The organism is Streptomyces sp. 4N124, assembly GCF_052245395.1.
Lineage (GTDB): Bacteria > Actinomycetota > Actinomycetes > Streptomycetales > Streptomycetaceae > Streptomyces.
Map to the genome: position 1 here is coordinate 1 of NZ_JBQQBS010000031.1, position 56,271 is coordinate 56,271.

Here is a 56,271-nt window from a genome sequence, read left to right on the forward strand (position 1 = left end):
CCCAATGCCCGGCCAACCCGCACCAGGGCACCCCACACCAGGACACCCCGCCCCAGCCCAGTCCCCACCCCCCGGCCAACAACCCCCGGCCTACGGCTACCCCCAACCCCCCACCGCCCAGCCCACGGTCGGCCCCGGCTACCAGGCCGTGCTCCGCTACCGCGCGCAGGACGGTTCCGAGCAGCAGCTGATCCGGCGTTCGGCGCCGGGGACGCCGCACCCGGAGTGGCAGATCTTCCATGAGCTGCGGGCGATGAACATCCCGCCGGACAAGGTGCTGGAGCTGCACACGGAGCTGGAGTCGTGTGAGCTGCCGGGTGCGTACTGTGCGCGGATGATCCGGGAGCAGTGGCCGCAGGCGCGGATCACGAGCATCGCGCCGTACGGCACGGATCACGCGAGCCGGCAGCAGGGCATGCGGCAACTCCTTGCTCACCAGGGCGAGTTGCACCAGGTCGCCGACGGACCCGCGCGCCCCGCCCCCGTACGGGCGCCGCTTCCGCAGGTGCAGTCGGCGCCGCCGATTCCCCCGGAGGGGATCGCGCAGGAGCTGGCGGGTGCGTTCGGGCCGGGGATCTTCCGGTTCGAGGAGGCCGCGGTGTCCCGGCAGGGCGTGCCGCCGGTCGTGGCGCACTCGCTGGTGATGGCGGGGCTGCCGATGGACATGGGCCCGTTCTTCTGGGCGCAGGCCCAGCCGGGGCGGCCGGTGCCGACGCTGGCGGAGCTGGCGGCCGAGCGCGGCGTGCAGCCGGCGCCGGACGCGGGCTCGTACCTCGTCATGGGCAGCGACTTCGGCAAGGCGATCTGCGTGCAGTACGGGACGGCGAACATCGTCGCCGTCCCCGTGGAGGCGGGGCCGGGCGGTGCGTCCGTACCGCCGCAGTTCGTGAACACGGGGCTGCCCGAGTTCCAGCGCTGCCTGGCGCTGCTCGGCGGGATGTGGCGGCTGCGGTTCGGACTGAACCAGGAGCAGGCCGGCCGCTGGACGGTCGACTTCCAGGCACAGCTGGCCTCGCTCGACCCGGCGGCGCTGGGTTCGCCGGAGAGCTGGTGGTCCGTGCTGCTGGAGCAGATGTGGGACGGGTTGCTCTGACGCGCCGCTGACGTCGTACGAAGATCCTCCGCGGGGGCCGGTCACCACCGGCCCCCGCGCTCTGTCTGGCAGCCGTGACCTCTGCGCGGAGTGTCGCGTTATGAACACTTCCGTCTGATCCATCAGGATGTGCGCAAAATCAGTTGTATTTGATGCCACGTCTGATGACGTCACGTCTGATGGAGAGGAGCCCCAGGATGAGCAGCGCACCGGTGTCGCCACATGGCTTCGTGGCCGTACGGGGGCGCGGCTACCGTCCCGCAGAGGCCGACGCGTTTGTCGAGGCGCTCTCCCAGGACCGGGACGCCGCCTGGGAGCGCGCGGCGCGCCTCACCGTGCTCGCCAAGGAGATGGACGCGGAGGTCGTACGGCTGCGCGAGACCGTGGCGCAGCTCGTCCCGCAGACGTACGAGGCGCTCGGGGAGCGCGCGCAGCGTTTGTTCCAGCTCGTGGAGGAGGAGGCCACCGCCGTACGGGAGGCCGCGCGGCAGGAGGCGCAGCGTTGCGCGAAAGAGGCGCAGGTGTACGCGACCAGCGCCCAGGCCGCGGCGCAGGCGGACGCGGACGTCGTACGCGCCGACGCCCTGGAACTCGCCCGCCAGGCCCTTGTCGTCGCGCACGCCGAGGCCGACGAGATCCGTATCGCGGCCCGGCGCGAGGTGAAGGACAGCCGTACCGAGTCCCTCGCCGCGCTGCGGGAGATGCGGCAGCGCGTCTCCGCGCTGCTGGCCGACCAGGCGAAGGAGCAAGCCCAGCGGTGGGCGGAGGTGGAGCGCGAGGAGGCCGAACGCATCGCCGCGCTGGAGGCGGAGTGCGCCGAACGGGCCGTGCGTGCCGAGGCCGCGCTCGCCGACGCCAAGCAGGCCTATGCCGACGCCGAGGGCTCGATGGAGCGGCTTCAGGAAGAGGCGGACGCGCGGGCGGCCGAGGTGCTCGCCGAGGCGCGGTCGCGCCGGGAACAGATCGCCCGCGAGACCGAGCGCGTGCTGCGCGAGCACGGGGAGCGGTGGGACCAGGTACGCGCCCACATCGACCGCGTACGCAGCAGCCTGACCGCGCTGAAGGCCCGCGCGACGGCGGAGTGAGCAGCGGACTTCGCTCCCAGCGGTGGCGGCGGTTGTCTCACTCGCCCTTCCGCACCGCCCCCGCCAGGATCCGCCCCTCCACCGCCTCGTACTGCCGCCGCTGCTCCTCCGCCTTCCGCCGCCCGGAGATCATCGTCCCCAGCCATCCGAAGGCGAAGCCCGCCGGGATGGACACCAGGCCGGTCGTGGTGAACGGGAACCAGTTGAAGTCGGCCTCGGGGAAGGCCGAGAACGGTGACCCCGAGACCAGATTCGTGCCCGGCATCAGCAGCAGCACGACCACCGAGCCGCCGATCAGCGTCGACAGCAGGCCGGCCCGCGTGTACCGGCGCCAGAAGAGGCCGTAGACGAGGGCGGGGGCGATGGCGGAGGCGGAGAGGCAGAAGGACAGGGTCACCAGGGGTTGCAGGCTGCGGTGCTGGACCAGCGTGGCGAGCAGGATGGCCGGGACGCCGACCGCCAGCGCGGAGAGGCGGGCCAGCAGCATCTCGCGGCGCGGCGACAGTTCCTGGACGCGGGCCGCGTAGACGTCGTGGGCCAGGGAGTTGGCGCAGGCGAGGATCATGCCGGCGACGGAGGCGAGCACGGTGAGGAAGATCGCCGTGGTGACCGCCGTGAACAGGAAGGTCTCCACCGTGGACATGTCCGCCCCGAACACCGCCCGCGAGCCCAGCAGATACGCGGAGTTGCCCTGCGAATCGGCCTCCACGATCGCCGCCCGCCCGATCAGCGCCGTCGCGCCGAACCCGACGACCGTGATGACCAGCACGAACAGCACCACAGACGACACCGCCCAGGACATCGAGCGCCGCACCTGACGCGCGCTGGACGCGGTGTACATACGCATCGTGACGTGCGGCAGACACGCCCCGCCCAGCACGACCGCGAACTGCGATGTGATCATGTCCAGTTGGGGATGCGGCCCGCCGGAGAACTGCAGCCCCGACTCCAGGAACGCCGGCCCCACCCCGCTCTGCGCCGCCGCCGCGTCGAACAGCGCGCCCGCGTCCCAGTCGAACCGGTTCAGCACCAGTACGGCGACCACGGCGCCCGAACCGAGCAGCATCACGATCTTCAGGATCTGGATGAGAGCCGTGCCCTTCATCCCGCCGATCGCCGCGTAGCTGATCATCAGCGCACCCAGCCCGACGATGCAGCCGGTCTTCAGGGACGAGCCCGAGAACCCCAGGATGTACGCCATCAACTGCCCGGTCCCCGCCAGCTGCACCAGCATCAGCGGCAGCAGCGCCGCGATGGTCACCGCGCACGCCGTCATGCGCACGCACCGCCCCGGCATACGGCGGGCCAGCGCGTCCCCCATGGTGAACCGGCCCGCGTTGCGCAGCGGTTCGGCCAGCAGGAACATCAGCAGCATCAGCGACAGCGCGGTGCTCAGGGCCAGCACGATGCCGTCGTAGCCGTACAGCGCGATCACCCCGCCGGTGCCCAGTACGGTCGCCGCGGAGACGTAGTCCCCGGCGATCGCCAGCCCGTTGCGCATGGGGGACAGGGAGTTGTAGCCGGTGTAGAACTCGTCGAGGTCGTCCCGGTCGGGCCCGGTCATCACACACAGCAGCAGCGTGATGGTGACGACGGTGGAGAACGCCACGAGCGACATGGAGCTGTTGCCGAAGTCGGTCGTCATCGGGCCTCTTCCCTCCCCTCCCGCTTGGCGTCCAGTTCGGCCTCCTTGCGGATGCGGTCGGCGAGCGGGTCGACATGGCGGCGGGCCGTGTACTCGTACAGCCCGATCGCCAGCCAGGTGACCGGCAGTTGAAGCAGCGCGAGCAGCAGGCCGGCGGGCAGTCCGTCGGTGACGGTGCTCGTCATGAACCCCGGCGCGAACGCCGACAGGATCAGGAACAGCGTGAAGTAGCCCAGCGCGGTGAGCGTGGCCACCCGCCGCTGCCAGCGGTAGGCGGTGCGCAGGATCCGCAGATCCCGGTGGTGCCCCAGCGGCGGCCGGTCCGGCACCCGTCGGGCGGCGGGCGGTTCGGCTGGGGCTGGTGGCGCCCAGGGGTAGGTGTACGGGTCGTAGGACATCCCGGTACTCCTTGCGTGGCTCGGGTCCGCTGGGTGACGGACCGCAGGGAGGTGGGGGGCGAGCGGAGTGCGCACGCTACTCGTTGGTAGCCGGGACGGTCGAGGGTTTCACCAAACTGATCGGTCGGTATGCGCTTGCTACGCTGACCTGGGCTGTTACCCGCGTTAACTCAGACTTTTTACGATTACTTGAGGTGAACGAGCGCTACGGAAACGGGTACGTCGGCCTGATCGTCGAGCCGCGCACGGAAGGTCACCCGGTGATCGACGCGCCGCCGCACGGAACTCCCCGCGACGAGCGTGAAGCCGACGGCGACCCTCCCCCCGCCCGGCACCCGCACCCGGCCCGAGCCACCCTCCGCCCGCACCGACCACCCACCGTCCCCTCGCCCGCTGACCGTCACCCATCGCGCCGCCACACCGAAGTTGTAGACGTCGACGACCATGCGCGTGCGACGAGTCAGGCGGTATCCGTACGGCGGTGGCGCGTCCCCGTTGTCCTTGCCGGGGGCGCCGTTGCGGGCGGAGTAGCGCTGGTTGAGGACGATGTGCTCGGCGGGGGAGGGGAGAGGGCGGCCATGAGTGACATTCTGTTCTTCTGAACCGCCGCGCGAGACGACGTAGACCGGATCGGGTGAGGCGGTCACGCTCCCGGAGATCCGGCGCCCCATGATGTCGTACGCCACGCCTGGCAGATCGAGCCGCCGCAAGCCCCGCTTCGTGGACCATGCGACCGTCACCAGCTCCCCACGCCCGCTGTCGAAGACGAACGCCCGGACCCCGTCAGCCAGTTGCCGGGCCGTCACGAACCGTGCCGCCCCCAGCAACGAAGTCAGCGCGGCGAAGGCGCTGTACGCGGGCAGCGGTGCGAACTCCCGGTCGAGCAGCCCGAAGTACACGCCGTCGTCGTGCAGCGGCGGCCCGGCGAACCAGAACTGCTTGGCGTTCCCCGCGGCCAGCCCCTCCACCATCGACTTCACCAGATACCGCGCCTGTACGGCCTCCTGCGCGGGCGTCAGATCGCGGGGCGTCTGCTGGAACGCCCCGCACTCCGTCATCCACAGCGGTACGTCCGCCCCGTGCCGCCGGGCGAGCGCGTGCTGTTCGTCCGCCGCACCGGGGAACTGCGGCTCACCCGGCGCGGCGGGGTCGGGGTAGCCGTGGAAGGCCCAGACGTCGGCGTACCGGACGACGTCGTTCGCCAGCATCAGGTCCTGGAAGGGGCCCGCCTGCGCGATGCCCGGCAGGACGACGAGCGGCGGAGCGTCGGACGCGTCCTTGACGCCGAGCGCCGCCGCCTTGACGAAGGCGGCATGGGCGTCGCCGGTGCTGCGGGTGGTGTCGACGTCGGGTTCGTTGGAGAGCTGGAGCGCCTCGGGGCCGGCTTGGGCGAGGCGGCGGGCGTAACGGTAGGCATGGCGGAGGTCGGCGGGCAGCGGCAGTGAGGCGTCGGTCATCGCCCACTCCGGGGCGGGGGAGAGGGCATCGAGGACGGCGAGGCCGTGGGCGCGCAGGGTGCGGATCGCGCGGTCGTGGTGGGCGGTGTCGTATGCGCCGGGGGCGGGCTCGGCGACGGGCCAGGACTGTCCGTCGCGGACCCAGCCGGCGCCCATGTCCCTTACCGCGGCGGCGAATTCGGGGAGGCGAGCCGGGGGGATCAGGGAGGAGTGCCAGATGTTGACGCCGAAGCAGCTGGCGGTGCCGGTGAGCGCGGGGCGGGCGGGGAGACGGGCGAAGGCGCCGGTGACTCCGTCGGCATGGACGCGGTAGTGGCCGGGTGGGAGGTCGTGGGGGAGGGCGACGGTCACGGTGGTTCGGCCTGCGGGGATGGCGGCGTGTCCGTTGGCGACTCGGTGGCCGTCGTAGTCGGTGACGGTGTAGTGGATGGCGTACGGGCGGGTCGCATGCCCATCGAGGGTCAGATGCAGGCGGGCGGGCTCGCCGTCGCGGTGGCGGGGGACGGTGAGCCGGTGCAGGGCGGGGTGGCGGTGGAGGAGGCGGAGGGTGAGGTGGTCGAGCGAGAGGGCGTAGGCGGTGGTGGTGTCGAGGACGGCGGGTTCGCGGACGCGGAGGGTCAACGTGTTGTCACCGCGCCGGAGTTCGACACGGCCGAGGTCGAGTACGGAAAGGTCGCCCCAGGCGGGCTTCGACTCGTACCAGTGCGGCTGGGAGTGAGCGAGGTCGACGAAGGGGCCGCTGTTCACGGCCAGTTGAAGGTACGAGGCGACGGCCTCGGTGTGCGGGGTCTCGACGGGGGCGGTGGCGATGGCGGTGAGGGCGTAGATACCGGGGTGAGGGACCTTGAGTCGGTACGTGGCGAACCACCCGTCCGAGGAGGGAGGTTGCTCGGCCGTGAGCAGGGCGAGGTAGCGCCCGCCGGAGGCACGCCGGTCCCGTGCGAAGGGGATGTTCGTACGCACCGGGGACTCACCCGGCACCGTGATCGCGCCGCCCGTAGTCGCCTGGGCGGTGGGAACACCCGCCACTGCGATCCCGAGTCCCGCCGCAAGAGCCGTACGCCTGTTGAAGTCCATGCCTCCAGGAGACGGGGGCGGGGCGGCAACGGGCGTCGTTCGGGAGGACGGGAGGACCCTGAAGGTGGGGTGCGGGGTGGGGGGTGGGGTCCCTAGGGGAACTGTGTGGTCACTTGGCGAGAGACGTGACGAATACGGACCAGGCGGGGGCGGAGAAGACGATCGCCGGGCCGGTGGGGTGCTTGCTGTCGCGGATGGGGACGTGCGTGGGGAGGGCGGCGTCGTTGACTTCGAGGCAGTCGCCGCTGCTGCCGCCGCTGTAGCTCGACTTGCGCCACGAGGTCAGGGCAGAGGCGTCAGGGATGCTGTGCTCGTTGCGCTTCATTCGCATAATCCTCCGCGACCGACCTGATCAGCGCCAGGGACTGGCGGTGCGACAGCGCGTCGCCCAGCGCATGATCGTAGGCCACCTGACATTGGCGGACCACGGACGGGAGTTCCCAGACCCGGCCCGACTTCAAGCCTTCCACATACGCGATGGGCGGGAGGTCCTCGAACCACATAAGGGAGACGAAGCCCTCCAGCAGGGCGTGGTAGCCGACCGAGAAAGGGAGGACGTGGACCCGGATGCGGTGGCTCTCGCCAAGGGTCACGATGTGACGGAGCTGTTCGCACATCACAGCCGGGCTGCCGACGGGCCGCCGTAGAACCGCCTCGTCGAGCAGCGTCCACACCTTCGGTGAGTGGAAGTTCTCAAGGATGCTGGCGCGTTCGAGGCGCGTGACGAGGAGCTCGTCACGTTCCTCGGTGCTCTTGGGCGAGGCACCCGAGCTGAGTACCTCGCGTGCATACGCCGAAGTCTGAAGGATGCCCGGCACCAACTTGGGGGCATACTCCCGGATCTCAGTGGCCTTGCCCTCGAACTCCAAGGCTTCTTCGAAGTGTTCCGCTACCTTGCGACCATCCAGGATGGGCAGGAAGTTCACGAAGAACCCGTCACCACCCAGCACTTGGTCGAGTCGCCGCGCATCCTCCACATCCGGCCTCCGCCGCCCACCCTCGATATGCGCAATGTGCGTGCGTGACATCACCGCACGCTGGCTCAGCTCCTCCTGCGTGAGGCCCGCCGCCTCTCGCCTCCGCTTGAGTTCCGCGCCGTACTGCTCACGCGAACGCGGATTGTCCTCGATCGCCACCCGTGCAACTCCCCTCCGTGCGGACTGCGTTGTCACGCTGAGCCATCTTCCGAGCGTACCCAGGGTGACGTCACTGTGTGCATGTAACGGCACGCACAGTGAAGGGGATGGGTGTGGAGCAAGCAGACCTGGAGAAAGACCCGTATGAAGAGGTTCCCGGCCCGTCTCTCACCCTCCGCGTCTCCCGCGACGGCGGCCGTACATGGGGACCGAAAGTGACGTATCAGCCGTCCCGTAAGGACGCGCCCTTTGATCTCGCGGGCCGCTTCCCGCCCTGTCAGTGCCCGAGATGCGAGCGGCGATAGCGGATGCCGGGTCGGTCGTCGATGGTGATGTCTTCTACGGCGGTAAAGGCGTTCCGTTCCAGGACGGCCCGGGAGGCTCGGTTGTCCAGGGTGGTGACAGCGATCAGGGATGTCAGGCCGTACGTCGTACCGGCGACTCGGCACATCTCGGCGACCGCCTGCGTGGCGACGCCCTTGCCGGCCGCGTGTTCGCCGACGCGGTAGCCGAGTTCCGCCGAGCCGTCCTCGACGTCGATCAGATTGACGCGCCCGATCAGACGCCCTTCGTCATCGACGATGACGTGGAAGTGGCAGACTCCGGCGTCCTGTTCGGCGAGCCGTGCCTCGTGCACGGCGGCGAAGTCGGCGAAGTAGGCGTCCCCGCGGTCCGGTATCGAGCGGGCGAAGTACTCCCTGTTCTCCCGCTCGAACGCGAGCAGCACGCGCGCGTGGTCAGCGCGCAGCCGTTCCAGCCTCACCTTTCCTCCTTCTTTGCTCCTTGAGCACTGGGAAACGCCTGGCGCCATCAACTCGCCGACTCCGAGAACCCGGCGACCGAGATGCGAGCGCTCACAGCGGATCCGGCCGGCCGTCGACACTGGGCGTCGGCGGGGGGATTCGCGTGCGGGTCAGGCCGCGTGATCGTCGAAACGGAATTCAGGGGTGGCGCGCGGGTCGATACGCGCACCGGCCTCCAGGGCGCCGGCCAGCCGTTCGATCAGTTCGAGGGTCGGGTCGATGCCGCTCTCCTCGATGGACTCGATGTCCTCTTCTGACAGGCCGGCTCGGCGGGCCAGCTCGGCGGTGCTCCAGCCGAGGGCGGACCGTCGGTCATGGACCGCCTGGGCGAAGTCCATACGACGTCCTGCCGCACGGTACGCGGGGTCTTCGCGGTGCTCAGGCGGGACCTTCCAGCTGGTGTGGTATCCGCTGCTCATCGGGCCTCCTCACCCCTACTGTAGACGTCGTGCTCATCGGCTGGAGGGTGCTCGGCGGCGCACAGCTTTCTGGCTCGCTGGGCTCTCAGGACTTCGTCCGTCTCCCGCATCTTGTTCTTGCGGAACACGGTCAGCAGCACCACACGTCGCCCCGGGGCGAACCAGTAGGTGACGCGGAATGCGCCGATACGCAGTTCCCGCAGCCCGTCGCCGAGGTGGCTGGCGAGAGGGAAGGGCAGTGTGGGCCCGTCCGTGGCGAGACGGTCGGCGAAACGCTCGACAGCCCTGTAGTCCGATGGTGAGAGCATCTCCAGCCAAGCGCGCACCTCCGGCTCGACTTCGATCGTGTAGAGGTCAGGCGGTTCCGGCATCACTGTTCCGTTCGAGTGGGGCATACGCTGCTCACCCAAACGGTCACCGGGCTTCGTCCCGGCCGTTTCTCGCCCAAGTTCACCTGATCAGGGACAGGTCAGCCTCTGTCCTCCTTGAGCACCGGAAAACGCCTCGGCGCCATCAGCAACAGCACCACGAACGCCAGCGCCGCCGCCCCCGCCGCCCCCAGATACACCGCGTGCACCGCGTCCGCGATCGCCCGCCGTACCGGCTCCGACGCGGCGCCCGCGTCCAGCGCCCTTGTCACCGAGTCGAGGTCGCTCGCCCCGCCCAGCCGTGCCGCCAGCACCCCGTTGGCCACTGCGCCGAAGACGGCCGCGCCGATTGTCTGGCCTGTCTGGCGGCAGAAGAGGACCGATGCGGTCGTCGTGCCGCGTTCCTCCCAGCCGACCGTCGACTGCACGCCGACGAGCAGGGGGAGTTGGAAGAGGCCGAGGGCCGCACCCAACAGCAGCATCAGCAGGGCCGGTTGCCATGCCTGGCCGGGGTAGGGGAGGAAAGGGAACGCCAGCAGGAGCAGAGATGCTGACCCCACTCCGAGCATCGCCGTGTTGCGGAAGCCGATGCGCCGGTACACGTGCTGGCTGCATGCCGCCGAGATCGGCCAGCTCAGGGTCCAGACGGACAGGACGAAGCCGGCTGCCACCGGGGCCAGGCCGAGGACTGATTGGGCGTACGTCGGCAGGAACACCGTCGGTGCCACCATCAGCAGGCCGAGCGCGCCCAGCGCCAGGTTCACCGCCGCGATCGGGCGGCGGCGCCATACCCACCCGGGGATGATCGGATCGCGGGCTCTCCGCTCGACGATCACGACGACCGCTACGAGCGCGAGTCCCGTACCGAACAACGCCAGGGACGGCGGCGACAGCCAGGGCCACGCCACCCCGCCCTGCACCAGGGCCGTCAGCAGCACGCCGCCGCAGGCGAACACCGCGAGCGCGCCCGCCCAGTCGACACGCGCGCGTGCGGCCCGTTCGCGCTCGGGTTCGTGGAGGTGCCGGACGATCAGCCACAGGGCAACCGCCCCTATCGGCAGGTTGATCAGGAAGATCCAGCGCCAGTCCGCGTACGCCGCCAGGATTCCGCCGATACCCGGTCCCGCGACCGCAGACACCGCCCACACCGTCGACAGCTTGGACTGGATCTTCGGGCGTTCCTTCAGCGGGTACATATCGGCGGCCAGCGTCTGGACCGTGCCCTGGAGGGCCCCGCCGCCCAGGCCCTGCACGATCCGGAAAGCGATCAGCGCCCCCATGTTCCAGGCCACCGCACACAGCAGCGAGCCCAGCAGGAACACCACCGCGCCCGCGATCAGTACCGGTTTGCGGCCGAAGGTGTCGGAGAGCTTGCCGTAGAGGGGGAGGGTGACGGTCACGGCCAGCAGGTAGCCGGAGAAGAGCCAGGAGAAGACGGAGAAGCCGCCGAGGTCGCCGACGATCTGCGGTACGGCCGTGGAGACGATGGTGGAGTCGAGGGCCGCGAGCGCCATCGCGAGCATGAGGGCCGCTACGACGGCTCCCCGTTTCTCGGTTCTGGCGCGCTGTGCGGTGTCGGGTATCGCAGGTCTCGTACGGCCCACCGGGCTTCCTTCCCCATGCATTCCCCTTGCATCTATCTTCCGCGCGTCAGCATCCCACTTGCGCCTCACGTCGCGGGAGGGTGGAGGCTGAGTGCGTCCGAGGGTGGAGACAACCCCGAGGCGTACTCCACCGAAGGGTGGACTGCCCCTAGGGGTCCCTCCGTACTAGGGCTCGGGGAGGGTTCGTACCGGCGGAGGACGAGACGGGTACGGGGTCGTCCTTAACCTGGCTTTACGCCGAGGGGGCGCCGTACCGAACCCGCGGGGGTGGGGTTTTCCCCAGGAAAAGACGGGGTCGGGCACCAGCGCGCAGCACCCCCTGCCGCGACCAGACTCATGGGCGTACCGAGTACCGAATCTCAGTACCGAATCTCAGGCGTGACCGCACCAACGCACGGTTCCGCTGGACCGACACGCTTCATCTGCTGACCGACATAGGAGACATACCGTGACATCGGCTGTGACCATTCCCAGGCACGGGGGTACTGGAGGGCGTACGGCCGTTGCCGCGCGGGCGCGGCAGGTCGTCAAGGCGTATGGGTCCGGGGAGACCCGTGTCGTCGCCCTGGACCAGGTGGACGTGGACATCGCTCGCGGGCAGTTCACCGCGATCATGGGCCCCTCGGGGTCCGGCAAGTCCACCCTGATGCACTGCCTCGCCGGGCTCGACACCGTGACGTCCGGGCAGATCTACCTCGACGACACCGAGATCACCGGGCTGAAGGACAAGAAGCTCACGCAGCTGCGCCGGGACCGGATCGGGTTCATCTTCCAGGCGTTCAACCTGCTGCCGACGCTCAACGCGATAGAGAACATCACGCTTCCCATGGACATCGCCGGGCGGAAGCCCGACAAGGCGTGGCTGGGGCGGGTCGTCGACACCGTGGGGCTGAGTGACCGGCTCAAGCACCGGCCGACGCAGCTCTCCGGCGGGCAGCAGCAACGTGTCGCCGTGGCCCGGGCGTTGGCCGCCCGGCCGGAGATCATCTTCGGTGACGAGCCGACCGGAAACCTGGACTCGCGGGCCGGTGCCGAGGTGCTCGGGTTCCTGCGGCGGTCCGTGGACGAGCTGGGGCAGACCATCGTGATCGTCACCCACGACCCGGTGGCCGCCTCGTACTCCGACCGCGTGCTGTACCTCGCCGACGGGCGCATCGTCGACGAGATGTACAAGCCGACCGCCGAGGCCGTCCTCGACCGTATGAAGGACTTCGACGCCCGGGGACGTACGTCATGACCGTCCTGAAGACCTCCATGCGCAACTTCTTCGCGCACAAGGGCCGTATGGCCCTCTCCGCGGTCGCGGTGCTGCTGTCGGTGGCGTTCGTGTGCGGCACGCTCGTGTTCACGGACACCATGAACACGACGTTCGACAAGCTCTTCGCGACGACTTCCTCAGATGTGACGGTCTCCCCGAAGGAGGCCAAGACCGACGAGACCCCGCAGAACGGCGTCCCGGAGTCGCTGCCCGCCTCGCTGCTGGCGCAGGCGCAGCAGGCCGAGGGCGTCAAGTCGGCCGAGGGCGCGGTCAGTTCGATGAACGTGACCGTCGTCAACAGCGACAACAAGAACATGGGGTCGACGACCGGCGCGCCCACCATCGCCGGCAACTGGACCAAGAACGACCTGCGTTCGATGGAGATCACCTCCGGACACGCCCCGCGCGGGCCGACCGAGGTGATGGTCGACGCCGACACCGCCGACAAGCACGACCTGAAGCTGGGTGACGAGCTGCGCACCATCGCGCAGACCGGTGACTTCAGCGCGAAGATCGTCGGCATCGCCACCTTCAAGGTGACCAACCCCGGCGCCTCCGTCGTCTACTTCGACACCGACACCGCCCAGCGCGAACTCCTCGGCTCCACCGGCCGGTTCACGCAGTTCAACCTCACCGCGGCGGCGGGCGTCTCCGACGCGCAGCTCAAGCAGAACGTCACGCAGGCCCTGGACGGCACGTACAAGATCCAGACGCAGCAGGAGACCGCGGACGAGAACCGCAAGGACGTCGGCGAGTTCATGGACGTCATCAAGTACGCCATGCTCGGCTTCGCCGGGATCGCCTTCCTCGTCGGCATCTTCCTGATCATCAACACCTTCTCGATGCTGGTCGCCCAGCGCACCCGCGAGATCGGCCTGATGCGGGCGATCGGTTCGTCCCGCAGGCAGGTCAACCGCTCCGTGCTGGTGGAGGCGCTGTTCCTCGGCGTCGTGGGTTCCATCCTCGGCGTCGCCGCCGGTGTCGGTATCGCGATCGGCCTGATGAAGCTCATGTCGATGGCCGGGATGAACCTCTCCACCGACGACCTCACCATCAAGGTCAGCACCCCGATCGCCGGTGTGATCCTCGGTGTCGTCGTCACCGTCCTCGCCGCCTACCTGCCGGCCCGCCGCGCCGGCAAGGTCTCCCCGATGGCCGCGCTGCGCGACGCCGGTACGCCGGCCGACGTGAAGGCGGGCTGGATCCGGGGCGTGATCGGCACGGTGCTCACCGGCGCCGGCGGGTTCGCCCTCTACACCGCGGCGAACGCGGACAAGGCGAGCGAGGGCGCGCTGATGCTGGGCGCGGGGATCGTCCTCTCCCTCATCGGCTTCGTCGTCATCGGCCCGCTGCTGGCGGGCGCGGTCGTCCGGGTGATCAGCGCGGTGCTGCTGCGGGCCTTCGGTCCCGTCGGCCGCATGGCCGAGCGCAACGCGCTGCGCAACCCGCGCCGCACCGGCGCCACCGCCGCGGCCCTGATGATCGGCCTCGCGCTGGTCGCCTGTCTGTCGGTCGTCGGCTCCTCGATGGTCGCCTCGGCCACCAGCGAGCTCGACAAGTCGGTCGGCGCGGACTTCATCGTCCAGGGCAACCAGCGGATCGTGCCGCAGGCCCAGAAGGCGATGGAGCAGAGCCCGGCCCTGGCCCACGTCACCTCCTACAAGGACCTCGACGCCACGCTGACCTCCCCGGACGGCAAGACGGACGACTCCGGCCTCGTCGCCGCCGACCCGACGTACGCGGAGGACCTGCGCCGCGCCACCATGGCGGGCACGCTGTCGGCCGCGTACGGCAAGGACGCGATGTCGGTCGGCTCCGACTACGCCAAGAAGCACCGTGTCCGCGTCGGCGACACCATCTCCGTCGCCTTCAAGGGCGGCGAGACGGCGAAGCTCAAGGTCGCCGCCATCACGGACGACGACTCCGCGCTCGACCAAGGCGCTCGCTACACCAGCATCGAGACGATGCGGAAGTACCTCCCGGCCGACAGGATCCCGCCGAACGAGATCATGTTCGCCAAGGCCAAGGACGGTCAGCAGGACGAGGCGTACGCCGCGCTGAAGAAGTCCCTGGAGCCGTACCCGCAGTACCAGGTCCGCGACCAGACCGACTACAAGCAGGAACTGAAGGATCAGGTCGGCCAGCTTCTGAACATGGTCTACGGCCTGCTCGCTCTGGCGATCATCGTGGCGGTGCTGGGTGTGGTGAACACGCTGGCCCTCTCGGTGGTGGAACGGACGCGGGAGATCGGTCTGATGCGGGCGATCGGCCTCTCGCGGCGCCAGCTGCGCCGGATGATCCGCATGGAGTCGGTGGTCATCGCCCTGTTCGGCGCCCTGCTGGGCCTTGGCCTCGGCATGGGCTGGGGCGCCACCGCCCAGAGGCTCCTCGCCCTGGAGGGCCTGAACGTCCTGGAGATTCCCTGGGTGACGATCGGCGGCGTGTTCATCGGCTCGGCCTTCGTCGGTCTCTTCGCCGCCCTCATCCCGGCGTTCCGGGCGGGCCGCATGAACGTCCTGAACGCCATCGCGACCGAGTAGCCACCGCATACGGGGGTTGCGGGGGAAGGACCCGGTGCCGGGGAGTCTGGGGGGACTCTTCGGCACCGGGTTCGTGCATGCCAGGGCGGATTTCGCCCCCGCCGCCCCTACCCATTCCCATCCTCCAGGGGCTCCGCCCCTTCGACCCCGCCAGGGGGCTCTGCCCCCTGGACCCCGCTCCTCAAACGCCGGAGGGGCTGTTTTAGCCCGTCCGGCGTTTGAGGACGAGGCCGTTCAGGCCGAAGCGGGGGTCTGGGGGCGCAGCCCCCAGGGATGGGACGGGTAGGGGCGGCGGGGGCGAGATACCGCGACGTCGGCTCCGGTGCCGGGGCTGTGGAAAACCGGCGTTATCCACAGGCCCCGACGCACGGCAGCGCCCCGACGTACGCTGGAGACCCCCGGCCCGTGCAACGAGTCGGGCCCTTCGCGTTGCCCACCCCCGGACGGAAAGCCCTCCTCCACATGAGCCTGCACGGTCTGCTCGACGCCGTCGTCAAGGACACCGCCCTCGCGGAAGCGACCAAGGCGGCCGCAGACGGCAACCGCATGCACGTCGACCTGGTCGGCCCCCCAGCGGCCCGCCCCCTCGCGGTCGCCGCGCTGGCCCGCGAGTCCGGCCGCCCGGTCCTCGCGGTGACCGCGACCGGCCGCGAGGCGGAGGACCTGGCGGCAGCCCTCCGTTCCCTGCTCCCCCCGGAGGGCATCGCGGAGTACCCATCCTGGGAAACCCTCCCGCACGAGCGCCTCAGCCCCCGCAGCGACACCGTCGGCCGCCGCCTCGCCGTCCTGCGCCGCCTGGCCCACCCCAGGGCCGACGACCCGGAGACGGGCCCGGTCTCCGTGGTCGTAGCGCCGGTGCGTTCAGTGCTCCAGCCCCAGGTCAAGGGCCTCGGCGACCTGGAACCCGTCGCCCTGCGCACCGGCGAGACCGCCGACCTGAACACGATCGTGGAGGCCCTCGCCGCCGCCGCGTACGCGCGCGTGGAGCTCGTCGAGAAGCGCGGCGAGTTCGCCGTACGCGGCGGCATCCTGGACGTCTTCCCGCCCACCGAGGAACACCCCCTGCGCGTGGAGTTCTGGGGCGACGACATCGAGGAGATCCGCTACTTCAAGGTCGCCGACCAGCGCTCCCTGGAGGTCGCCGAGCACGGCCTGTGGGCGCCGCCCTGCCGCGAGCTGCTGCTGACGGACGAGGTGCGGGCACGCGCGCGTGCCCTCGCCGAGGCCCACCCCGAGCTGGGCGAACTGCTCGGCAAGATCGCCGAGGGGATCGCGGTGGAGGGCATGGAGTCCCTCGCGCCGGTCCTCGTCGACGACATGGAGCTGCTGCTCGACGTACTGCCGAAGGGCGCCATGGCCGTCGTATGCGATCCGGAGCGGGTACGCACGCGTGCCTCGGATCTCGTGGCGACGAGCCAGGAGTTCCTGCAGGCCTCCTGGGCCGCCACCGCGGGCGGTGGCAACGCGCCGATCGACGTCGGCGCGGCCTCCCTGTGGGCCATCGCGGACGTCCGGGACCGGGCGCGCGAGCTGGACATGATGTGGTGGTCGGTGTCGCCGTTCGCGGCGGACGAGGAGCTCGACGCGGACACGCTCAAGCTCGGCATGCACGCCCCGGAGTCGTACCGCGGGGACACCGCGCGGGCGCTCGCCGACACCAAGGGCTGGCTCGCCGACGGCTGGCGCACGGTGTACGTGACGGAAGCGCACGGCCCGGCGGCCAGGACCGTCGAGGTGCTCGGCGGCGAGGGCATCGCCGCGCGCCTGGACGCGGACCTCGGCGAGATCTCCCCGTCCGTGGTGCATGTGGCGTGCGGCTCGATCGACTTCGGCTTCGTCGATCCGGCGCTGAAGCTCGCGGTGCTGACCGAGACAGACCTCTCCGGGCAGAAGGCGGCCGGCAAGGACGGCGCCCGGATGCCCGCGCGGCGCCGCAAGACCATCGACCCGCTGACCCTGGAGGCGGGCGACTACATCGTGCACGAGCAGCACGGTGTCGGCCGGTACATCGAGATGGTGCAGCGGACGGTGCAGGGCGCGACCCGCGAGTACCTGGTCGTGGAGTACGCGCCCGCCAAGCGCGGCCAGCCCGGCGACCGGCTGTACATCCCCACCGACCAGCTGGAGCAGATCACCAAGTACGTCGGCGGTGAGGCCCCGACCCTGCACCGGCTCGGCGGCGCCGACTGGACGAAGACGAAGGCCCGCGCGAAGAAGGCGGTCAAGGAGATCGCCGCGGACCTGATCAAGCTGTACAGCGCGCGCATGGCGGCCCCCGGACACACCTTCGGCGCGGACACCCCATGGCAGCGGGAGCTGGAGGACGCCTTCCCGTACGTGGAGACGCCCGACCAGCTCACCACCATCGCCGAGGTCAAGGAGGACATGGAGAAGTCGGTCCCCATGGACCGGCTGATCTGCGGCGACGTCGGCTACGGCAAGACGGAGATCGCGGTCCGCGCCGCCTTCAAGGCCGTGCAGGACGGCAAGCAGGTCGCCGTGCTCGTCCCGACGACACTGCTGGTGCAGCAGCACTTCGGGACGTTCAGCGAGCGGTACTCGCAATTCCCGGTCAACGTACGGGCGTTGAGCCGCTTCCAGACGGACACCGAGGCGAAGGCGACCCTTGAGGGCCTGCGTGAGGGCTCGGTGGACGTCGTCATCGGCACGCACCGGCTGTTCTCCTCCGAGACCAAGTTCAAGGACCTCGGCCTGGTCATCGTCGACGAGGAGCAGCGCTTCGGCGTCGAGCACAAGGAGCAGCTGAAGAAGCTGCGCGCGAACGTCGACGTACTGACGATGTCCGCGACCCCCATCCCGCGCACCCTGGAGATGGCGGTGACCGGCATCCGCGAGATGTCGACGATCACCACACCGCCGGAGGAGCGCCACCCGGTGCTGACCTTCGTCGGGCCGTACGAGGAGAAGCAGATCGGCGCGGCCATCCGCCGTGAACTCCTGCGCGAGGGCCAGGTCTTCTACATCCATAACCGCGTCGAGTCCATCGACCGGGCGGCGGCGCGGCTGCGCGAGATCGTGCCCGAGGCGCGGATCGCGACGGCCCACGGCCAGATGTCGGAGCAGGCGCTGGAACAGGTCGTCGTCGACTTCTGGGAGAAGCGGTACGACGTGCTGGTGTCGACGACGATCGTCGAGTCGGGCATCGACATCTCCAACGCCAACACGCTGATCGTGGAGCGCGGCGACAACTTCGGCCTGTCCCAGCTGCATCAGCTGCGCGGGCGCGTGGGCCGTGGGCGCGAGCGCGGCTACGCGTACTTCCTGTACCCGCCGGAGAAGCCGCTGACCGAGACCGCCCACGAGCGGCTCGCGACCATCGCCCAGCACACCGAGATGGGCGCGGGCATGTACGTCGCCATGAAGGACCTGGAGATCCGCGGCGCCGGAAACCTCCTGGGCGGCGAGCAGTCCGGGCATATCGCGGGCGTCGGCTTCGACCTGTACGTACGGATGGTCGGCGAGGCGGTGGCGGACTACCGGGCCTCCCTGGAGGGCGGTGTCGAGGAGGAGCCGCCGCTGGAGGTCAAGATCGAGCTGCCCGTGGACGCGCACGTCCCGCACGACTACGCGCCGGGCGAGCGGCTCAGGCTGCAGGCCTACCGGTCCATCGCCTCCGCCAACACGGAGGAGGACATCAAGTCCGTACGCGAGGAACTCGTCGACCGCTACGGCAAGTTGCCCGAGCCGGTGGAGAACCTGCTGCTGGTGGCCGGACTCCGGATGCTCGCGCGCGCGTGCGGCGTCGGCGAGATCGTCCTCCAGGGCAACAACATCCGCTTCGCGCCGGTGGAGTTGCGCGAGTCGCAGGAGTTGCGCGTCAAGCGGCTGTACCCGGGGACCGTCATCAAGCCGGCCGCCCGCCAGCTGCTGGTGCCGCGCCCGAAGACCGCGAAGGTGGGCGGAAAGCCGCTGGTCGGGCGGGAGTTGCTCGGCTGGGTCGGAGAGTTCCTGGCGTCGATCCTGGGGTCGTAGGGCCGCCGGAGTGTGTGAAGCCGTCCGCGGGAAGTGGGTGTGTCCGCGGACGGCCTGGTCTGCTGTCCTCCGTGAGTCTGGCGGCTACGGCTGTTCGGGCTTGTCGCGATCCATGCCCATGGCGCCTTCGGCCCTCCGCTGCGCCTGGTCGACCTGGCTCTCGTACTTGTTGCCCGTCTTCTCGTTGATCTTCTGTTCCGCGGCGTCGGAGGCGCCCTTGGCCTTCTCCTGCGCCGCCTTGTTGCTCTTGAACCTGTCGAAGATGCCCATCCAGATCTCCTTCCGGAGGTGACTCAGAACCGACGATACGCCCGACTTGAGCCGAATGCCTTTTAAGGACCTATATGGTCTGGACCTCTCGGCCGCTACCGTGGGACAACGTGAAACAACTCAGGGGTGGGGCGGCGGCCGCCGCCGTAATGCTCGGCATGGCACTACTGCTCGCGGGCTGCGAGAACGTCGATCTGCCCGAGGTCGACAGCGAGCCCGCCGGCTCCAATGAACCCTCCGGCTCCGGCACCAGCCCGTTCGACAACCCGGACGGGACGAAACCGGGCCTCGCGCCCCTCACCTCGGACGCCGACCGGGCGGAGGCGCGGGCGCTGATCGAGAAGGTGACGACCAAGGGGCGCGGCCCGAAGACGGGTTACGACCGCGACGAGTTCGGCTACGCCTGGATGGACTCGGCGGACGGTGTGCCGCTGGCCCGCAACGGCTGCGACACCCGCAACGACCTCCTCCAACGGGACGGCGAGGACGTCCGTTTCCGCTCCGGTTCGGACTGCGTCGTCATCTCCATGACGCTGCGCGACCCGTACACCGGGACGACCATCGAGTGGCGCAAGCAGCAGGCCACCGAGGTGCAGATCGACCACATGGTGCCGCTCTCCTACGGCTGGCAGATGGGCGCCGCACGCTGGTCCGAGGACAAACGCGAGCAACTGGCCAACGACCCGCTCAACCTGATCCCGGCCCAGGGCCGCGCCAACAGCTCCAAGGGCGACTCCGGCCCCGCGGCCTGGCTCCCCCCGAACAAGCGGATCCGCTGCTCCTACGTGGTCCGCTTCGCGCAGGTCTCCCTGAAGTACGAGCTGCCGGTGACGGCACCCGACAAGGAAATGATGCTGCGCCAGTGCGGGGGCTGAACCTACGGTGACCGCATGGAGCTGAAGGTATGGAGCCTGGCCGAGCGGCCCGAGGCACGTGAGCGGATCGCCGAAATGCCCCACAGCTGGGCGGAGTTCGTCATCAACGACGTGGTGGGCGACGCGCACTATCCGCGGATCGCCGCCGAACTCCCTCAGTTCGTGCTGTTCGCCGAGGACGAGACGGGCGAGATCGTCGCGCACGCCCAGAGCGTGCCGTTCGCCCTCGCCGCCGAAGGGCGGGGTCACCTGCCCGCGCGCGGGTGGGACGAAGTGCTCGTGTGGGCCTTCAGCGATCTGCGCCGCGGGGTCCGCCCCGACACGGTCAGCGCCATCTCCGTCACCGTCGCCCCGCACGCCCAAGGACGCGGACTGTCCGGCCGCATGCTGTCGGCGATGCGCGAGAACGCCCGCGCGCACGGTTTCGGCGAGGTCGTCGCCCCGGTCCGCCCCAGCGCCAAGCACCTCGAAGTGCGCACGCCCATCGAGGAGTACGCCCACCGCGTACGCCCCGACGGGCTCCCGCACGACCCCTGGCTGCGTGTCCACGCCCGCGCCGGCGCCGTCATCGACTCCATCGCGCCGGCGTCCATGACCGTCACCGGCTCGCTGGAGCAGTGGCGCGGCTGGACGGGCCTGCCCTTCGACACCGCCGGTGACATCGAGGTGCCGGGTGGGCTGGTGCCGGTGCGGTGCGAACCGGAGCAGGGGTACGCCGTGTATGTCGAGCCCAACGTGTGGATGCGGCACGCGGTGTGACGGTGCGGCTCCCGCCTGGGCGGTCGTAGGGACTGGCCGGTACGACAACGGTTCGGTACAACCCGGACCGGTTGTCGGTGTCGGCCTATACGCTCGAACCGAACAACCGCACCACCGACGTCGCGCCCGCGCGAGGCGACGCCGAGGGTCCCGTACGCCCCACTTCAGGCACCAGGAGCAGTCATGCATGGCCACGGCTACCCGCAGCCGGTGAAGCAGCCGCCTCCGACGCTGTGGCTGATTCTGCTGCGTGTGGTGTTCGTGACGCTCTCGATCATCAGCTTCGGCTTCCTCGCCTGGGCGATGCTGCTGCGCCTGGCGGCCGTCACCCGCAAGATGCGCGACTGGGTCCTGCTCGGGGCCCTGATCGCCGTCGACATCGTCGCGATCGGGCTCCTCGGCTCCGAGCCCGCCGAGGAGATCAGCAGCCCGGCCGGCTACCTCGGGTTCTTCCTGCTGATGGGTTCGCTGGTGGCGAGCGTCGCGTACTACCTCGTGGCCGAGATACGCCACTTCCAGCGGCTCCGCCAGGGCGCCGGCGCGTACGGCGCGGGGCAGACGCCGATACCGGGGCAGGGCTTCCCGCAGGCGGCGACGCCGTACACCGCCACCACCGCGCCGCAGACCCCGGCCGCCCCGCACTTCCCGCCCCCGATGCCCCCGGCCCCCGCGGACCGGACGCCGATACCCACCCCGCCGCAGCGCCCCGCCCCGGCCCGGATCGACCAGGTGCGCGCCGAGCTCGACGAGCTCAGCGACTATCTGCGCAAGCACGACGGCAACCACGAGAGCGGAAGGTGACCGTGGGGGCAGGACGTGTCGTCGCCGGCCGGTATGCCCTGTCCACCCTCATCGGACAGGGCGGCATGGGCCAGGTCTGGACGGCCTACGACCAGCGACTCGACCGGCGTGTGGCGGTGAAGCTGCTGCGGCCCGACAAGGTGGCCGGCCATGATGCCGACGAACTGCGCCGCCGGTTCGAGCGCGAGTGCCGGGTGACCGCGCAGGTCGACCACCCCGGCCTGGTGACGGTGCATGACGCGGGCACCGCGGGCGAGGAACTGTTCCTCGTCATGCAGTACGTCGACGGCGTCGACCTCGCCGGTCATCTCGCCGAGCGCGACCCGTACCCGTGGCAGTGGGCGGTCGCGGTCGCCGCGCAGCTGTGTGCCGTGCTGAGTGCCGTGCACGCGGTGCCGATCGTCCACCGCGACCTCAAGCCGCGCAACGTGATGGTGAAGCAGGACGGCACGATCACCGTCCTCGACCTCGGCGTCGCCCACGTCATGGACACCGACACCACCCGCCTCACCCACACCGGCACGCCCATCGGCTCGCCCGCCTACATGGCCCCCGAGCAGGCGATGGGCGGCGCGGTCGGCCCGTACACCGACCTGTACGCACTCGGCGTGGTGCTGCACGAACTCCTCAGCGGCGACGTGCCGTTCTCGGGCTCGACGGCGCTCGGCGTGCTGCACCGGCACCTGTACGAGCCCCCGGTGCCCGTGCGCCGCATCCGCCCCGAAGTCCCCGAGCCACTCGAAACGCTCGTCCTGGGTCTGCTCGCCAAGGACCCGCAGCACCGGCCCGCCTCCGCGCAGGAGGTGTACGAGCACCTCGCGCTGCTCCTGCCCGGGCGCGGGACACCCACCATGGCGCCCCTCGACCCCAGGCGCCCCTTCCTGCGCCCGCACGCGCCCTGGCCTGACCGCGCCCGCACACCCGCGCCCCAACCAGCCCCCGTCGTCCAGCCCGTCGCCGAGAAGCCGGACGTCGCCCGAGCCGTGGACGAGGTCAAGCGCCTCCTCGGCGAGGGCCGCATCACCCAGGCCGTCGACATCCTCGGCGCGATCCTGCCCGTCGCCGCCGAACAGCACGGCGAGCACTCCCCGGTCGTACGCACCCTGCGCAAGCAGTACGCGGCCACGCTCATGGACGACGGCCAGTACCGGCGCGCGCTGCCCGAACTCCGCCGCCTCGCCGACGAACGCGCCGCCGAGGCCGGCCAGGCCGACCCCCAGTCCCTGCGCTTCCGCTACGAAGCCGCCCAGTGCCTCGAACAGCTCGGCGAACCGGCGGCGGCACTCGCGGAGTACCGCACGCTCCTGCCGTACTACGAGAACCAGTACGTCGCCGGCGACCCCCACCTCTCCCACGACGTGCGCCGCCGCATCGGCCACCTGCTCCTCGCCCTCGGCGACCGCGGCGCCGCCCACGACACCCTCGCCCGCCTGGTACTCGACGTGGAGCGCCTCCACGGCCCCGGCCACCCCCTCGCCACCGACATCCGCCGGACACTGCAGTGGCTGGGGCAGGTGCGCGGCTAGCCCGAGCCGTGTCCTACGAGGACGCTCCGGCGACCCCGGGGGCCACGAACCGCCGGTGCATGGGGGCGAACTCGTAGACGGGGTCGCCCTCGACGCCCAGCTTGCCCTTGATCACGGGCGCGAGCCGCTCCTCGACGAACCGCTCGAAGTGGTCCTCCGTACGCCACACGTCGAGCACGTGGAAGCCGTCCGCGGCATACCACGACACATGCAGGTCCAGGCCGTCCGCGGGCTCCTCCTCCCAGCGGACCTCGGAGCGAGCGGCCTCGTACACCTCGGGGGTGATCTCCGGCCAGCGCAGATTCAAGACGACGGACATGGGGCTCCTCTGCCTCGGAGCACGGTGCGGTCGGCACCGGCTTTCACCTCGACGCTAGGCGGGTCCGGCAGACCCGGCCCTTCATCGAGGGCCGTACGTGCGACCCGACGGGGTTCCCAGGTGCCCGAAGTCCTGATGAATCGTTGGTCGAATGGGTTGGCCAGAGCTTGGCCACTGCCTACCATCGATCACCGCAAGACTTTGTGCACCGCCGCACAATCTCCTCAGGAGGCTTCCTTGCACCGCCGTCGTCGCACCGCGCTCCTCCTCTCCGCCGCGATCGTCGCCGCGGCCCCCCTTCTCACCGCATGCGGAAACGATGCGCACCCCGGCGCGGCAGCCGTCGTCGGTGGACAGCGGATCACCGTCTCCCAGCTGGAGAACAGGGTCAGCGAGGTACGCGAGGCCCAGCGGGCGGTCGTCGCGGACGAGGCACAGTACGAGCAGGCCATCACCAAGACCGGCAGCCTCACCCGCGACACCCTGCACGGCATGGTCCTCGACCAGGTGCTGCACCGCGCCGCCCAGGACGCGGGCGTGACCGTCTCCCGCAAGGAGATCCAGGAGATGCGGACCTCCCTGGAGGAGCAGGCCGGCGGAGCCAAGGGGCTGGAGACGACCTGGCTCCAGCAGTACGGCGTCCCCCCGGAGCGCCTCGACGAGAACCTCCGCCTCCAGTTGGAGGCCCAGAAACTCGCCGAGAACCTCGGCACCGACACCAGCCAGCCCGCCTTCTGGCAGGCACTGTCCGAGGCTTCCGACAAGCTGAACGTCGACCTCAACCCGCGCTACGGCGCCTGGGACGTCGAGAAGAGCAGCCGCGTCGACGCGAAGACCCCATGGGTCCGGGAGGTCACGGCGACGGGGACGCAGGAGACGGCGTAACGGCACGGCGGCAACCGCCGCCTGCCCCCTGTGGACAACTCGGGGCACCGTCAGTGGGGTGCGTTACGTTCGGAGAGTGAACGCAACCAGCGCAGAAGCAGAACAGGCCTCCGGCCGCATCATCCTGCTCACCACCAGCCACCGCGTCGCGCCCGGACTGCTGTCCTGGTCCGCGTGGCAGACACTGCACGGCGCCGACCGGGTGCTGTGCGCGGACGGCGCGCACCCGCAGCTGCCGTATCTGCGGGAGGCAGGGATATCGGTGGACGAGGCGTCCCCGACCGCCGAGGACCTGGTCGACATCTGCGCCGGAGGGCGGACGGTGGTGGTCGTCGCCACGGGCGAGGGCGAACCGGCCCTGACGGACGGCCTCGCGCGGCTCGCCGGATCGGGCCGCTTCCACATGCCCGACCTGGAGCTGCTGCCCGCCTCGTACGACCTGCCGGGCGCCCGCCTCCTCGACCTCGTCCAGGTCATGGACCGGATCCGCGCCGAGTGCCCCTGGTCGTCGCAGCAGACCCACAAGGGCCTGGCGAAGTACGCGATCGAGGAGGCGTACGAACTCGTCGAGGCGATCGAGGACGGCGACGCCGATGAACTCCGCGAGGAGCTGGGGGACGTCCTGCTCCAGGTCGTCTTCCACGCCCGCATCGCCGAGGAGGACACCGACTCCCCGTACTCCATCGACGACGTGGCGGGCGGAATCGTCACCAAGCTGATCCACCGCCACCCGCACGTCTTCGGCGACGAGACGGCGACGACCCCCGAAGAGGTCAAGGAGCACTGGCTGCGCACCAAGGCGGCCGAGAAGCGGCGGAAGTCGGTGACCGACGGCGTCCCCCTCGGCCAGCCCGGCCTCGCCCTCGCGGCGAAGCTGGCCTCGCGCGTGCGCACGGCGGGACTCGACGTGCCGCTGCCGAAGGCCGAGGGCGTGGGCTATGAGCTGCTGGCGCTCGCGTCCCGCGCTGAGGCCGACGGGGTGGACCCGGAGGCCGCGCTGCGGGCGGCGGCCCGGGCCTACCGGGACGCGATCAGGGAGACGGAGGGGGTATGAGCGCGCACCCCGCTCCCGCCCCCGAGCTGTTCACCTGGGAGTTCGCGAGCGACCCTTACCCCGCCTACGCCTGGCTCCGCGAGCACGCGCCCGTCCACAAGACGCGGTTGCCCAGCGGTGTGGAGGCCTGGCTGGTCACCCGGTACGCCGACGCCAAGCAGGCACTCGCCGACGCGCGCCTGTCAAAGAACCCGGCGCACCATGACGAGCCCGCGCACGCCAAGGGCAAGACCGGCATCCCCGGTGAGCGCAAGGCCGAGTTGATGACGCATCTGCTGAACATCGATCCGCCGGACCACACCAGGCTGCGGAGGCTGGTCTCCAAGGCGTTCACCCCTCGTCGCGTCGCCGAGTTCGCGCCCCGGGTCCAGGAGCTCACCGACGATCTCATCGACCGGTTCGCCGAGAAGGGATCCGCCGACCTCATCCACGAGTTCGCGTTCCCGCTCCCCATCTACGCGATCTGCGACCTGCTCGGCGTCCCCCGCGAGGACCAGGACGACTTCCGGGACTGGGCGGGCATGATGATCCGGCATCAAGGGGGCCCCAGGGGCGGGGTCGCGCGGTCCGTGAAGAAGATGCGGGGCTATCTCGCCGACCTCATCCACCGCAAGCGCGCGGCCCTCCCCGCCGAACCCACGCCCGGCGAAGACCTCATCTCCGGTCTCATCCGCGCCTCCGACCACGGCGAGCACCTCACCGAGAACGAGGCCGCGGCGATGGCCTTCATCCTCCTGTTCGCCGGCTTCGAGACGACCGTCAACCTCATCGGGAACGGCACGTACGCCCTCCTCACCCACCCCGAGCAGCGAGCCCGCCTCCAGAGGTCCCTTGCCGCCCACGACACCGCCCTCCTGGAAACCGGCGTCGAGGAACTCCTGCGCTACGACGGCCCCGTGGAACTCGCCACCTGGCGGTTCGCCACCGAGCCGCTCACCGTCGGCGGGCAGCACATCGCGCCGGGCGACCCCGTCCTCGTCGTCCTCGCCGCGGCCGACCGGGACCCGGAGCGGTTCGCCGACCCCGACGTCCTCGACCTCGGCCGCCGTGACAACCAACACCTCGGATACGGCCACGGCATCCACTACTGCCTCGGCGCCCCACTCGCCCGCCTGGAAGGCCAGACCGCCCTCGCCACACTCCTCACCCGCCTCCCCGACCTGCGACTCGCGGTGGATTCCACCGATCTGAGATGGCGCGGCGGCCTCATCATGCGCGGACTGCGCACACTGCCGGTCGAGTTCACACCGCCGGGCTGAATGCTTGCCGGTCGCATTCGCGGCCCCGGGCTGAATGCTTGCCGGTCGCGTTCACGCCTCCCGCCTGATGGCCTGCCGGTGGAGTTCGCGGCGGCGGGCTGGTGGTTTGCGGTCGTGTTCACGCCTTCCGGCTGAATGCTTGCCGGTGGAGTTCGCGGCGGCGGGCTGGTGGCTTGCGGTCGTGTTCACGCCTTCCGGTTGAATGCTTGCCGGTGGAGTTCGCGCCGCCCGGTTGAATGCTTGCCGGTCGTGTTCGCGGCGCCGGGCTGGTGGCTTGCCGGTGGAGTTCACGCCACCGGGCCGGTGGCCTGCCGGTCGTGTCACGCCATCCCGCTGATGACTTGCCCGTCGAGTTCGCGCCACCTGGCCAACTCGCCTCACCTGCGCAAAGGTGACACGCACTCATGTCTGTGATCTTCACGTGATCTACGCGGCATTAACTTGTGACAAGTGAGGGGCTGCCTATACGTTCACGGATCAGCGCGGCCCCTCAGCCCCACCCGCCGCGCCGGTCCCTGCTGTCTCGCGAAAGGCCCCCGCATGCTCTCCGGGAACGGTCGTCACCGTCGCCCCCGTCAGGCCCCGGCCCTGCTCGTCGCGGCCGGAGTGACCGGCTCCGCCATCGCCATCCCCCTCCTCGGTGCGAGCGGCGCGAGCGCGGCCGACGGCAGCACCTGGGACAAGGTCGCGGAGTGCGAGAGCGGCGGCGCCTGGAGCGCCAACAGCGGCAACGGGTTCTTCGGCGGGCTGCAGTTGCCCCAGGAGGACTGGGAGCAGTACGGCGGCCTCGACTACGCCCCGAGCGCCGACCAGGCCAGCCGTTCCCAGCAGATAGCCGTCGCCGAGAAGATCCTCGCGGACCAGGGCGCCGGCGCGTGGCCCGCCTGCGGACTGCTCCACGGCCTCGGTGAGGACTCCCGCTCGGCGAACGTCGACACGGGCCTGGCGGGCGAGGCATCGGCCGAACCGTCCACCTCGCCCGACACTTCCTCCGACTCATCCGGTTTGTCCGACTCACCTGAGTCACCTGAGTCATCCTCTTCGGAGTCGTCCCCCTCCGCTTCCCCTTCCTCGTCCTCCCCTTCGCCGTCCTCCCCGTCTCCGTCTGACGAGCCGTCGGATGCGGCGGACAACTCGGCCAAGTCAGACACATCCCCCGATTCCAGCCCGAGTGCCTCGCAGGATTCCGCCAGCCCTTCCGCGGGTCCCGTCGAGGGTGACGATACGGGCAAGTCGGGCCAGAGTGGCGGCTCTTCGTACCTTACGGACACCGGAACCGGAACCGGCAAACATCGGGGCGTCAGCGCGGACGAGGCCGAGAGTGACGTACGTACCGACACCTCCGGCCGTCACGCCACCTACAGCGTCCGCACCGGGGACACTCTCGCGACCATCGCCGACTCCCTTGAGCTGAACGGCGGATGGCGGGCGCTCTACACCGAGAACCAGGGAACCATCGGTACCGACCCGGACCTCATCATCCCCGGTCAGACCCTCGAAGTCGGTATCGAAACGGGCTAAATCCAACGGTAGTTGACGCCCTGCTTCGCGCTGAATGTCCGGTTTAGTGAAAGTGTGGGATGAGTCTCAGAAGCCCTGATCGTCTTTGAAATTCCACGGATCGCGTGTCTACGGTCATCACCGCTCGCCAACACGAGCCCCGGCTGCCACAACGCCGAATCCTGCCAGTGGCCGCACGGGAACAGTCGTCGCTTAACAGCGCCGTAGGCAGGAGCGGGGGACCCAAGGTAAGCGCCGCGCCGGTCAGTTGACCGAGCGGCTTGGGGTGAAGCCGTGCCCCGTACGGGACGAAAGCCTCGTACGAGACATGGCCGGGCAACTCAACCGGCCCGAACCCGACAGCTCACCTCGCAGGCGTCGGTGAGGGGATCAATCATGCTGTTTTCCGGCAAGGGCAAGCACCGCCGTCCGTCCAAGGCCACTCGTGCCATCGCCATCGCCGGTGTCACCGGTGCCGCCGTCGCCGCCCCGCTGATGGCGGCCGGCAACGCCTCCGCCGCCACCGCCTCCGAGTGGGACGCCGTCGCCCAGTGCGAGGCCGGCGGCAACTGGTCCATCAACACCGGCAACGGCTACTACGGCGGTCTGCAGTTCTCCGCCTCCACCTGGGCCGCGTACGGCGGCACGCAGTACGCCGCCACCGCCGACCAGGCCTCCAAGGCCCAGCAGATCGCGATAGCCGAGAAGGTCCTCGCGGGCCAGGGCAAGGGTGCCTGGCCGAACTGCGGCACCGGCCTGTCGAGCGCCTCGTACAACGGCTCCGGCGCCTCGTCGAGCGGTTCCTCGCAGAACCAGAGCAGCGAGAGCACCACGCGCTCCAGCGAGCAGCAGTCGGCCTCCCGCTCCGCCGAGCGCCCCGCCGCCGAGCAGAGCACCAAGAAGACCGTCACCACCCCGACCGGCAAGAAGGTCAAGAAGGGCGACGGCGAGTACAAGGTCGTCAAGGGCGACACCCTCAGCACCATCGCCGAGGAGCACGACGTCAAGGGCGGCTGGGACAAGGTGTTCCAGCTGAACAAGGACATCGTCGAGGATGCCGACCTCATCTACCCGGGTCAGCAGCTGCACCTCAAGTGATCTTGCCTTCACGGGCAGAACACGGCTGAACCACAGCTCCCTCACATCCGTGGTCTATGTATTGAAGGCCTCGTGAGGGTCCCCCCGTCCCCACGGGCTCCCCGTCCCCGGTGCGTCATTCCCCCGTACGCACCGGGGCGGGGCTTTTTTCTGCCCCGAGTCGGCCCCGCGTCGGCCCCACGTCCGCCCCACTTTTTGTTCCGTTCAGAAACAATTTGCTCTCGGTTCTGTCCATCGGGTGGGTGACCCGGTGGCCGATCGCCCGGAGCCGGTTAGGCTCATCTCGCAGAGCCGCTGCGGTCCTGCTAAACCGCGTCACATCCACGAAGGAGATGCTCGTGCCGTCCATCGACGTCGTCGTAGCCCGGGAAATCCTGGACTCCCGAGGCAACCCCACGGTCGAGGTCGAGGTCGGCCTCGACGACGGCAGCACGGGTCGTGCCGCCGTTCCGTCCGGTGCGTCCACCGGCGCCTTCGAGGCCATCGAGCTGCGTGACGGCGACCCCAACCGTTACCAGGGCAAGGGTGTCGAGAAGGCCGTCCTCGCCGTCATCGAGCAGATCGGCCCGGAGCTGGTCGGCTACGACGCCACCGAGCAGCGCCTGATCGACCAGGCGATGTTCGACCTGGACGCCACCGACAACAAGGGCTCGCTCGGCGCCAACGCCATCCTCGGCGTCTCCCTCGCCGTCGCGCACGCCGCCTCCGAGGCCAGTGACCTCCCGCTCTTCCGCTACCTGGGCGGCCCGAACGCGCACCTGCTGCCGGTGCCGATGATGAACATCCTGAACGGCGGCTCGCACGCCGACTCCAACGTGGACATCCAGGAGTTCATGATCGCCCCGATCGGCGCGGAGACCTTCTCCGAGGCCCTGCGCTGGGGCGCCGAGGTCTACCACACGCTCAAGAAGGTGCTGAAGACCAAGGGCCTGTCCACCGGCCTCGGCGACGAGGGCGGCTTCGCCCCGAACCTGGAGTCCAACCGCGCCGCGCTCGACCTCATCATCGAGGCCATCAAGCAGGCCGGTTACGTCCCCGGCGAGCAGATCGCGCTCGCGCTCGACGTCGCCGCGTCCGAGTTCTACAAGGACGGCAGCTACGAGTTCGAGGGCAAGTCCCGCTCGGCCGCCGAGATGACCGAGTACTACGAGGAACTCGTCTCCGCGTACCCGCTCGTCTCCATCGAGGACCCGCTGTACGAGGACGACTGGGCCGGCTGGAACGCCATCACCGAGAAGCTGGGCGACAAGGTCCAGATCGTCGGCGACGACCTCTTCGTCACCAACCCGGAGCGCCTGGCCCGCGGTATCGAGGAGGGCTCCGCCAACGCCCTGCTGGTCAAGGTCAACCAGATCGGCTCGCTGACCGAGACCCTGGACGCCGTCGAGATGGCCCAGCGCAACGGCTTCAAGTGCATGATGTCCCACCGCTCCGGCGAGACCGAGGACGTCACCATCGCCGACCTCGCCGTCGCCGTGAACTGCGGTCAGATCAAGACCGGCGCCCCGGCCCGCTCGGACCGCGTCGCCAAGTACAACCAGCTGCTGCGCATCGAGGAGATCCTCGACGACGCGGCGGTGTACGCCGGTCGCAGCGCCTTCCCGCGCTTCAAGGACTGACACAGGCCTTAGAGCAGCGTCGTACGTACGTCCCCGTACTCGGTCCCGTACCGTGTGCGGGGACGTACGCACGTATGAAGGGGAGGTGGGTCATGGCCGTCAAGGACCGGGACCGTTTCTCCACCGCGACCAGGATCCGGCTGCTCGGCGAGCAGACGGCGGCCCGTGTCTACCGGTCCCAGACCAAACGCCAGGCCCGCCGCTCCCGGCTGACCGGCCGCGCGGCGCTGCTGGCACTCGTCCTGTGCTCGCTGGTCGTGGCCCTCGCCTATCCGATAAGGCAGTACGTCTCCCAGCGCGCCGAGATCGCCGACCTGGAGCAGCAGAAGCAGCTGGCCCACGAGCGGGTCGAGCAGCTGCGGGACCTCAAGGCGCGCTGGCAGGACGACGCGTACGCCCAGCAGCAGATCCGGCAGCGGCTGCACTATGTGATGCCGGGGGAGACCGGGTTCATCGTGGTCGACCCGCACGCGGCGAAGCAGTCGCGCGCCGACACCGGGGCGGCGGACCGTCCCTGGTACCTGAACGTCTGGGACGGCGTCGACAAGTCCGACGCCTCCGACCAGTGAACTGACAGAGAGATTTTCGTACGAGCATGGAAACGCCCCCGCCGTCCACTCCGCGCACCGAGCCCACCGACGCGGACGTCGAGGCCTTCAAGCAGCAGCTCGGGCGTCCGCCGCGCGGGCTGCGCGCCATCGCGCACCGGTGCCCGTGCGGGCAGCCGGACGTCGTGGAGACGGCGCCGCGACTGCCCGACGGAACGCCCTTCCCGACGCTGTACTACCTGACGTGCCCCAAGGCCGCGTCGGCGATCGGCACGCTTGAGGCGAACGGCGTCATGAAGGAGATGACGGCGCGTCTGGAGGCCGACCCGGAGCTGGCCGCCGCGTATCGCTCCGCGCACGAGGACTACATCCGGCGCCGGGACGAGATCGAGGAGCTGAAGGGCTTTCCGAGCGCGGGCGGTATGCCGGACCGGGTGAAGTGCCTGCATGTGCTTGTCGCGCACTCGCTGGCCGCGGGGCCGGGTGTGAACCCCCTTGGTGACGAGGCGATCGAGATGCTGCCGGAGTGGTGGCTCAAGGGGGCGTGTGTGACGGCGCCGAAGGAGGACGAGCAGTGACCCGCGTCGCCGCCATCGACTGCGGTACCAACTCCATCCGGCTTCTCGTCGCCGACGTGGACCCAAAGAGCGGTCAACTCGTCGATCTGGACCGGCGTATGACGATCGTGCGGCTCGGGCAGGGGGTGGATCGGACCGGGCGGCTTGCGCCGGAGGCGTTGGAGCGGACGTTCGCGGCGTGCCGGGAGTACGCGGCGATCATCAAGGAGCACGGGGCGGAGCGGCTGCGGTTCGTGGCCACCTCGGCTTCCCGGGACGCCGAGAACCGGGACGAGTTCGTGCGGGAGGTGCTGGACATTCTCGGGGTGGAGCCCGAGGTGATCTCCGGTGATCTGGAGGCGGAGTTCTCGTTCACGGGGGCGACGAAGGAGCTGGCGGGGAGCGATCACCTCGACAAGCCGTACCTCGTGGTGGACATCGGGGGCGGATCCACCGAGTTCGTCGTGGGGGAGGAGCATGTGCGCGCCGCGCGCTCCGTGGACGTCGGCTGTGTGCGGATGACGGAGCGGCACCTCGTACGTGAGGGCGTGGTGTCCGACCCGCCCGGTGAGGCGCAGATCGCCGCGATGCGCGCCGACATCGAAGCCGCCCTCGACCTCGCCGAGGAGACGGTTCCGCTGCGCGAGGCGCGCACGCTGGTCGGCCTGGCCGGATCGGTCACCACGGTCTCCGCGATCGCGCTGGATCTGCCCGAGTACGACTCCGTCGCCATCCACCACTCCCGTGTCTCGCACGACCGCGTCCGGGAGATCACCGAACGGCTCCTGCGCTCCACCCACGCCGAGCGCGCGGCCATCCCCTCCATGCATCCGGGGCGCGTGGACGTGATCGGTGCGGGCGCTCTCGTACTTCTCTCGATCATGGAGCGGATCGGCGCCGAGGAGGTCGTCGTGAGCGAGCACGACATCCTCGACGGCATCGCCTTCAAGGTGGCGGAAGACCCCGGCTCCTCGTAGAGAGGAACCGGGGCCTTCGCTGCAGCCCGAGCGGGCTGTCCGTCAGTTGCAGAGTAGGACGATGAGGCCGCTGCACCCCCCATCATCGCCATGGCCGCCACCCTTGGCCGGAGTGGCCTTTACGGCGGCGTGAGTGGCGGGTGTCGCGGCGGCGGATGCGGTCGTCACCGCGCCCATCGCAAGAGCGATACCCAGGACCGCGCTGACTGCGCCTATTCGCGAAGTGGCCTTCTTGGCCAGCTGTGAAGTGCTCATGCGGGCACGCTATGCACACTTCTGTCCAATATCGCGCGGAGCGTGGCTGACGGGTGAACGACACGCACCGGTGGCGTAGCTCTCGTTTATTACCCATCGGTAGCCATCGGCTGAGCAGGCCGGATAACGTATGAGCGCATCCGAGGAGCGTGACGCGCCGCTCCACGACACCCCGCCGGAAAAGTTCGTGAAGTTCTTCACAAGGAATTCTGCCCTGTTGGGCGACGAACGGGCTCCGGTTGGTCCTTCCGGGGGTTCGGAGGGCCTGTGGACGTGGTCAGGAGTGCGTGACGGAGACGTTGCGCGAGGGTGTCGCGGAGGGTGTTTCGAGGGGCTCACGCGGGACGCGGCGGAACGGAGAGGCAGCTCACGCGGCATTGACAACGGGTCGACCGGTACGGTGGTTCCCCCTCGCCGGCATGACCTGTGTCACGCGGGCCGCGCAGAATAACACACCCCCTGCCGGAGCTTGTGAAGGGGCGCACGAGCCACCCCCCTGGGGCAGGTGGATACTCGATGGCATGAGCACCACGGAGCGTCCCAGGATCCTCGTAGTAGGCGGTGGGTACGTAGGCCTGTACGCAGCTCGGCGCATTCAGAAGAAGATGCGCTACGGCGAGGCGACCGTCACGGTCGTCGACCCCCGGTCGTACATGACCTACCAGCCCTTCCTCCCCGAAACCGCCGCCGGCAACATCTCCCCTCGCCACGTCGTCGTCCCGCTGCGACGCGTGCTGCCCAAGGCGGAGGTCCTCACCGGCCGGGTCACCACCATCGACCAGGACCGCAAGGTCGCCACCGTCGCCCCGCTGGTCGGCGAGGCGTACGAGCTGCCCTTCGACTACCTGGTCGTCGCGCTCGGCGCGGTCTCCCGCACCTTCCCGATCCCCGGCCTCGCCGAGCAGGGCATCGGTATGAAGGGCATCGAGGAGGCCATCGGCCTGCGCAACCACGTGCTGGAGCAGCTCGACAAGGCCGCCTCCACCACCGACGAGGAGATCCGCCGCAAGGCGCTCACCTTCGTCTTCATCGGCGGTGGCTTCGCAGGTGCGGAGACCATCGGCGAGGTCGAGGACATGGCCCGCGACGCGGCCAAGTACTACACCAACGTCTCGCGCGAGGACATGCGGTTCATCCTCGTCGACGCCGCCGACAAGATCCTTCCCGAGGTCGGCCCCAAGCTCGGCCAGTACGGCAAGGAGCACCTGGAGGCCCGCGGGGTCGAGGTCTACCTCTCCACCTCCATGGACTCCTGCATCGACGGCCACGTGGTGCTGAAGAACGGCCTCGAGGTCGACTCCAACACCATCGTGTGGACCGCCGGCGTCAAGCCCAACCCGGTCCTCTCCCGCTACGGCCTGCCCCTCGGTCCCCGCGGTCACGTCGACTGCGAGCCGACCCTCCAGGTCAAGGGCACCGACTACATCTGGGCCGCCGGCGACAACGCCCAGGTCCCGGACCTCGTCGGCCGCAAGGCGGGCAACGAGAACGCCTGGTGCCCGCCGAACGCCCAGCACGCGCTGCGTCAGGCCAAGGTGCTCGGCGACAACGTGATCTCCGGTATGCGGGGCTTCCCGCAGAAGGACTACGCCCACGCCAACAAGGGCGCGGTGGCCGGACTCGGCCTCCACAAGGGCGTCGCCATGATCGTCATGGGCAAGATGAAGATCAAGCTCAAGGGCCGGCTCGCCTGGTACATGCACCGCGGCTACCACGGTCTGGCCATGCCGACCTGGAACCGCAAGGTCCGTGTCTTCGCCGACTGGACCCTCGGCATGTTCCTCAAGCGCGAGGTCGTCTCGCTCGGCGCGATGGAGCACCCGCGCGAGGAGTTCTACGAGGCCGCGAAGCCCGCGCCGGCGCCTGCGGCGGCACAGCAGAAGAAGAAGAGCGAGGCCAAGGCCTCCTGACCGGCTCCGGTCGCTGAACGAACCGAAGGGCCTCCCGCCATCCGTGGTGCGGGAGGCCCTTCGGCGTTCACGCGCCGGACGAGCTGAATGCGTGGTTGCTGCATGTATTTTGCCGAGCTGTAACGCTCTTGGGGGACTGCGCAGCCCCCCTGTTTTTGTTTACGTGGTGTTGGGACATTCCGGGATCCCCGTCACGGAGGTGTGCGCCATGCCAGACGCCGCACAGCGGCTGAAGAGCCTCATCGAACAGTTGCTGGGGGTACCGCTCCCGGTGCGCATCCGCGCCTGGGACGGTTCGCAGGCGGGGCCGCCGGGTGCGCCGACCCTCGTCGTACGCAATCGCCGTGCCGTGCGTCGGCTGCTGTGGAAGCCGGGCGAACTGGGCCTCGCCCGCGCCTGGGTCGCCGGTGACCTGGACATCGACGGCGACCTCTACACCGCCCTCGACCTGATGGCCGAGTTCATCTGGGAGCGCGGGGAGGACGACCGGACCCTCGTCCAGGCGCTGCGCGACCCCGAGGTGCGGGCCGCCGTACGCGGACTGGTGAAGCTCGCCGGACCCCCGCTGCCGCCCGCCCCGCCCCGCGAGGAGGTCCGCCGCGGTCGCGCCCACCTCCACACCAAGCGCAGCGACAGACGCGCGATCAGCCATCACTACGACGTCGGCAACGACTTCTACGAGATCGTCCTCGGCCCGTCCATGGTCTACTCGTGCGCCTACTGGGAGGACGCCGGGACGCTGGAGGACGCCCAGCGCGACAAGCTCGAACTCATCTGCCGCAAGCTCGCCCTGACGCCCGGTCAGCGGCTGCTCGACGTCGGCTGCGGCTGGGGCTCCATGGCCATCCACGCCGCCCGCGAGCACGGCGTGAGCGTCGTCGGCATCACCCTCTCCCACGAGCAGGCCGCGTACGCCCGTAAGCGCGTCGCGGGCGAGGGGCTGACGGACAAGGTGGAGATCCGGGTGCAGGACTACCGGGACGTCGCCGACGGGCCCTACGACGCGATCTCCTCCATCGGCATGGCCGAACACGTCGGCTCCGCCCGCTACCTGGAGTACGCCCGCGTTCTGTACGCCCTGCTCAAGCCCGGCGGACGGCTGCTCAACCACCAGATCGCCCGCCGCCCGCAGCGCGACGAATCGACGTACAGCGTGGACGAGTTCATCGACTCCTATGTCTTCCCCGACGGCGAACTCGCCCCCGTCGGCACCACCGTGACCCAGCTGGAGCGTGCGCAGTTCGAAGTGCGGGACGTCGAGGCGATCCGCGAGCACTACGCCCTCACCCTGCGCCGCTGGGTCGCCAACCTGCAGGCCGACTGGGCCCATGCCGTACGGCTCACCAGCCCCGGCCGCGCCCGCGTCTGGCTCCTGTACATGGCGGCCTGCGCGCTGTCCTTCGAGCACAACCGCATCGGCGTCAACCAGGTGCTGGCCGTCCGCACACCCGCATCGGGTGACTCGGGCATGCCGCTGCGCTCCCGCATCTGGGGCTGAAACGCCAAGGGCCCCGCTCCTCCCGGGAACGGGGCCCATGCGCTCGTACGGCTATTCCGTCTTGATCGCGTTGAGCATGTTCAGCCTCGCGGCGTTGCGGGCCGGCCACAGCGCGGCCAGGACGCCCACCAGTCCGGCCAGCACCAGGAAGATCCCGATCCGGTCCCAGGGCAGGACCAGCGCGTAGCCCGGGATCTCTTCCGCGATGGTCTCGCCGATCGCCCAGCCGAGGAACGAGCCGAGACCGATGCCGACCACCGCGCCGAACACCGAGATGACCACGGCCTCCAGCCGGACCATCCGCTTCACCCGGCGCCGGTCGAGACCGATCGCCCGCAGCATGCCGATCTCCTGCTGCCGTTCGAAGACCGACATCGCGAGGGTGTTGACGACGCCCAGCACCGCGATGATCAGGGCCATCGCCAGCAGGCCGTACATGATGTTCAGCATCGTGTTGATGGCGCCGCCGAACTCGTTGCGGATGTCCTGCTTGTCCATGACCGTCATCGCGGGGTTGTCGCCCAGCGCGTCGATGAGGACCTGCTCGTTCGCCGAGGTCTGGCCGCCGTCGACCTTCACGAAGATCTGCGGGATGTACGGCTTCACCTCGTGCGGGTTCACGACCTTGGTGTCGATGAGCACGGGGGAGAGGAACTCGCTGTCCTTGTAGACGGCGCCGACCGTCAGCGTGCCCTTCGTCTCGTCGGTGAAGGTGACGTTGACGCTGTCGCCGGTCTTCCAGCCCTTGCTCTTGGCCGTCTTTTCGGCGACTGCGATCTGGCCCTTGGCGAGCGAGTCGATGTCGCCGCTGACGACGTCGACGTTCAGGACCCGCTGGATGGCGCCCGGTGTGACCCCCGAAGCGGACACGAAGTCATCGGCACCGACCTCGAGGCCGACGTCCTGCTGCGGCGAGACCGCGGTGACGCCCTTCGCCTTCTCCAGCGCCGTCAGCGCGGACTGGTCGAGGTCCCCGCCGTTCGCCATCGAGACCATGTAGTCGGCCTTGATGTTGTCCGTGGTCATCTTGTCGATGGCCGTGCCGACCGTGATACCGAGCACCGACAGGCCGGTCACCAGCGTCAGTCCGATCGCCAGCGCCGAGGCGGTGGCGCCGGTACGGCGCGGATTGCGGACCGCGTTCTGGCCGGCCAGCTTGCCGGCCACCCCGAAGGGGCCGACGAGCAGTGGACGGACGAGCGCGATCACGGGCCGGGACAGCAGCGGGATCAGGATGATCACACCGATCAGCGCGAAGAACGCGCCCGCCCCGATGTACATCCGGCCGTCGCTGCCGCCGGTCGAGGCACCCGCCACGATCGCTGCCGCGCCGAGGCCGGTGATGGCCGTGCCGATGGAGTTGCGCACCACCAGCGACTTGGTGGTGGCCACCGCGTGGACGCTGCTCATGGCCGCCACCGGCGGGATCTTCGCGGCCCGGCGGCCGGGCAGCCACGCGGCGAACATCGTGAGCAGCACCCCGACACCGATCGCGGCGATCACCGGCGTGACGGACAGGACCAGCGGGCCGTCCGGCATCTTCATGTCGAACGCGGCCATCCCGGACCGCAGACCGACCGCGAGCCCGACGCCGAGCACGAAGCCGATCACCGAGGCGACCAGGCCCACCACCGCCGCCTCGGCGAGCACCGAGCGGGTGATCTGCTTGCGCGACGCACCGACGGCCCGCATCAGGGCGATCTCCTTCGTGCGCTGGGCGACCAGCATCGTGAAGGTGTTGGAGATCAGGAAGATCCCGACGAAGAGCGCGATGCCCGCGAAGCCGAGCAGGACCTGCTTGAGCGAACCCATGCCCTGCTCGATGTCCGCGGCCTGCTCGTCCGCGAGCGCCTGGCCGGTCTGGGCCTCGGCGGTCTCCGGCAGCAGCGTCTTGACCGCGTCCAGGATCTTCGTGTCGGTCGCGCCGGGGGCGGCGGTGACGGTGGCGCTCTCGAAGTAGCCGGCCTTGAGGTACTGCTTCTGGGCGACGGCGGTGTCGAACAGCACGAGGCTGCCGCCGGCGTTCACCGCGCCGTCCTCGGTGGTGAACACGCCGCTGAGGGTGAACTCCTTCACCGGCCCGTTCGTGGCGACCCGGACCCGGTCACCGACCTGGTACTCGCCCTTGGTCGCGGACTCCTTGTCCAGGGCGATCTGACTGTCCTTCACCGGGCCGGAGCCTTCGGTGAACGTGTAGGCGGGGTCCTTGCCGTCCTTGCCGGGGGCGAAGTTGGAACCCTTGTTGGACCAGCCGACGCCGATCAGCTTCCCGTCGGGGTCGGCGACCCCGGCGAAGCCTTCGACGCGGCCGTACGCGCCGGCGACGCCGTCCACCGCGGAGACCTTGTCGAGGGTCTTCCGGGAGAGGCCGGGCTCTTCCTTGGCGTTGTCGGGGTCGGCGTGCGAGGTGATGGCGACGGCGACGTCGTCGTAGCTCTTCGCCGACTGGTTGCGGAAGGCGTTGGAGAGGGTGTCGGCGAAGACCAGGGTGCCGGAGACGAACGCGACGCCGAGCATCACGGCGAGCACGGTCATCAACAGCCGGGCCTTGTGCGCGAGTACGTTGCGCAGGGCGGTGCGGAACATCAGCTGGTGCGGCCCTTCGCGTCGAACTGCTTCATGAAGTCGAGGACGTTGTCCGCGGTCGGCCGGTACATCTCGTCGACGATCCGGCCGTCGGCGAGGAAGACCACCCGGTCCGCGTACGCGGCGGCCACCGGGTCGTGCGTGACCATCACGACCGTCTGGCCCAACTCCCGTACGGAGTTGCGCAGAAAGCCCAGCACCTCGGCGCCGGAGCGCGAGTCGAGGTTTCCGGTCGGCTCGTCGCCGAAGATGATCTCGGGCCGGGAGGCGAGCGCGCGGGCGACCGCGACGCGCTGCTGCTGACCGCCGGAGAGCTGGGCGGGGCGGTGGCTCAGCCGGTCCCGCAGGCCCACCATCTCGATCACGTTGTTCAGCCACTGCTTGTCCGGCTTGCGGCCGGCGATGTCCATGGGCAGCGTGATGTTCTCCAGCGCCGTCAGCGTCGGCAGCAGGTTGAACGCCTGGAAGATGAAGCCGATCTTGTCCCGGCGCAGCTTCGTCAGCTGCTTGTCCTTCAGGGAGCCCAGCTCGGTCTCACCGATGCGCACGGAACCGGAGGAGAAGGTGTCGAGGCCGGCCACGCAGTGCATCAGCGTGGACTTGCCGGACCCGGACGGGCCCATGATCGCGGTGAACTCGGCCTGGCGGAACTCGATGGAGACCCGGTCGAGGGCGACCACCTGGGTCTCGCCCTGTCCGTAGATCTTCGACAGATCCGTGGCGCGCGCGGCCACGGCGGTGGCCCGGCCGGCGATGGATGCGGTGGTCACGAGAAGGCGCTCCTGAGGACGACGGTGATGTTCTGGGGACGTCATCCATCGTCCCGGCCGTCCCTCTCCGTGTAGTCAGCCGCTGTTCTGGTTCCGGGGGGCGACTTCGGTCGGACCGCGGGCGGTTGTGTCATACCTGGGGATGACGCTCGACCCTGAGCGGAGGCCCGCTTGAAGAACGACACGGAGGCCACTCGTCAAGAACAGGTGGAGCCCCCTCGTTCGGACGGTGAAATTCCGTCATTCCGTATACGCCGCCGAGTGCCGCACGAAAGGCTGGTGGCAAGTGCGGATGGCCCGTTCCAAGTGCTGATGCACCCTCAGGCGTCAATAAAATAAGACAACATCGGTCCGCCCGTCCGCTGTTCGAGGGATGCGTCCCGATAGGCTCGGAACCTCGATGCGGAGCCCATGGCCTGCCCGGATGGTGGAATGCAGACACGGCGAGCTTAAACCTCGCTGCCCCTCGCGGGCGTACCGGTTCAAGTCCGGTTCCGGGCACCTTCCGACCCTCTCGCGGCCGCCTTCGCGGCCGCTTTCTCGTGCCCCGTTCATTGAAGACTTCACCGTAGGACCGTTGACTTCGTGCTTGCGCCGTCGGAGACTCGCGTTCAGAAGATGGTGAAAAAAAGTTCGCTATGCGAACAGAGAACGGAGAGCGATCGATGCGCACCACCGTCGGCATCATCGGAGCAGGCCCCGCCGGGCTCCTCCTCGCCCGGCTGCTCCACAACGCCGGGATCGACTCGGTCGTCCTGGAGAGCCGCGACCGTGCCTACGTGGAGCAGCGGCAGCGCGCCGGGATCCTGGAGCAGGGCACGGTCGACGTGCTGCGCGCGGCCGGGGCCGGCGAGCGGATGGACCGGGAGGGGCTGCGGCACGACGGTATCGAGCTGCGCTTCGACCGCCGGCGCCACCGCGTCGACTTCCCGGAGCTGACGGGCGGCCGGTCCGTGATGGTGTACGCGCAGACCGAGGTCTGCAAGGACCTCATCGCCCTCCAGCTCAAGGAGGGCGGCCCGCTGCTGTTCGACGCCGAGGCGCTGGCCGTCGAGGGCGCGGAGACCGACAGCCCGCGGGTGCGGTTCCGGCACGAGGGGCGTGAGGACGTCCTGGAGTGTGAGTACGTCGTCGGCTGCGACGGCTTCTGGGGAGTGGCCCGGCAGGCGATCCCCGCCGAACTCATCCGCACGTTCGAACGGACGTACCCGTTCGGCTGGCTCGGCATCCTCGCCGACGTACCGCCCTCCCACGACGAGCTGGTCTACGCCCGCCACGACCGCGGCTTCGCCCTCCTCTCCATGCGCTCCCCGTCCGTGTCCCGGCTCTACCTCCAGGTGCCGGAAGGCACCGACGCGCAGGAGTGGTCCGACGAGGCGATCTGGGACGAGCTGGAGCGGCGGTTCGAGACCGCCGACGACTGGCGGCTGGAGCGCGGGCCGATCACCCAGAAGTCGGTCACGCCCATGCGGTCGTACGTCCATGAGCCCATGCGGCACGGGCGGCTCTTCCTCGCCGGGGACGCCGCGCACATCGTGCCGCCCACGGGGGCGAAGGGGCTGAACCTGGCCGTCGGGGACGTCGTCACCTTCGCGCGGGCACTGTCGTACGAGAAGGAGACCGGTTCGGCGGAGCGGCTCGACGCCTATTCGGAGACCTGTCTGCGGCGGGTGTGGCAGGCCGAGCGGTTCTCCTACGACATGACGACCCTGCTGCACCGCACTCCCGACGCCACCGCCTTCGAGGACCGGCTCCAGCTGGCTCGGCTGGAGCGGATCGCGGCGTCCCGGGCGGCCGAGACGGACCTCGCCGAGGGGTACACGGGCTTTCCGTTCGGGTGAGGTCAATGTCGCAGGTTGGTCATGAGTGCGGCCCTCCCGTGCCGGGAATCAAGCGCCCGCGTAGCGTGTTGCGCAGCACGACGAGGGAAAGATCCTCCCCAAGCACTAGGGTCAATCCTTTGCCTACCTATTACTCTTGAGCCAAGGCAGCCACACAGGGTGGCCATGGAGGAGTGAAATGAGGAGCAGCAACCCGGTCTTCTCGCGACGGGGGTTCAGCCGCGACAACGGCTACGCGGGCTTCAACACCGCGCCGCAGGCCGGGGGCGCAGCTGTGGGCACGCAGGGCAACCCGTACGCGCAGCCGCAGGCCGGCAACCCGTACGCGCAGAACCCGTACGCCCAGCAGGACCTGCAGCACGGCGCTCCGCCGCAGGCCCCGGTCACCACCGGCCGCATGACGATCGACGACGTCATCATGCGCACCGGTACCACGCTCGGAGTGCTGATCGTCACGGCCGCGCTCGCCTGGGCGCTGCTGCCCGTCGACGACGCGAACATCAGCCGGTCGTACGGCATCGGCATCGGTGCCGCGCTGATCGGCATGGTCCTGGCCCTGGTCCAGTCCTTCAAGCGCAAGGCCTCGCCCGCGCTGATCCTGTCTTACGCGGCGTTCGAGGGTGTCTTCCTCGGCGTCCTGTCCAGCATCGTCGACAACCGCATCGCCGACGGCGCGGCCATGCAGGCCGTGCTCGGCACGATGGCGGTCTTCGCCGGTGTGCTGGTGGCGTACAAGGCGGGCTGGATCCGCGTCAACCGCCGGTTCTACGGCTTCGTGATGGCGGCCGCGCTCGGCTTCATCCTGCTGATGGCCATCAACCTGCTGTTCGCCGTCTTCGGCGGCGGCGACGGCCTCGGCTTCCGCAGCGGCCCGCTCGGCATCATCTTCGGTGTCGTCGGCATCCTGCTCGGCGCGTGCTTCCTCGCCCTGGACTTCAAGCAGGTCGAGGACGGCATCGCGTACGGCGCGCCGCGTGAGGAGGCGTGGCTGGCGGCCTTCGGCCTCACGCTGACGCTGGTCTGGATCTACATGGAGTTCCTGCGGATCATCGCGATCCTCAACAGTTCCGACTGACGCGGCGACTGAGCTGCGACGGTTGTGCGGAAGGGCCCCGGGTTCGCTCGGGGCCCTTCTCCGTTTGTGCGCGCCTAGAAGAACTTGCGCGCGGCCCTCCTCAGGTCGTACTCGTGAATGATCGCCTTCGCGTGGCCGTACGCGAGGTTGTGTTCGTGGCGGAGCCAGCTGACCTTCTCCTCGAAGCGGAAGAGGGCGGGGCCTTCGTCGACGGTGCGGAGCCAGTCGGAGACTTCACGACCGGTGCAATGGGGGATGCGGGCGAGCATGTTGCGATGGGTCTCCTCGGAGAGGACGTGGGACATCGGCGCCTCCGGACGCAGGGGATGTAAGCCGGTCCTTCAGGTCACCGTGCCTGAGCGTTCGCGTGTTGGCAACAGTGCGGGGAGACTGCGTAGGCTCGGTGCGTGGTTGATACGACGCCCTTGACTCGAGCCGTGGATCACTTTGCCGATCGGCTGCGGGCGGCTCCGCAAAGTCGCTTGCAGCGGGGTGCTGCCGCGGAGGCGCTGGCGCTGGCCAGGGAGTTGGCTCGGTGGGCGCAGCTGGTGGAGGCGCCCGAGGTTGAGCCTCGGGAGATGCCGGACGCCGGGATGTTTGCTGCGGCTGATCAAGTCACCGTTGCTGTGCATGACTTGGCTCTTGTGCTTCAGAGCGAGGGTGAGGTTGAGGAGGCCGTGCAGATGGTGGTCGCGGCGCAGAAGAGAGCGGGTGTCTGAGGAGCGTTCGCGGGTGCGGGTGGGTTGTGGCTGGTCGCGCAGTTCCCCGCGCCCCTTCCGGCGTTCCGGTTCTCCGGCGTCTCAAAGCTAGAGCGACGCTATGACCCTGTCCGCCAGGATGTAGACCGTTTCCTCGCCGCACTCGAACGTCAGCGTGTACGCGCCTGAGATGCCTGAGCCGCCCAGGAGGGTGGGGGTTTTGCCCTGGGTGAGGGCTGTTGCCAGGCGTTCCGCTGTTTCCCGGTGGCCGGGGGTCATGCAGAGGGTGGTGCCGTCGGCGAAGACGTAGACGTCGAGCGTGCCGAGGGGGCCGGGGCGGACGTCGGTGAGTTCTACGCGGCCGGCGGCGAGTTCTTCGAGGGTGGCTACGGTGCGCTCGTGGTCGTTGACGACCGGTGACTGGACGGGGACGAAGTCCGGGTGGGAGGGGTGGCGGCGGCGGGCCGCGGCCAACTCGGGGGAGTCTCCGGCGTACTCGTCGGTGTCCGTGCCAGGCTCGCTGACCGGCTCGAGCGATTCCAGGCCCGCGAAGTCGCTCTGGCGGGGCAGGAACAGCTCGCTGTCGGTGAGGCCCAGCAGGGTCGGCGCGTCGGCGTCACGCGCCTCCTGGGCGGCCCAGAAGGCGCGTGCCTCGGCCAGTTCGCGCTCGCGCTCCTCGGCGAGGGCCTCGGCCACGGCGGCGCGTATCTCATCGACGTCGGCGGAGGGGCGGGCGGCAGGCACGCGCGGGCGTGCGGTGGTGCGGCTCTCGGCCAGCTCGGTGTGCAGGGCCGCGACCTGCCGGCGCAGCACCATGAGGGTGCGCAGCACGGCGACGCCCACGGCGCCTGTGGCGGCCGTGGTGAGCAGCAAGGCGATCGGCATGGCGCTCACTGACGTACTCCCGGTTCAAAGTCGACCCCCGACTTCCTACATCAGCTTGAAGGGAGGACTATCCCGCTGTCAGTGCGTAACGTCACGAATGGGACAGGTCTTTGGGCCTGGTGTTTGGTCGTGAAACGGCTCTGAGCTGCGTAAATCCCTCTGGCGAGGGAGATAGGTCACATCCTGGGGGAGATTGGATCACAAAACGGCCCAGAACCTTGGAGTTTCGCGGGTTCTGGGCCGAAGGCTCACGCTGGGTCGTGAGTTGACTACCTGGAGGTTCAGCTCAGGCGCTCGATGACCATGGCCATGCCCTGGCCGCCGCCGACGCACATCGTCTCCAGGCCGAACTGCTTGTCGTGGAACTGGAGGGAGTTGATGAGCGTGCCGGTGATGCGGGCGCCGGTCATGCCGAAGGGGTGGCCCACGGCGATGGCGCCGCCGTTGACGTTCAGCTTGTCGATGTCGATGCCCAGGTCGCGGTAGGAGGGGATCACCTGCGCGGCGAACGCCTCGTTGATCTCGACCAGGTCGATGTCGTCGATGGTCAGGCCGGCGCGCTGGAGCGCCTGCTTGCTGGCCTCCACCGGGCCGAGGCCCATGATCTCGGGGGACAGGCCCGAGACGCCGGTGGAGACGATGCGGGCGAGCGGGGTCAGGCCGAGCTCGCGGGCCTTGGTGTCGGACATGATCACGACCGCGGCGGCGCCGTCGTTCAGGGGGCAGCAGTTGCCGGCGGTGACCAGGCCGTCGGGGCGGAAGACCGGCTTCAGGCCCGCCACGCCCTCCATGGTGACGCCGGGGCGGGGGCCGTCGTCCTTGCTGATGACCGTGCCGTCGGGGAGCGTGACCGGGGTGATCTCCCGCTCCCAGAAGCCGTTCTTGATGGCTTCCTCGGCGAGGTTCTGCGAGCGGACGCCGAACTCGTCCATGTCCTGACGGGTGACGCCCTTCGCCCGGGCGAGGTTCTCGGCGGTCTGGCCCATGGCGATGTACGGGTCGGGGAGGAGGCCGTCCTCGCGCGGGTCGTGCCAGGTGGAGCCCTCGGACTCGGCTACGGCTGCGGTGCGGGCCTCGGCGTCGGCGAACAGCGGGTTGCGCGCGCCGGGCATGTCGGAGGAGCCGTTGGCGTAGCGGGACACCATCTCGACGCCGGCCGAGATGAAGACGTCGCCCTCGCCGGCCTTGATGGCGTGCAGGGCCATGCGGCTCGTCTGGAGGGACGAGGAGCAGTAGCGGGTGATCGTGCAGCCGGGGAGGTGGTCCATGCCCATCTGCACGGCGACGATCCGGCCGAGGTTGTGGCCCTGCTCGCCGCCGGGGAGGCCGCAGCCGAGCATCAGGTCCTCGATGTCCCTGGGGTCGAGCTCGGGAACCTTGGCGAGGGCCGCCTGGATGATCGTGGCGGTCAGGTCGTCCGGGCGCAGGTCCTTGAGGGAGCCCTTGCCGGCGCGGCCGATGGGGGAGCGGGCGGTCGAGACGATCACGGCTTCGGGCATCACGGCTCCATTGACGTACTGGCGGATATACGGGCTGGGCTGCTTGGGAAGTTACCCGTACGTATGGAGTCGGTCACGTCTGCGGCGGTGTGACACTGACCGCAGTTTTCTAAGCGCTTGCTTTCCTCGCCCCCGCCGCCCCTACCCGTCCCATCCCTGGGGGCTGCGCCCCCAGACCCCCGCTTCGGCCTGAACGGCCTCGTCCTCAAACGCCGGACGGGCTAAAACAGCCCCTCCGGCGTTTGAGGAGCGGGGGTCCAGGGGGCAGAGCCCCCTGGCGGGGTCGAAGGGGCGGAGCCCCTGGAGGATGGGACGGGTAGGGGCGGCGGGGGCGAAATCAGCTCGGTGTGTGCAGCGGCTCCGGCTCTGTCACCCGGCGCCTGCGCCGGCGCTTCAGCAGCGCCCACGGTCCCCGCGGCCCCGTCGGCATCGCTGCCGTGACCTCCGTGCCGGCCTCCGACGCGGCCTCGGCCGCGGCGCGAGCCACCGGCAGGAAGCCCTCGCGGCGGGAAGCGTCGGGGCGCTCCTCCTCCGCCGGCCAGAGGCCGAGGGAGGCGCAGACCGTCGGGAGGACGGCCATGGCGGCGGTGGCGTAGCCCTCCGCCGACGGGTGGTAGTGGTCGGGCCCGAACAGCTCCCGCGGATTCGCCGCGAATTCAGGGCCCAGCAGGTCGCCCAGGGACACCGTGCGCCCGCCCTGCTCGACGGTGCCGATCGTCTGGGCCGCCGCCAACTGGCGGGACGCCCGGCGCGCCAGCCAGCGCAACGGCTGCTGGACCGGCTCGATCGTGCCGAGGTCGGGGCAGGTGCCGACGACGACCTCCGCGCCGGCGGTGCGCAGCCGCCGTACCGCCGCCGACAGATGACGCACCGAGCGCGTCGGCGGCATCCGGTTCGTCACGTCGTTCGCGCCGATCATGATCACGCAGACGTCGGGCACAAGCGCCGGGTCCGCGACAGCCAACGTCACCTGGCGGTCCAGGTCGTCCGAGCAGGCCCCCGGCAGTGCCACGTTCCGCAGCTCCACGGGCCGTTCCGCCACCGCCGCGAGCCCGGAGGCGAGCAGCGCGCCCGGTGTCTGACCGGCCCGGCGGACGCCCTGGCCGGAGGCCGTGGAGTCGCCCAGCATCGCCAGCCGCAGGGGCGGTGAGTCAGGGGTGGTGTAGGTGTCGCCGTACCGTCCGTCCGCGTTCGGCGGGTGGGGTGACGTGCCGTTGTTCACATGGCGCTTGGCCAGCTGAACCTCCGCCAGCACCAGCCCCACGGCAGCGGCGCCGGCCAGGCCGATCCCGCCGCCCCCGTACGCCGCGCCGGCCGCGATCCGCCGGGCCACCCGCGCCCTCGACATGCTCGTCATACGTAGCCGCCACCTCCTCATTGCCGTACATCCACTGCTTGCCCCGTACGGGGCGTCGCCCAATCTCAACGGCGAGTGAACGACCGCCACGGTGAAGCTGAAGGTCATAGGCTGGCGGAACCAATCACGACCACTTCTTTTGCAAGCATCCGGAGACAACGGTGCAATTCCACGACTCGATGATCAGTCTCGTCGGCAACACCCCGCTGGTGAGGCTCAACAACGTCACCAAGGGCATCAGGGCCACCGTCCTGGCCAAGGTGGAGTACTTCAACCCGGGCGGCTCGGTGAAGGACCGCATCGCGCTGCGCATGATCGAGGCCGCGGAGAAGAGCGGGGAACTGCAGCCCGGCGGCACGATCGTCGAGCCGACCAGCGGCAACACCGGTGTGGGGCTGGCCATCGTGGCCCAGCAGAAGGGGTACAAGTGCATCTTCGTGTGCCCCGACAAGGTGAGCACCGACAAGATCAATGTGCTGCGGGCCTACGGCGCCGAGGTGGTCGTATGCCCGACCGCCGTCGACCCCGAGCACCCCGACTCGTACTACAACGTCTCCGACCGCCTCGTGCGCGAGACGCCCGGCGCGTGGAAGCCGGACCAGTACTCCAACCCCAACAACCCCCTCTCGCACTATCACTCCACCGGCCCCGAGCTGTGGGAGCAGACGGAGGGACGGATCACGCACTTCGTGACCGGCGTCGGCACCGGCGGGACCATCTCCGGCACCGGGCGGTATCTGAAGGACGCCAGTGACGGCAAGGTGCGGGTCGTCGGCGCCGACCCCGAGGGGTCCGTGTACTCGGGCGGGTCCGGGCGGCCGTATCTCGTCGAGGGCGTCGGTGAGGACTTCTGGCCCACGGCGTACGACCGGACGGTCGCCGACGAGATCGTGGCGGTCTCCGACAAGGACTCCTTCCAGATGACCCGGCGGCTGGCCAAGGAGGAGGGGCTGCTGGTCGGCGGTTCCTGCGGCATGGCCGTCGTCGCGGCGCTGCGGGTCGCCGAGCGGCTCGGGCCGGACGATGTCGTCGTCGTCCTGCTGCCCGACAGCGGGCGCGGCTACCTCAGCAAGATCTTCAACGACGAGTGGATGGCCGACTACGGCTTCCTGGAGGACGAGGGCCCCAGCGCCCGCGTCGGCGACGTGCTCGTCGACAAGGAGCACGGCGCCATCCCCCACCTCGTCCATATGCACCCGGACGAAACGGTCGGCCAGGCCATCGAGGTGCTGCGCGAGTACGGCGTCTCGCAGATGCCGATCGTGAAGCCGGGCGCCGGGCACCCGGACGTGATGGCCGCCGAGGTGATCGGTTCCGTGGTCGAACGGGAGCTGCTCGACGCACTGTTCACCAAGACGGCCTCGCTGGAGGACCCGTTGGAGAAGCACATGTCGCCGCCGCTCCCGCAGGTCGGCTCCGGCGAGCCGGTCGCGGACCTGATGTCCGTGCTGGGCAAGGCGGACGCGGCGATCGTCCTGGTCGAGGGCAAGCCGACCGGCGTGATCGGCCGACAGGACCTGCTGGCCTTCCTGGCCAAGGGCGGGAAGTAGCGGCAAACGTCCGGTGAACGGCCCGTGGCCACGGCGTACTTGCGGTGATCGACGGCCTTCGTGGACTTCGCGGAAGTGGTACGAGCGCGTCACGTCCGCGCAGCACCCGCTTAACACGGGTCCGGCACATTAGTGGGTGTCGGCAGGGCGGGAGCGGCTCCCCGCCCCGGCCGACGCCGAACGGCGTCAAGGACCTCCGGAGCGGCTCCCGGACCTCCATGGACGCCTAGGACGCGCAAGCCCGGCCCTGACCCGGCACGCGTCCCTCGCGGGGACCGCCGTCGTCCCGCCCCCCGGCAACGGGGGTGCGGCGGTCCCCGCGCATAGTCTTTTCAGCGGGCGTTCGTGCTCGCCCAACTCCCCAGCAGCGCCAGCCGCTCCGCCGTCTCCGAACCCGGCTCCGGCGTGTAGACCACGATCGACTGGTCCGGGTCCGCGCCCACCGCCAGCGTCTCGTAGGGGAGGGTCAGCAGGCCCGCGACCGGGTGCTGGATACGTTTCACTCCGCACACGCAGGCCTCGACCTGGTGATCCGCCCACAGCCGGCGGAAGTCATCGCTCTTGACGGAGAGTTCGCCGACCCGGGCGGACAGCTCGGGGTCGCCCGGATGGTGGCCGGCGTCCAGTCGTAGATGGGCGACGACCTGGGCGGCGACCGCGGGCCAGTCGGGGTAGCGGTCGTGCGCGTCGGGGGCGAGGAAGACCTGGTGCGGGAGGTTGCGCGCGGCGCGGGGCACTCGGCTGAAGCCGCCCACCGCGTCGCCGAGGGCGTTCCAGGCGAGGACGTTCAGATGGCGGCCCAGCACATAGGCCGGGGTGCGTTCCATGCCGTCGATCATCAGCTGGACGCCGGGCCGGACCTGGGGTGCGGGCGGGCGCTGCTCACGCGAGCGGCGGGGCCGGGCCACCGTCCGCAGATACGCGCACTCCGTCTCGTCCAGCCGCAGCACCCGCGCCACCGCGTCCAGGACCGCGTCCGACACATGCGGACCCCGCCCCTGTTCGAGCCGGACGTAGTAGTCGACGCTCACCCCGGCCAGCTGCGCCACCTCCTCGCGGCGCAGCCCCGGCACCCGGCGCCGCCCGTACGACGGCAGCCCCACCTCCGCGGGCTGGATGCGGGCGCGGCGCGAGCGCAGAAAGTCTCCGAGTTCCCCGTCCATGGAGTCGATCGTAGGCGTGCGGGCGCTCGCGAACCTGGTTCTGCCAGACCCAGGAAAAGCTCATCCCTGGGTAAGGCGCCGGCGGGCGCCCAGTGTGGTCACTGCCGCTGGGGAGACGCCCCGGCCGTGACCTGGGAGCCTTCATGTCGTACGAGAACTTGAACGGCCGTACCGCCGTCGTCACCGGAGCCGCCAGCGGTATCGGCGAGGCCATCGCCCTGCAGCTGGCCACGGAGGGTGTGCGGGTCGCGCTGCTGGCCCGGCGCGGGGAGCGGCTGGAGGCGATCGCCGGGAAGATCCGGGCGGACGGGGGCGAGGCCCTCGCGGTCGTCACCGACGTCACCGACGACGCGTCCGTGGCGGCGGCCAAGGACCGGGTCCAGGGGGCGTACGGGGCCGTGGACCTGGTCGTCAACTCCGCCGGTGTGATGGTGCCGAGCCCCATCGACCAGGGGGACGTCGCCGCCTGGACGCGGATGATCGACACCAATGTGAGCGGGGTGCTGCGGATCACCGGGGCGTTCACCGGGGACCTGATCGGCGAGGCCGGGGAGGGGCGTACCGCGGACCTGGTGAACATCTCGTCCATCGGCGCGCATCTGACGTTCCCGAACTACGCGGTGTACGGGGCGACCAAGGCCGCGCTCACCCATCTCTCCCAGTGCCTGCGCACCGAGTTCGGCCCGCGGGACGTACGGGTCACCAACGTCGAGCCCGGCTTCACCGTCAGCGAGCTGCGGGACCACGTCACCGATCCGGTGCGGGCCGGGGAGCTGGACGCGATGGTCACCGCGGTGGGCACGCTGACGTCCGAGGAGGTCGCCGACCTGGTGACGTACGCGGTCAGCAGGCCGCGCCACGTCAACCTGCGGCAGGTCATGGTCCTGCCGACCCGCCAGGCCTGAGGCCCCGCGGGGTCACCCCTCCCAGTCGCTGTCCTGGGAGGACCTGCGGCGCCGGTGGAAGAGTCCGGGGTTGTTGCGGGCGGCCTGGACCACGTTCACGCCGACGATGCCGGCCCAGGCGACGAGCAGGCCCGGCAGATCGGCGACGCCGCCGCCGATCGCGGACAGCGGTACCGCGAGGACCAGCGAGACGATCCCGAAGCCCCAGCGTTCGCCGAAGGTGTCGGAGTCGTTGGCCTTCGGCGACCGTGAGTCCCGGGCCACCACCATCTGCTGCTCGGCGAGCTGCCGGCGCACCCGGCGCTCCACCGCGCCGTCGATGCGCTGGTCGACCTTCTCCAGGAACGAGTCGACCAGCGCGGACTCGTACTCCTCGCCCAGTTCCCTGCGAGCCTGCAGGGTGGCGTTGAGTTCCTTCTTGACTTCGGCGTCCCGCGCGTCCATTCCCGTCATGCGCTCCACGGTAGGCAGCGCGGGCGGGGGTCGCACTGGGGTTAGCCCCCCTGTTCGTCCTCGGGCTACTGGGTGAGCCCGTGCTGCTTGGCGTAGTCGTTCGCCACGTCCTCCGGGTCCTTCTTGTCCTTGTCGACCAGGCGGTTCAGCTCGGTGAGCTGGGCCGTGGTGAGGACGTTGCCGAGTTGGGCGAGGGCCTTGCGGACGGCGGAGTCGGCCTTGCGGTCGGCGATGAGGGGGACGATGTGCTGGCCGGGGATGAGGTTCTTGGGGTCGGACAGGACCACCCAGTCGTTGGCCACGATGTCGGTGTCGGTGGTGAAGAGGTTCGCCACGTCCACGTCGCCCTTCTTGAGGGCGCCCTTGACCAGCGGACCGGAGGAGTCCAGCGACTTGAACTCCTTGAACTCCACCCCGTACACCTCCTTCAGGCCTACGACACCCACCTCCCGCTTCTTGACCTCGGGCGCCGCGCCGATGACCAGCTTGCCGTTCTGCTTCTTCAGGTCGGCGAGGGAGGCCAGGCCGTACTTCTTCGCGGTCTCCTGGGTGACGGCGAAGGCGTCCGAGTCCTCGGCTTTGCCGTACGGCAGGACCTGGAGGCCGGCGGGGAGGGCCATGGCGAGGGCGTTCTGCATCTCGCCCTCCTCCGTCGCCGTCGACTTGGTGTCGAGGTAGTGGAGCAGGGCGCCCTGGTACTCGGGGAGGAGGTCGATGTCGCCGCCCTTGAGCGCGGGGATGAGGATCTCGCGGGTGCCGAGGTTGGGGCGGACGGTCGTCTTGACGCCGGCCGATTCCAGGACGGCCGCGTAGAGGTAGCCCAGCACCTGGTTCTCGGTGAAGTTGGCGGTGCCGATGGTGATGCCGCTCTTGCTGGAGCCGCCGCCACCGCTGGTGGTGCCTTGGCCGTCGAGGGAGGTGACGCCGCTGGAGCAGGCGGACAGGGCGGTGACGGAGCCTGCTGCGAACAGGCCGCCGAGGAGCGTACGACGATTCATTGCTGGTTCCCTAGGCGGTGCGGTGGCGGAAGAGGAAGCGCTGGAGGCCGGAGAGGGCGAGGTCGAGGGCGATGGCGACCACGGCGACGAGGACCGCGCCGCCCATCACCTGCACGAGGTCGCGCTGGGCAAGGCCGTCGAAGACGTAGCGGCCCAGGCCGCCGAAGGAGACGTACGCGGCGATGGTGGCCGTGGCGACGACCTGGATCAGCGCCAGACGCAGGCCGGTCATGATCAGGGGGAGGGCGAGGGGGAGTTCCACCTGGAAGAGGACCTGGTGGGCGCGCATGCCCTGGCCGCGTGCCGCGTCCTTCACGTCCGGGTCCACGGCCGTCATGCCCGCGTAGGTGTTGGTGACGATCGCGGGGACCGCGAGGGCGACCAGGGCGACGTACACCGGCGTCATGGACAGGCCGCTGGCGAGGAAGACCAGCACGACCAGGCCGACGGTCGGCAGCGCGCGGCCGAAGGAGGCGAGGTTGATCGCGACGAACGCGCCCTTGCCGGTGTGGCCGATCAGCAGGCCGAGGGGGAGGCCGATCGCGGCCGCGATGAGGGTCGCGAGGAGCGAGTACTGGAGGTGCTCGGCGAGACGGTGGGCGATGCCGTCGGAGCCCTGCCACTGCGCGCCGCTGGTCAGCCAGCTGCCGAGGTTCTTGAAGAGTTCGTACATCAGGCTCGCCGCCTCTTCCACGGGGTGAGGGCGTACTGGAGGGCGACCAGGAGCGCGTCCGCGACCACGGCGAGCAGCAGCGTGAGGACCACTCCCACGATCACCGGGGTCGGGAAGTTGCGCTGGAAGCCGTCCGTGAACAGCTGGCCGAGGCCGCCGTCGCCGATGTAGGTCGCGACGGAGACCAGGGAGATCGACATGACGGTCGCGATCCGCACGCCCGCCATGATCACGGGGAGGGCGAGGGGGAGTTCGACCGTGAGGAGCGTGCGCAAGGGGCGCGTGCCCATCGCCTTCGCCGCCTCCTTCGTCTTCGCGGGGACGGAGTCGAGGCCCTCGACCGTGTTCCGCAGCAGCACGACCAGCGTGTAGACCGTCAGGCCGATCACGGTCGTCGTGCGGGTCAGGCCGCTGACCGGGAGCAGCAGCACGAAGATCGCGATCGACGGGATCGTGAACAGGACGTTCGAGAAGCCGAGCAGGAAGCCGCGCAGGGGGCGGATCCGGTGGGCCACGACCGCGAGCGGGAGCGAGATCAGCAGGCCGAAGAAGACCGCGGACAGGGCCGCCTGGAGGTGGGAGACCGTGAGGGTGGTCAGGTCGTCGGTGTGGTCGGATATCCACGACCAGTCGATGGTCATGCGGCCACTCGCGCTTCGCTGTGCGCGTTGCCCGCGTGCTCGTGGATGTCGTCGCGGGACGAGACGCCGGTGAGGACGCCGTCGGCGTCGACGCGGGCGATCAGGCCGGTGGGGGAGGCGACGGACTCGTTGAGCGCGGACAGCAGGGAGTCGGTGTCCCCCAGCGGTCGTACGGGGATCTGGGCGTCCTTGGACGTCCAGTGGAGGGGCTTGCGCGCCTCGTCGAGTACGAGGGTCCAGTCGCCGCCCTCCGGTGCCGGGCCCTGCGGGACCTCGGCGAGGGTCTTCAGCGAGAGCAGTTTCAGACCGCGCTCGGCGCCGAGGAAGTCGGCCACGAAGTCGTCGGCGGGGCGGGCGAGCAGCTCGGCGGGGGTCGCGCACTGCACGAGGTGGCCGCCGGTGCGGAAGATCGCGATCTGGTCGCCGAGACGGACGGCCTCGTCGACGTCGTGCGTGACGAAGACGATGGTCTTGTTCAACTCCTGCTGGAGGCGCAGGAGTTCGTCCTGGAGCTGGGTGCGCACCACCGGGTCGACCGCGCCGAACGGCTCGTCCATCAGCAGGACGGGCGGGTCGGCGGCGAGCGCGCGGGCCACGCCGACGCGCTGCTGCTGGCCGCCGGAGAGCTGGTGCGGGTACCGCCTGCCGGTGTCGGCGCCGAGGCCGACGGTCTCCAGCAGCTCGGCCGCGCGGGAGCGCGCCTTGCGGCGGCCCCAGCCGAGCAGGAGCGGCACGGTGGCGATGTTGTCGAGCACCGTGCGGTGCGGGAAGAGCCCGGCCTGCTGGATGACGTACCCGATGGAGCGGCGCAGTTCGGCCGCGTCCTGCCGGGTGACGTCCTTGCCGCCGACCTGGATGGTGCCGGAGGTCGGGTCGACCATCCGGTTGATCATCCTGAGGGTGGTCGTCTTTCCGCAACCGGAGGATCCGATCAGCACGGTCACGCCGCCTTCCGGCATCTCCAGGGAGAGGTCGTTGACTGCTGTCGTGCCGTTCGGGAAGCGCTTGTGGACCGCGTCGAACTGGATCATGATGTGTCCCTTGCCCGGCTGTATAACGTCATGCAGAGTTCTTTGTGTCTGAATAGGTTGTCAATGCTCCGGCGTTAATCCGAGGTAACGGATGACCGGCAGGCAAGATCGAATGTCCGACTTGAGGGGAGCTTGGGCCTTATGTCGTCTCGGATCGTGGACATGCAGGATGCGGTGCATACCGGCCTGGTCGTCCTCGACGGTGTCGGGCTCGGCGTCGCGGACGTCGTGCGCCTCGCCGACGGTGCCGCGCGGCCGGTCCCCGGGACCGAGGCCATGAAACGCGCCGAGGAGTCCTGGGACGCCGCCCGGCTGATCGCCGCGACCGGACGCGTCTACGGCCGGTCCACCGGCGTCGGTGCCAACCGGAACGAGGACGTGCCCACCGAGGCCGCCGCCGGACACGGCCTCCGCCTGCTGCGCAGCCATGCCGGAGGCATCGGCGAGGAGCTCCCGGCCCGGCAGGTACGGGCCATGCTCGCCGTCCGCGCCAACCAGCTGCTGGCCGGCGGCTCGGGCCTGCGCCCCACCGTCGTCACGGCCCTGTGCGAGGCGCTGGAGAGCGGCGCGTACCCGGTCGTGAACGAGTTCGGCTCGGTCGGCACCGGCGACCTTGCCGCCCTCGCGCAGGTCGGGCTCGCGCTCGCGGGCGAGCACCCGTGGCGCGGCTCCGGGGCGCCCGAACCGCAGCCGCTCGACAACAACGACGCCCTCGCGCTGATCAGCAGCAACGCCCTCACCCTCGGCCAGGCCGCCCTCGCCCTGCACGAACTGCGCGGGCTGATCGGTGCCACCCAGGTCGTCGGCGCGCTGTCACTGCTCGCCGTCGACGGTTCGTACGAGGCGTACGCCGCCCCCGTGCATGCCGCCCGCCCGCACCGGGGTTCCTCTGAAGTAGCCCGCCGGATGCGGGAGTTGCTCGGTGCGGCGGACCGGCCGACCCCTCCACTCGGGCGGATCCAGGACCCGTACGGATTCCGCTGCCTGCCCCAGATCCACGGGCCCGCGCAGGACGCGGCGGACGCGCTGGAGGAGGTGCTGAACGTCGAGATCAACGCCGCCGCCGAGAACCCGCTGATCTCCCCCGAGGACATGACCGCCTACCACCACGGCGGCTTCTACCAGGCCCAACTCGCCCTGTCCCTGGACCACTTCCGGCTCGCGCTCACCCAGGTGGCGAGGCTCTCGACCTCCCGCCTGTCCACCCTCAACGAGCCCGCCTACACCCGCCTCAAGCCCTTCCTCGCCGACAACGAACCCGCCTCCTCCGGCGTGATGATCCTCGAGTACGCCGCCGCGGCGGCCCTCGGTGACCTGCGGGCCTTCTCCGCGCCCGCGTCGCTCGGCCACGCTGTACTCTCCCGGGGCGTCGAGGAGCAGGCCAGCTTCGCCTCGCTCGCCGCCCGGCAGACGCTGCGGGCGTGCGGCGCGTACCGTCTCGTCATCGGCTGCGAACTCGTCGCCGCCGTACGGGCGTTGCGCCTGCGCGACCTCAGGCCCGACCCCGAGCTGCCGGTCGGCCGGGCGCTGGAGCTGGCCGAGTCGGTGCTCGACGACGAC

Annotated in this window: 50 protein-coding genes, 1 tRNA gene and 1 riboswitch (1 of these 52 only partly in view); of the genes, 27 read left to right on the forward strand and 24 right to left on the reverse strand. The window is 69.9% G+C overall.

Translation table 11 applies throughout. From position 1 onward, the window contains the following. The coding region (locus ACTWQO_RS27820; protein ID WP_443240103.1) for an SUKH-4 family immunity protein at positions 1-1,093 on the forward strand (1,093 nt) is incomplete at its 5' end. 197 nt (positions 1,094-1,290) lie between these two features. Beyond that, positions 1,291-2,178, forward strand: a complete 888-nt coding sequence (locus ACTWQO_RS27825) for a cellulose-binding protein (RefSeq protein ID WP_443240104.1) — start codon at positions 1,291-1,293, stop codon at positions 2,176-2,178. Between the two features lie 37 nt (positions 2,179-2,215). Here the strand turns inward: ACTWQO_RS27825 and ACTWQO_RS27830 are convergent, their stop codons facing one another. The 9 genes from ACTWQO_RS27830 to ACTWQO_RS27870 all read right to left on the reverse strand — a co-directional run bounded on the left by ACTWQO_RS27830 (position 2,216) and on the right by ACTWQO_RS27870 (position 11,085). Next, positions 2,216-3,823, reverse strand: a complete 1,608-nt coding sequence (locus ACTWQO_RS27830; protein ID WP_443240105.1) for a sodium/solute symporter — start codon at positions 3,821-3,823, stop codon at positions 2,216-2,218. Beyond that, positions 3,820-4,221 carry a DUF485 domain-containing protein gene (locus tag ACTWQO_RS27835; protein WP_443240106.1) on the reverse strand — a complete coding sequence of 134 codons (402 nt, stop codon included), beginning with the start codon at positions 4,219-4,221 and terminating at the stop codon, positions 3,820-3,822. Before ACTWQO_RS27835 ends, ACTWQO_RS27830 begins: the two co-directional genes overlap by 4 nt. A 185-nt stretch (positions 4,222-4,406) precedes the next feature. Further along, positions 4,407-6,755, reverse strand: a complete 2,349-nt coding sequence (locus ACTWQO_RS27840) for a hypothetical protein (protein WP_443240107.1) — start codon at positions 6,753-6,755, stop codon at positions 4,407-4,409. Positions 6,756-6,864: 109 nt separating this feature from the next. Beyond that, on the reverse strand, positions 6,865-7,080 hold the full coding sequence (locus ACTWQO_RS27845; protein ID WP_443240108.1) for a DUF397 domain-containing protein: 216 nt from the start codon (positions 7,078-7,080) through the stop codon (positions 6,865-6,867). Continuing rightward, positions 7,052-7,891, reverse strand: a complete 840-nt coding sequence (locus tag ACTWQO_RS27850) for a helix-turn-helix domain-containing protein (protein ID WP_443240109.1) — start codon at positions 7,889-7,891, stop codon at positions 7,052-7,054. The genes ACTWQO_RS27845 and ACTWQO_RS27850 overlap by 29 nt, the downstream gene beginning before the upstream one ends. Positions 7,892-8,168: 277 nt before the next feature. Next, positions 8,169-8,702 carry a GNAT family N-acetyltransferase gene (locus ACTWQO_RS27855; protein WP_443240110.1) on the reverse strand — a complete coding sequence of 178 codons (534 nt, stop codon included), beginning with the start codon at positions 8,700-8,702 and terminating at the stop codon, positions 8,169-8,171. Between the two features lie 102 nt (positions 8,703-8,804). Next, positions 8,805-9,113 carry a helix-turn-helix domain-containing protein gene (locus tag ACTWQO_RS27860; protein WP_328363196.1) on the reverse strand — a complete coding sequence of 103 codons (309 nt, stop codon included), beginning with the start codon at positions 9,111-9,113 and terminating at the stop codon, positions 8,805-8,807. Beyond that, positions 9,110-9,484 (reverse strand): type II toxin-antitoxin system RelE/ParE family toxin, encoded by a 375-nt coding sequence (locus tag ACTWQO_RS27865; RefSeq protein WP_443240111.1) that lies wholly within the window; start codon positions 9,482-9,484, stop codon positions 9,110-9,112. Before ACTWQO_RS27865 ends, ACTWQO_RS27860 begins: the two co-directional genes overlap by 4 nt. A 98-nt stretch (positions 9,485-9,582) precedes the next feature. Continuing rightward, a complete protein-coding gene (locus tag ACTWQO_RS27870; RefSeq protein WP_443240112.1) occupies positions 9,583-11,085 on the reverse strand; it encodes an MFS transporter in 1,503 nt (500 codons plus the stop codon). Positions 11,086-11,533: 448 nt separating this feature from the next. On the opposite strand from ACTWQO_RS27870, the gene ACTWQO_RS27875 reads away from it, so the two are divergent. The 3 genes from ACTWQO_RS27875 to mfd all read left to right on the forward strand — a co-directional run bounded on the left by ACTWQO_RS27875 (position 11,534) and on the right by mfd (position 18,876). Beyond that, a complete protein-coding gene (locus tag ACTWQO_RS27875; RefSeq protein ID WP_328363204.1) occupies positions 11,534-12,322 on the forward strand; it encodes an ABC transporter ATP-binding protein in 789 nt (262 codons plus the stop codon). After that, on the forward strand, positions 12,319-14,883 hold the full coding sequence (locus ACTWQO_RS27880) for an ABC transporter permease (protein WP_443240113.1): 2,565 nt from the start codon (positions 12,319-12,321) through the stop codon (positions 14,881-14,883). The genes ACTWQO_RS27875 and ACTWQO_RS27880 overlap by 4 nt, the downstream gene beginning before the upstream one ends. A 462-nt stretch (positions 14,884-15,345) precedes the next feature. Beyond that, a complete protein-coding gene (gene mfd / locus ACTWQO_RS27885; protein WP_443240114.1) occupies positions 15,346-18,876 on the forward strand; it encodes a transcription-repair coupling factor in 3,531 nt (1,176 codons plus the stop codon). An 84-nt stretch (positions 18,877-18,960) separates the two neighbouring features. On the opposite strand, the gene ACTWQO_RS27890 is transcribed toward mfd, so the two are convergent. After that, positions 18,961-19,146, reverse strand: coding sequence for an antitoxin (locus ACTWQO_RS27890; RefSeq protein WP_443240115.1), 186 nt, complete (start codon positions 19,144-19,146; stop codon positions 18,961-18,963). Positions 19,147-19,295: 149 nt separating this feature from the next. On the opposite strand from ACTWQO_RS27890, the gene ACTWQO_RS27895 reads away from it, so the two are divergent. The 4 genes from ACTWQO_RS27895 to ACTWQO_RS27910 all read left to right on the forward strand — a co-directional run bounded on the left by ACTWQO_RS27895 (position 19,296) and on the right by ACTWQO_RS27910 (position 23,107). Next, the gene (locus tag ACTWQO_RS27895; RefSeq protein WP_443240185.1) at positions 19,296-20,021 is read left to right on the forward strand and encodes an HNH endonuclease family protein; all 726 of its coding nucleotides are present in this window, start codon (positions 19,296-19,298) and stop codon (positions 20,019-20,021) included. 15 nt (positions 20,022-20,036) lie between these two features. After that, positions 20,037-20,780, forward strand: a complete 744-nt coding sequence (locus ACTWQO_RS27900; RefSeq protein WP_443240116.1) for an N-acetyltransferase — start codon at positions 20,037-20,039, stop codon at positions 20,778-20,780. A 183-nt stretch (positions 20,781-20,963) separates the two neighbouring features. Beyond that, positions 20,964-21,581, forward strand: a complete 618-nt coding sequence (locus tag ACTWQO_RS27905; protein WP_443240117.1) for a hypothetical protein — start codon at positions 20,964-20,966, stop codon at positions 21,579-21,581. Between the two features lie 38 nt (positions 21,582-21,619). Continuing rightward, entirely contained in the window at positions 21,620-23,107 is a 1,488-nt protein-coding gene (locus tag ACTWQO_RS27910; RefSeq protein ID WP_443240186.1) for a protein kinase domain-containing protein, read from the forward strand. 13 nt (positions 23,108-23,120) lie between these two features. On the opposite strand, the gene ACTWQO_RS27915 is transcribed toward ACTWQO_RS27910, so the two are convergent. Then, positions 23,121-23,426: a hypothetical protein gene (locus tag ACTWQO_RS27915; RefSeq protein ID WP_328363222.1), complete on the reverse strand. Its 306-nt coding sequence runs from the start codon at positions 23,424-23,426 to the stop codon at positions 23,121-23,123. A 237-nt stretch (positions 23,427-23,663) separates the two neighbouring features. On the opposite strand from ACTWQO_RS27915, the gene ACTWQO_RS27920 reads away from it, so the two are divergent. The 9 genes from ACTWQO_RS27920 to ACTWQO_RS27960 all read left to right on the forward strand — a co-directional run bounded on the left by ACTWQO_RS27920 (position 23,664) and on the right by ACTWQO_RS27960 (position 32,923). Beyond that, entirely contained in the window at positions 23,664-24,311 is a 648-nt protein-coding gene (locus tag ACTWQO_RS27920; RefSeq protein ID WP_443240118.1) for a SurA N-terminal domain-containing protein, read from the forward strand. A gap of 76 nt (positions 24,312-24,387) precedes the next feature. Further along, positions 24,388-25,365, forward strand: a complete 978-nt coding sequence (locus tag ACTWQO_RS27925; protein ID WP_443240119.1) for a nucleoside triphosphate pyrophosphohydrolase — start codon at positions 24,388-24,390, stop codon at positions 25,363-25,365. Further along, a complete protein-coding gene (locus tag ACTWQO_RS27930; RefSeq protein ID WP_443240120.1) occupies positions 25,362-26,624 on the forward strand; it encodes a cytochrome P450 family protein in 1,263 nt (420 codons plus the stop codon). The genes ACTWQO_RS27925 and ACTWQO_RS27930 overlap by 4 nt, the downstream gene beginning before the upstream one ends. Positions 26,625-27,164: 540 nt before the next feature. Continuing rightward, entirely contained in the window at positions 27,165-28,145 is a 981-nt protein-coding gene (locus tag ACTWQO_RS27935) for a LysM peptidoglycan-binding domain-containing protein (protein WP_443240121.1), read from the forward strand. Positions 28,146-28,334: 189 nt separating this feature from the next. Beyond that, positions 28,335-28,517: riboswitch (cyclic di-AMP (ydaO/yuaA leader) on the forward strand. A 3-nt stretch (positions 28,518-28,520) separates the two neighbouring features. Further along, positions 28,521-29,222, forward strand: a complete 702-nt coding sequence (locus tag ACTWQO_RS27940; protein WP_443240122.1) for a transglycosylase family protein — start codon at positions 28,521-28,523, stop codon at positions 29,220-29,222. A 338-nt stretch (positions 29,223-29,560) separates the two neighbouring features. Next, positions 29,561-30,841 carry a phosphopyruvate hydratase gene (eno, locus tag ACTWQO_RS27945; RefSeq protein ID WP_443240123.1) on the forward strand — a complete coding sequence of 427 codons (1,281 nt, stop codon included), beginning with the start codon at positions 29,561-29,563 and terminating at the stop codon, positions 30,839-30,841. Between the two features lie 92 nt (positions 30,842-30,933). Beyond that, on the forward strand, positions 30,934-31,410 hold the full coding sequence (locus ACTWQO_RS27950; RefSeq protein ID WP_443240124.1) for an FtsB family cell division protein: 477 nt from the start codon (positions 30,934-30,936) through the stop codon (positions 31,408-31,410). Positions 31,411-31,436: 26 nt separating this feature from the next. Then, positions 31,437-31,967, forward strand: a complete 531-nt coding sequence (locus tag ACTWQO_RS27955; protein WP_443240125.1) for a DUF501 domain-containing protein — start codon at positions 31,437-31,439, stop codon at positions 31,965-31,967. After that, positions 31,964-32,923 carry a Ppx/GppA phosphatase family protein gene (locus ACTWQO_RS27960; RefSeq protein ID WP_443240126.1) on the forward strand — a complete coding sequence of 320 codons (960 nt, stop codon included), beginning with the start codon at positions 31,964-31,966 and terminating at the stop codon, positions 32,921-32,923. Before ACTWQO_RS27955 ends, ACTWQO_RS27960 begins: the two co-directional genes overlap by 4 nt. A 42-nt stretch (positions 32,924-32,965) precedes the next feature. On the opposite strand, the gene ACTWQO_RS27965 is transcribed toward ACTWQO_RS27960, so the two are convergent. Next, positions 32,966-33,178: a hypothetical protein gene (locus ACTWQO_RS27965; RefSeq protein WP_362944547.1), complete on the reverse strand. Its 213-nt coding sequence runs from the start codon at positions 33,176-33,178 to the stop codon at positions 32,966-32,968. A gap of 521 nt (positions 33,179-33,699) precedes the next feature. Between ACTWQO_RS27965 and ACTWQO_RS27970 the strand changes: the two genes are divergently transcribed. Together ACTWQO_RS27970 and ACTWQO_RS27975 are read left to right on the forward strand one after the other, a co-directional pair. Beyond that, a complete protein-coding gene (locus ACTWQO_RS27970; RefSeq protein WP_443240127.1) occupies positions 33,700-35,088 on the forward strand; it encodes an NAD(P)/FAD-dependent oxidoreductase in 1,389 nt (462 codons plus the stop codon). A 208-nt stretch (positions 35,089-35,296) separates the two neighbouring features. Continuing rightward, positions 35,297-36,586, forward strand: coding sequence for a class I SAM-dependent methyltransferase (locus ACTWQO_RS27975; RefSeq protein WP_443240128.1), 1,290 nt, complete (start codon positions 35,297-35,299; stop codon positions 36,584-36,586). 51 nt (positions 36,587-36,637) lie between these two features. Here ACTWQO_RS27975 and ACTWQO_RS27980 read toward each other — a convergent pair whose 3' ends face one another. Next, the gene (locus tag ACTWQO_RS27980; protein ID WP_443240129.1) at positions 36,638-39,172 is read right to left on the reverse strand and encodes an ABC transporter permease; all 2,535 of its coding nucleotides are present in this window, start codon (positions 39,170-39,172) and stop codon (positions 36,638-36,640) included. After that, positions 39,172-39,942, reverse strand: coding sequence for an ABC transporter ATP-binding protein (locus tag ACTWQO_RS27985; RefSeq protein ID WP_301981608.1), 771 nt, complete (start codon positions 39,940-39,942; stop codon positions 39,172-39,174). The genes ACTWQO_RS27980 and ACTWQO_RS27985 overlap by 1 nt, the downstream gene beginning before the upstream one ends. A 418-nt stretch (positions 39,943-40,360) precedes the next feature. Here ACTWQO_RS27985 and ACTWQO_RS27990 point away from each other — a divergent pair. The 3 genes from ACTWQO_RS27990 to ACTWQO_RS28000 all read left to right on the forward strand — a co-directional run bounded on the left by ACTWQO_RS27990 (position 40,361) and on the right by ACTWQO_RS28000 (position 42,858). Next, positions 40,361-40,443, forward strand: a tRNA-Leu gene (locus ACTWQO_RS27990). A 164-nt stretch (positions 40,444-40,607) separates the two neighbouring features. Next, positions 40,608-41,783 carry a 4-hydroxybenzoate 3-monooxygenase gene (locus tag ACTWQO_RS27995; protein WP_443240130.1) on the forward strand — a complete coding sequence of 392 codons (1,176 nt, stop codon included), beginning with the start codon at positions 40,608-40,610 and terminating at the stop codon, positions 41,781-41,783. A 178-nt stretch (positions 41,784-41,961) separates the two neighbouring features. Beyond that, positions 41,962-42,858 carry a Bax inhibitor-1/YccA family protein gene (locus ACTWQO_RS28000; protein WP_443240131.1) on the forward strand — a complete coding sequence of 299 codons (897 nt, stop codon included), beginning with the start codon at positions 41,962-41,964 and terminating at the stop codon, positions 42,856-42,858. Between the two features lie 74 nt (positions 42,859-42,932). Here ACTWQO_RS28000 and ACTWQO_RS28005 read toward each other — a convergent pair whose 3' ends face one another. Further along, positions 42,933-43,163, reverse strand: coding sequence for a DUF4287 domain-containing protein (locus tag ACTWQO_RS28005; RefSeq protein ID WP_210576407.1), 231 nt, complete (start codon positions 43,161-43,163; stop codon positions 42,933-42,935). Positions 43,164-43,265: 102 nt separating this feature from the next. On the opposite strand from ACTWQO_RS28005, the gene ACTWQO_RS28010 reads away from it, so the two are divergent. Next, entirely contained in the window at positions 43,266-43,577 is a 312-nt protein-coding gene (locus tag ACTWQO_RS28010; RefSeq protein ID WP_443240132.1) for a hypothetical protein, read from the forward strand. 87 nt (positions 43,578-43,664) lie between these two features. Here the strand turns inward: ACTWQO_RS28010 and ACTWQO_RS28015 are convergent, their stop codons facing one another. The 3 genes from ACTWQO_RS28015 to ACTWQO_RS28025 all read right to left on the reverse strand — a co-directional run bounded on the left by ACTWQO_RS28015 (position 43,665) and on the right by ACTWQO_RS28025 (position 47,297). After that, positions 43,665-44,441: a hypothetical protein gene (locus ACTWQO_RS28015; protein WP_443240187.1), complete on the reverse strand. Its 777-nt coding sequence runs from the start codon at positions 44,439-44,441 to the stop codon at positions 43,665-43,667. A gap of 281 nt (positions 44,442-44,722) precedes the next feature. Continuing rightward, positions 44,723-45,940 carry an acetyl-CoA C-acetyltransferase gene (locus ACTWQO_RS28020; RefSeq protein ID WP_443240133.1) on the reverse strand — a complete coding sequence of 406 codons (1,218 nt, stop codon included), beginning with the start codon at positions 45,938-45,940 and terminating at the stop codon, positions 44,723-44,725. A gap of 337 nt (positions 45,941-46,277) precedes the next feature. Beyond that, a complete protein-coding gene (locus ACTWQO_RS28025; protein ID WP_443240134.1) occupies positions 46,278-47,297 on the reverse strand; it encodes an SGNH/GDSL hydrolase family protein in 1,020 nt (339 codons plus the stop codon). A gap of 161 nt (positions 47,298-47,458) precedes the next feature. Between ACTWQO_RS28025 and ACTWQO_RS28030 the strand changes: the two genes are divergently transcribed. Further along, complete coding sequence (locus tag ACTWQO_RS28030) at positions 47,459-48,847, forward strand: cystathionine beta-synthase (RefSeq protein WP_443240135.1); 1,389 nt, start codon at positions 47,459-47,461, stop codon at positions 48,845-48,847. Positions 48,848-49,179: 332 nt separating this feature from the next. Here the strand turns inward: ACTWQO_RS28030 and ACTWQO_RS28035 are convergent, their stop codons facing one another. Further along, positions 49,180-50,010 (reverse strand): helix-turn-helix transcriptional regulator, encoded by an 831-nt coding sequence (locus tag ACTWQO_RS28035; protein WP_443240136.1) that lies wholly within the window; start codon positions 50,008-50,010, stop codon positions 49,180-49,182. A 143-nt stretch (positions 50,011-50,153) separates the two neighbouring features. On the opposite strand from ACTWQO_RS28035, the gene ACTWQO_RS28040 reads away from it, so the two are divergent. After that, on the forward strand, positions 50,154-50,915 hold the full coding sequence (locus ACTWQO_RS28040; RefSeq protein ID WP_443240137.1) for an SDR family oxidoreductase: 762 nt from the start codon (positions 50,154-50,156) through the stop codon (positions 50,913-50,915). A 12-nt stretch (positions 50,916-50,927) separates the two neighbouring features. Here ACTWQO_RS28040 and ACTWQO_RS28045 read toward each other — a convergent pair whose 3' ends face one another. The 5 genes from ACTWQO_RS28045 to ACTWQO_RS28065 form a co-directional block, all read right to left on the reverse strand. Beyond that, on the reverse strand, positions 50,928-51,359 hold the full coding sequence (locus ACTWQO_RS28045; protein ID WP_443240188.1) for a hypothetical protein: 432 nt from the start codon (positions 51,357-51,359) through the stop codon (positions 50,928-50,930). A gap of 74 nt (positions 51,360-51,433) precedes the next feature. Further along, on the reverse strand, positions 51,434-52,366 hold the full coding sequence (locus tag ACTWQO_RS28050) for an ABC transporter substrate-binding protein (RefSeq protein WP_443240138.1): 933 nt from the start codon (positions 52,364-52,366) through the stop codon (positions 51,434-51,436). A 10-nt stretch (positions 52,367-52,376) separates the two neighbouring features. After that, positions 52,377-53,039 (reverse strand): ABC transporter permease, encoded by a 663-nt coding sequence (locus tag ACTWQO_RS28055; protein WP_443240189.1) that lies wholly within the window; start codon positions 53,037-53,039, stop codon positions 52,377-52,379. Beyond that, the gene (locus tag ACTWQO_RS28060; protein ID WP_362944572.1) at positions 53,039-53,680 is read right to left on the reverse strand and encodes an ABC transporter permease; all 642 of its coding nucleotides are present in this window, start codon (positions 53,678-53,680) and stop codon (positions 53,039-53,041) included. Before ACTWQO_RS28060 ends, ACTWQO_RS28055 begins: the two co-directional genes overlap by 1 nt. Beyond that, positions 53,677-54,711 (reverse strand): ABC transporter ATP-binding protein, encoded by a 1,035-nt coding sequence (locus ACTWQO_RS28065; protein WP_443240139.1) that lies wholly within the window; start codon positions 54,709-54,711, stop codon positions 53,677-53,679. Before ACTWQO_RS28065 ends, ACTWQO_RS28060 begins: the two co-directional genes overlap by 4 nt. Positions 54,712-54,852: 141 nt before the next feature. On the opposite strand from ACTWQO_RS28065, the gene ACTWQO_RS28070 reads away from it, so the two are divergent. Continuing rightward, a protein-coding gene (locus ACTWQO_RS28070) for an aromatic amino acid ammonia-lyase (RefSeq protein WP_443240140.1) crosses the window boundary here: on the forward strand, positions 54,853-56,271 show its 5' portion. 90 nt of this gene lie beyond the right edge of the window; the window shows 1,419 of its 1,509 coding nt (coding positions 1-1,419); it begins with the start codon at positions 54,853-54,855; the stop codon falls past the right edge of the window.

Bases quoted from the DNA above. Each gene is read 5' to 3' on its own strand.
- ACTWQO_RS27995 (WP_443240130.1), top strand. From the start codon at position 40,608: ATGCGCACCACCGTCGGCATCATCGGAGCAGGCCCCGCCGGGCTCCTC.
- ACTWQO_RS27955 (WP_443240125.1), top strand. From the start codon at position 31,437: ATGGAAACGCCCCCGCCGTCCACTCCGCGCACCGAGCCCACCGACGCG.
- ACTWQO_RS28000 (WP_443240131.1), top strand. From the start codon at position 41,962: ATGAGGAGCAGCAACCCGGTCTTCTCGCGACGGGGGTTCAGCCGCGAC.
- ACTWQO_RS28035 (WP_443240136.1), bottom strand. From the start codon at position 50,010: ATGGACGGGGAACTCGGAGACTTTCTGCGCTCGCGCCGCGCCCGCATC.
- ACTWQO_RS27940 (WP_443240122.1), top strand. From the start codon at position 28,521: ATGCTGTTTTCCGGCAAGGGCAAGCACCGCCGTCCGTCCAAGGCCACT.
- ACTWQO_RS27830 (WP_443240105.1), bottom strand. From the start codon at position 3,823: ATGACGACCGACTTCGGCAACAGCTCCATGTCGCTCGTGGCGTTCTCC.
- ACTWQO_RS28025 (WP_443240134.1), bottom strand. From the start codon at position 47,297: ATGACGAGCATGTCGAGGGCGCGGGTGGCCCGGCGGATCGCGGCCGGC.
- ACTWQO_RS27890 (WP_443240115.1), bottom strand. From the start codon at position 19,146: ATGGGCATCTTCGACAGGTTCAAGAGCAACAAGGCGGCGCAGGAGAAG.
- ACTWQO_RS27880 (WP_443240113.1), top strand. From the start codon at position 12,319: ATGACCGTCCTGAAGACCTCCATGCGCAACTTCTTCGCGCACAAGGGC.
- ACTWQO_RS28015 (WP_443240187.1), bottom strand. From the start codon at position 44,441: ATGCCGATCGCCTTGCTGCTCACCACGGCCGCCACAGGCGCCGTGGGC.
- ACTWQO_RS27900 (WP_443240116.1), top strand. From the start codon at position 20,037: ATGGAGCTGAAGGTATGGAGCCTGGCCGAGCGGCCCGAGGCACGTGAG.
- mfd (WP_443240114.1), top strand. From the start codon at position 15,346: ATGAGCCTGCACGGTCTGCTCGACGCCGTCGTCAAGGACACCGCCCTC.
- ACTWQO_RS28065 (WP_443240139.1), bottom strand. From the start codon at position 54,711: ATGATCCAGTTCGACGCGGTCCACAAGCGCTTCCCGAACGGCACGACA.
- ACTWQO_RS27840 (WP_443240107.1), bottom strand. From the start codon at position 6,755: ATGGACTTCAACAGGCGTACGGCTCTTGCGGCGGGACTCGGGATCGCA.
- ACTWQO_RS27845 (WP_443240108.1), bottom strand. From the start codon at position 7,080: ATGAAGCGCAACGAGCACAGCATCCCTGACGCCTCTGCCCTGACCTCG.
- ACTWQO_RS27975 (WP_443240128.1), top strand. From the start codon at position 35,297: ATGCCAGACGCCGCACAGCGGCTGAAGAGCCTCATCGAACAGTTGCTG.
- ACTWQO_RS27915 (WP_328363222.1), bottom strand. From the start codon at position 23,426: ATGTCCGTCGTCTTGAATCTGCGCTGGCCGGAGATCACCCCCGAGGTG.
- ACTWQO_RS28055 (WP_443240189.1), bottom strand. From the start codon at position 53,039: ATGTACGAACTCTTCAAGAACCTCGGCAGCTGGCTGACCAGCGGCGCG.
- ACTWQO_RS28005 (WP_210576407.1), bottom strand. From the start codon at position 43,163: ATGTCCCACGTCCTCTCCGAGGAGACCCATCGCAACATGCTCGCCCGC.
- ACTWQO_RS27980 (WP_443240129.1), bottom strand. From the start codon at position 39,172: ATGTTCCGCACCGCCCTGCGCAACGTACTCGCGCACAAGGCCCGGCTG.
- ACTWQO_RS27825 (WP_443240104.1), top strand. From the start codon at position 1,291: ATGAGCAGCGCACCGGTGTCGCCACATGGCTTCGTGGCCGTACGGGGG.
- ACTWQO_RS27895 (WP_443240185.1), top strand. From the start codon at position 19,296: ATGCTCGGCATGGCACTACTGCTCGCGGGCTGCGAGAACGTCGATCTG.
- ACTWQO_RS28020 (WP_443240133.1), bottom strand. From the start codon at position 45,940: ATGCCCGAAGCCGTGATCGTCTCGACCGCCCGCTCCCCCATCGGCCGC.
- ACTWQO_RS27860 (WP_328363196.1), bottom strand. From the start codon at position 9,113: ATGAGCAGCGGATACCACACCAGCTGGAAGGTCCCGCCTGAGCACCGC.
- ACTWQO_RS27905 (WP_443240117.1), top strand. From the start codon at position 20,964: ATGCATGGCCACGGCTACCCGCAGCCGGTGAAGCAGCCGCCTCCGACG.
- ACTWQO_RS27855 (WP_443240110.1), bottom strand. From the start codon at position 8,702: ATGGCGCCAGGCGTTTCCCAGTGCTCAAGGAGCAAAGAAGGAGGAAAG.
- ACTWQO_RS28060 (WP_362944572.1), bottom strand. From the start codon at position 53,680: ATGACCATCGACTGGTCGTGGATATCCGACCACACCGACGACCTGACC.
- ACTWQO_RS28045 (WP_443240188.1), bottom strand. From the start codon at position 51,359: ATGGACGCGCGGGACGCCGAAGTCAAGAAGGAACTCAACGCCACCCTG.
- ACTWQO_RS27935 (WP_443240121.1), top strand. From the start codon at position 27,165: ATGCTCTCCGGGAACGGTCGTCACCGTCGCCCCCGTCAGGCCCCGGCC.
- ACTWQO_RS27930 (WP_443240120.1), top strand. From the start codon at position 25,362: ATGAGCGCGCACCCCGCTCCCGCCCCCGAGCTGTTCACCTGGGAGTTC.
- ACTWQO_RS27950 (WP_443240124.1), top strand. From the start codon at position 30,934: ATGGCCGTCAAGGACCGGGACCGTTTCTCCACCGCGACCAGGATCCGG.
- ACTWQO_RS27970 (WP_443240127.1), top strand. From the start codon at position 33,700: ATGAGCACCACGGAGCGTCCCAGGATCCTCGTAGTAGGCGGTGGGTAC.
- ACTWQO_RS28040 (WP_443240137.1), top strand. From the start codon at position 50,154: ATGTCGTACGAGAACTTGAACGGCCGTACCGCCGTCGTCACCGGAGCC.
- ACTWQO_RS27835 (WP_443240106.1), bottom strand. From the start codon at position 4,221: ATGTCCTACGACCCGTACACCTACCCCTGGGCGCCACCAGCCCCAGCC.
- ACTWQO_RS28050 (WP_443240138.1), bottom strand. From the start codon at position 52,366: ATGAATCGTCGTACGCTCCTCGGCGGCCTGTTCGCAGCAGGCTCCGTC.
- ACTWQO_RS27965 (WP_362944547.1), bottom strand. From the start codon at position 33,178: ATGAGCACTTCACAGCTGGCCAAGAAGGCCACTTCGCGAATAGGCGCA.
- ACTWQO_RS27865 (WP_443240111.1), bottom strand. From the start codon at position 9,484: ATGCCGGAACCGCCTGACCTCTACACGATCGAAGTCGAGCCGGAGGTG.